The following is a 49,492-nucleotide window of genomic DNA, read 5'->3' as shown; positions in this document are numbered from 1 at the left end:
GCCATCCTGCGGCGCTTCCTGTACGCCGCCGCAGCGACCGGCAGGCGAACTGAGGCTTCGCTCAGGCTGGCAGATGAAGATCAGCGCTAATCAACTACTTTTATCGGCCATGGCCCCCATCGCGATGGCAGCAAACGCCCGCGCAGGCACTTCATGCCGAGTGACATCCCAGCCCATGCCGGCACAAGTTTCGTCCGCGACGGCAAACAGCGTAAGCAGTATGGAAATGACAGCAGGAGATGCGCATAGCTGCTCGATTTCCACGCCGCCATGCTGCGTCACAAGCTGCTCCCATAACACCATCAGCGTTGCTGGCGGCGCTCCGGGATCGGCATTCCACGCATGGGCCGCTTGCTCGATTTTTTCCAAATAATCCGCATGGGCTTCCAGGTGCTGGCGGTCAGGACTGACCTCGGTATAGCAACCGGAGCGCTCAATCATGGCAGCGGCAATCGCAAAAAGATCTGCTGGCCAGTTCGGGCAATCCCAGGATGCTTGCACCGCTTTGCCCGGTTTCCCTGCGGCCAACGGCATGATGATGGCATCCGTGCCGGCAGGCGTTAAATAATGTATGCATTCATTGATATTCAAGGCGGCCCCAATGTCAGCGCGTAAGGCACTAATCGACATAGATTAGATTGCTTCAGCTTGCCGATCATTGCCTGATATCAAGCGAAATGACAGGCTATAAACTCAGCGGCACATACTGCCCCATCTTCAGGCAGGTCAAGGCCACCGAGGTGCGGAAGCGCCGTACGTTGTCGTCGCCGCCGAACAGGCGCTCCGTCAGCGCTTCGTATTCAGCCATGGTGCTGGCCGTGATCACCAGCAAATAGTCGGCCTCGCCGGTGATGCCGTAGCACTGTTGTATGGCCGGTTCGGCCAGTATGCGGGCGCGCAGGCCGGCCGTGCGCAGCGGGTGCTCGTCGTGCAGATGCACTTCCACCGTCAGGATCAAGGGTCGGCCAAGGCGGCTGGCGTCGAGTACCGCCACCTCGGCACGGATCACCCCGCTTTCCCTCAGGCGCCGGATGCGCCGCTGCACGGCGGGCGCCGACAGGTGCACGGCTGTAGCGATCTCGCGTTGCGAAACCGTGTTGTCGCGCTGCAGGATTTCCAGGATGGCCAGGTCGAAGGTGTCGAGTGCGGCGAGCGAAAGTTGCGTCATGGGTAGCTAAATGCAGTGCAAATATCAGGATAGACACAATAAACTTTCGGCATCACGCTTTCAATACATTTCACCATGACACTGTCACGCTATTCCGCTTTTATTCCCCTGCTGGCCATCCTAGGTGCCGTTACCTCGCTCGGCCTGGGCACTTCGTGGGCCAAGCACACGCTGTTTCCACTGGTCGACGCGCAGGGAACCACCGCCGTGCGGGTGGGCTTTTCGGCTTTGCTATTGCTATTATTCTGGCGTCCGTGGCGCTGGCATCTGAGCCGCGCGGATGCCCGTGCGGTGGTTTTGTATGGCGCGGCGCTGGGGGCCATGAACCTGTGTTTTTACCTGGCCCTGCGCACGATACCGTTCGGGATTGCCGTGGCGATCGAGTTTTCAGGACCGCTGGCGGTGGCGCTGCTGTCCTCGCGCCGCCCGCTCGATTTCGTCTGGGTGGCGCTGGCCATCGCGGGACTGGGCTTGCTGCTGCCGCTAGCACACAATGTCAGCGGCCTGGACCCACGCGGCGTGGGCTTTGCGATGGCCGCTGCCGTGTTCTGGGCCACCTACATTGTGTTCGGCAAGCGCGCCAGCGCCATGCATGCCGGGCATTCGGTATCGCTGGGCCTGCTGGTGGCGGCCATCGTGGTGGTGCCTGTGGGCGTGGTGCACGCCGGTAGCGCCCTGCTCTCGCCCACGGTGCTGCTGGTCGGACTGGGCGTGGCGCTGGTGTCGAGCGCCATTCCGATCTCGCTGGAAATGGTGGCGCTCAAGCGATTGCCGCCGCAGGCCTTCGGCATCATGGCCAGCATGGAACCGGCCGTGGCGGCCATATTGGCGCTATGCCTGCTGGACGAATACCTGAGCGCCATCCAATGGCTGGCCATCGTCATGATCATGGCCGCGTCGATGGGCAGCTCGCTGACGGCGCAGCGCAGAAGGCGCGCAGCCGCGACGGCCTAGTTGAGGGTCTACTTAATGGGCGCCCGCCCCCGCCACATGCGAGGCCAGGTTCTTGCGGGCCAGCCAGGCCAGTGGCAGCAGGGCCAGCAGCGCGGCAACCATGCCGGCCCAGGGTGAAGCGGCCATCAGGTGGCGCGACACCATCAGCGCGCCCAGCATGGATCCAAACGAAATGCCCAGATTAAACGCCGAGATATTCAGGCCGGAAGCGAAATCGACTGCTTTCGGCGTGTAGCGCTCGGCCGTGGACAACATGCCAGCCTGCAAGGCGGGTGACAGGCCAAAGGCGAAGAAACCCCAGATAAACAGCATCACCGGCATCAGCCATTGCGAACTGATGCTCAAGGCGACACCCACTTGCGTAACGGCCAGCGCCAGCAGCATGATGCGCAACGCCTTTTGCCAGCCGTAATGGCTGCTCAGATAACCGCCCGCCAGATTACCGCTAAAGGTGGCGGCACCAAACACGATCAGCAAGGCACTGGCGGTGGTGGTGGAAAAGCCCGTAATGTCCGTCAGGATAGGCGTAATGAAGGTAAAGGCGGCAAAGCTGCTGCCAAAGCCGAAGGCCGTGACGGCCATCATGGTCAGGATGGGGCCGCTAGCCAGCGCGGCCAGCTGCGTCGCCGCCTTGCCGCCTGCGCCCTGTGGCAAGCCGGTCGGCAACCAGCGCGCCATGGCGGCCAGGCCCAGCGCGGCCAGCAACACGACGGCAAAGAAAGGCAATCGCCAGCCAAACAGATTACCCAGGAAGCTGCCCAGCGGTACGCCTATCACCATGGCCAGCGTCAATCCCGCAAACATCACGGAAATCGCCCTGCCCGCCTGCGCCTTCGGCACCAGGCCGGCCGCCACCGTGGCGCCGATGGCAAAGAAGGCACCGTGCGCCACCGCCGTAATCACCCTGCCAAACAGCAAGATTTCAAAGCTATGCGATAAAGCCGCCAGCAGATTGCCGGCCAGGAAAACCGACATCAACCCCAGCAAGGCGCCCTTGCGCGGCAGGCGCGACATGGCGATCACCAGCAGCGGCGTGCCGATGGCCAGCGCCAGCGCATACAGGCTGACCAGCGAGCCGGCCGACTCGATAGAGATACCCAGGTCTTTGGCGATGGCCGGCAAGATGCCAACGACGATAAATTCGGTGACGCCGATGGCAAAGGCGCCGACGGCCAGCGCCAGCACACCGGGCGGCATTCTGGTGGAAACAGTAGAAACAGGGGTTGCGGCAGTCATCGCTCTTCTCCGGCAAATCATTCAAGCCGGACAGTGTATCGACTGGCAGTCTTTTGATATAGACTCTGATAATGGAAACACCTGTGAAATGGATTCAATAATGGCGCGCCAGGATATCAACCGTTCGTTCGAGATGGCCGTCTTCGCCGCCGTGGTCGAGGCCGGGGCTTTTTCCGCCGCGGCGCGGCGACTGGAACTGACGCCATCGGCTGTCAGCAAACTGGTCAATCGCCTGGAAGCGCGGCTGGGCACGCGCTTGCTCCAGCGCAGTACGCGGCAATTGCACACCACGCCCGAGGGCGACACTTTTTATGTGCAATGCAAGCGCATCCTGGACGATATCAACAGTGCCGAGCGCGAGGCGGCGCAAGGGGCGGCGCCGCGCGGGCGGCTGCGCATCAATTGTTTCGTGCCGTTTGGCGTGCACTATCTGCTGCCCATCCTGCCCGAATTCAGCGAGCGCTACCCCGACATCATGCTCGACGTGGTGGTCAGCGACGCCGTGGTCGACTTGCTGGAAGACCGTACCGACATCGCCATCCGCACGGGCCGGCTGAAGGAATCGAACCTGGTGGCGCGCAAGCTGGGCGAAGATTGCATGATCGTCGCCGCCGCGCCCGCTTATCTGGCGCGCCACGGCACGCCACGCACGCCGCAGGAATTGTCCACGCACAAATTATTGGGATTCAATTTCCGGCACCAGAAAGAAGCCTGGCCCTTCCGCGATGGCCTGGGCGGCCATATCGAGATCACGCCGCAGGGCGAGATTCTGGTCAGCGATGGGGAAAGCATGCGCCAGCTGGCGCTGGCCGGCATGGGCCTGGGGCGTTTCATGAGCCAGCATGTGCGCGAGGATATCGCCCAGGGCCGGCTGGTGCCGCTACTGGAAGACTACAGCACGGGCGACGGCGAAATCGTGCATGCCGTCTTCATGGGGCCGGGCTTGCAAGTACCGGCCCGTGTCCGCGTGATGCTCGATTACCTGCTGGAAAAGGTCAAGCTATCCCGTCCTTGCTAGCAAGCGGCTTCTTCCCCCAGCAATAAGCGCTTGTCCGCCACCAGCATGGCTTCGAATTCCGCTGCCGGCACGGCGGGGCTGAACAGATAGCCCTGCAGCTGGTCGCAGCCCAGTTCGCGCAGGAAATGCATCTGCTCGGCCGTTTCCACGCCTTCGGCGACGATTTCCTGGCGCAACTGCTGCGCCATGGTCACGATGGCGCGGGCGATGGCGCAATCGTTTTGCTCGAACGGCAAACCCACCACAAAGGAACGGTCGATCTTGAGCGTGCTGATGGGAAATTTTTTCAAATACGCCAGGCTGGAATAACCGGTGCCGAAATCATCCAGCGCCAGCGCCAGGCCCATGGACACCAATTCATTCATGATGCCGATCACCGTATCGGCGCCCCGCATCAGCAAGCTTTCGGTGATTTCCAGCATGATCTGCTGGGGCCGCACGCGGTGGCGCGCCAGCACGGCCGCTATGCGCGCCGGCAATTGCGCATCGAATTGGCGCGCCGACAGATTGACGGCGATGGCCGGCATCTGCAAGCCCCGGTCTTCCCAGCTGCGGATCTGGCGGCAAGCCTCGTCCAGCACCCAGGTACCCAGTTCCAGGATCAGGCTGGTTTCTTCCGCGACAGGAATGAATACGCCAGGCGAAACCATGCCGCGCATCGGATGCTTCCAGCGCAGCAAGGCTTCCGCGCCGACGATGCGCCCCGTGGACAAGCTTACTTTCGGCTGGTAATGCAGTTCCAGTTCCTTGTCGCCCAGCGCCAGCCGCATTTCGCTTTCCAGCCGTAAATGCTCCTTGGCGCGGCGGTTCATGTCTTCGCGGTAAAACAAAAACGTCGATTCGATATTCTGCCCCGCCTTGGCCACGGCCACGTCGGCAAAACGGAACAGGGCCGGCGCTTCCAGGCCATCTTCCGGGTACACGGTGATGCCGATACTGGCGCCCACGTGCAGGGCGTGCGCCTCGATATTGATCGGCGCTTCCAGCAGGTTCAGCAGCTTTTGCGCCACGTTGGCCGCATGCTCGCGCTTTTCGATATGCAAGAGCGCGACGACGAATTTATTGTTGTCCACGCGGGCCAGGATGTCCGCATCGCGCAATGCCGCGCGGAATAGCTGGCCGATGGCGATCACCAGCTGGTCGCCCACTTCATGGCCCAGGGTGTCGCTGATGGAGCCGATGCGGTTGATGTCGATCACCATCAGCGCGCCATGCGTGCCTTGCCGTTTGGCTTCAGCCAGGCCCTGGTCCACCAATTGATTGAGCAGGCAGCGGTTGGGCAAGCCCGTCAGGCTGTCGTAATTGGCCATGCGCTGCATGCGCGCCTCGGCATCCTTGTGCACGCTGATATCGGAAAACAGGGAAAACACATGGCTGATTTCACCGAACTCGTCGCGCACCACGCTGATGGTCACGTCTTGCGGAAACAATTCGCCACTCTTGCGCTTGCCGATGATTTCGCCGCGCCAGGAACCGTGGCCGCGCATGGCGGCGCGCACCTTGGCGCGGAAGTCGGGATCGTGCACGCCCGAGCGCAGCAAATCCGGCGTGCGGCCGATGGCTTCGGCCGGCGAATAACCGGTGATGCGGGAAAACGAACTGTTGATCGAGACGATGCGCTCTTCGGCATCGGTGATCAGCACGCCCTGTTCGCTGTCTTCAATGATGCGCGCATGCAATTTCACCTTGTCGACATCGGACAGCGGCTCGCTCAAGACCGACAGGCGCACGGCCATGCCGGCCACCTTGCCCGCCTGGTCGTGCATCACATGTCTATGCATGCGCAGCCAGCTGAGCATGCCCGATTTCTTGCGCCGGCGCACATCGGTGGCCACGTCGCTCTGCGCGACATGCAATTCCAGGACGCCCTCTTCGGCATTGTCTTCCGGATACAGGAACAAAATGTGCTGGCCCAGCGCCTCGAATTCGGAATAGCCAAACATTTGCTCGGCGCCATGGTTCCAGCCGATCAGAAAGCCGTCGAGATCGACCTCGAACAAGGCGTCGGCCGGCGCCACGCGCACCACGGGCCGGCTGGCCCCGCGCAACAGTTCCAGCTCACTATGCAAACGCGCCAGGGTGGCCGCTTGCTGGGGGCCGGCTTGCTCACGGGCTTCCTGGCTCAGGCGCAAACACAGGGCGACTTTTGTTTCAAGCATGGCGGCCCCGTTCGTCAACCGGGGCGGAGAGGAAATTCAGGGGCGCTGCAGTCTGTGTAATCATCAGAATCCCACTATGGGGCTTGGGGTCGGACAAGAAATACTGTGAATATGTTACCCTGAAAATGTTGGCTTATGTCAACATTTTGTGACGCTGGCAAAATAGTTTGCTGACCAGCCTGCATCGTCCCTGCTTCAGGCCAGCGCGCGGCCAGGCAGATGCTGGGCCAGGCGGGCAAATACGTCCGGCTCGCGCATGCGCGCCATCCACCAGCGCAGCGCGGCGCCATCCTCGCCCACCCTCCAGGCCAGGTAAAACGTTTCCGACGGTTTCGGTTCTTCCACTTCTTTTTCCACCAGTTGACCACGCGCGATGGCGGCGCGGGCGCAGGGGCCGGGCAAGAAACCAAAACCCAGGCCCAGCAGCTGGTAATCAAACTTGATCTGCATGGTCGGCACGCTCAAGGCATCTTGCCCCAGCAACAAGCCCACCGTGCGCGGCGCCAGCTGGCGCGCCGAATCAGCCACCACTACGGCGCGGTGCCGTTGCAAGTCGCTGCGGGTGAGCGGCCCCGGCAGCTGCGCCAGCGGATGGCTGGGCGCCACCACGAACACAAAATCCATCATGCCGATGGGCTGCGAAATATAACCGCCGCCGGCCGGCCCGTCGCCAGGCGCGCCCACCAGCAAGTCCACCCTGCGCTCCAGCAGCGCTTCCCAGGTGCCCGACAGGGTTTCCTGCACCAGCCGCAAACGCGTCTGCTGCGCCACGGCATAAAAAGCCTGTATATCATCGGCCAGCGCCACGGCAGAAAACATGGTGTCGAGGCCGATGGCAATTTCCGTTTCCCAGCCCGAGGCCACTCGCCGCACGCGGTGTTCCAGGTCTTGCGCCGCCTTCAATAGGTAGCGCCCTTCTTTCAGCAATTCCTGGCCGGCCGCCGTCAGCATGACTTTGGGGCCGTGGCGCTGGAATACCTGCACGCCCAAGTCATCTTCCAGCTTGGCGACCGTGTAGGAAATGGTCGACGGCACCCTATGCAATTCCTTGCCGGCAGCCGAGAACGAGCCCCGGCGATCGATGGCGTCAACAATTTGCAGCGCTTCCAGGCTCAGTCTTAACATTCGATTTTTTCGATAATTAAACGGTAGATTTTCCGTTTTTCTTTCACGATATGGGGGTCTATACTGACTTCATCGTACAAGGAAGGTGCATCAGCTGGTAGGCCTTCGAAATTATCGCACATTAACTCATAGAAAATGGAGTCCACGATGTTACAGATACGTCATAGCGCAGAACGCGGCGCCGCCAACCATGGCTGGCTCAATTCCCACCACAGCTTTTCCTTCGGCCACTACCACGATCCGCAACACATGGGTTTCGGCCCCCTGCTGGTGATCAATGAAGACCGGGTCACCCCCGCCCAGGGTTTTGGCACCCACGGCCACCGCGACATGGAAATCATTTCCTATGTGCTGGAAGGTGCGCTGGAGCACAAGGACAGCATGGGCACCGGTTCCGTCCTGCACTATGGCGATGTGCAGCGCATGAGCGCCGGCAGCGGCGTGCGCCACAGCGAATTCAACCCTTCGCCCACCGAAGGCCTGCATTTCCTGCAGATCTGGATACAGCCGAACGTGACGGGCATCGCGCCCAGCTATGAAGAAAAGCATTTTGCGCCGGAAAGCAAACTGGGCAAGCTGCGCCTGATCGCCTCCAGCGATGGCCGCCAGGATTCCGTGAAAATCCACCAGGACGCGGCCATCTACGCCAGCATCCTGCGCGAAGGCGAGCAGCTGGAACATGCGCTGGACGACGGCCGCACGGCCTATGTCCACCTGATCCGTGGCAGCCTGGTGGTCAACGGCGTGCCCTTGAAAACAGGCGATGCCCTGAAACTGACGCAGGAAGCGGTAGTGACCCTGGCGCAAGCAGAGGATGCAGAAGTACTGGTATTCGACCTGCCTTACTGAGACTGACGGTATTGCAAAAAGGCGGCCCCGGCCATAACTAAGGTGCACTGGCAACAGCAATATCAGGCGGGGGAAATCGTTTTCCCTGCTTTTTGGTATGATGACAGGGCGCGCCAGCACCGCAGTGGTCAGGCGCGTCTTTCTTTTTGAACTTTACTTATATGAGCACAACCATGCAAAGCGGCGCGGACATCCTGACCACAGGCGAATTGGACTACACGACTTCCTGTGCGCTGCCGACGCCGTGGGCCCAGTTCACGCTGCACGCCTTTATCGAACACGCGACCGGCAAGGAACACCTGGCCATGGTGCTGGGCGACGTCGGCAACGGCGAACCGGTGCTGGCGCGCGTGCATTCCGAGTGCCTGACGGGCGACGTGCTGTTTTCGCAACGCTGCGATTGCGGCGCCCAGCTCGAAGGCGCGTTGAAACGCATCGCCGAAGAAGGCCGCGGCATTTTGCTGTATCTGCGCCAGGAAGGACGCGGCATCGGCCTGATCAACAAGATCCGCGCCTACCGTTTGCAAGAAGCAGGCGCCGACACGGTGCAGGCCAATGAACAGCTGGGCTTCAAGGCCGATGCGCGCAACTATGCGCTGTGCAAGCCGATGTTCGGCCAGTTCGGCATCCAGAGCCTGCGCCTGATGACCAATAATCCGCGCAAGATCGCCGCCATGGAAGCGCTGGGCATCGTGGTCGCCGAGCGCGTGCCGCTGCTGGTCAACCGCAATGCTTTCAATCAACATTATCTCAATACCAAGGCCAGCAAGCTTGGCCACATGATGACGCCGGTTACGGCGCCCGCGCTGGAAGACGGCGCCCTGTAATGCCCTGGCCGGCTGCTGGATCACCCCAGACGCCGGCCCGCCCTGGCTTCGCTCCTGCTCACGCTCGAAGGATGCATGAAACACTCACAATTTGCCTTGCTGCTGGCCAGCCTGACCTGCGCCAGCGTCTTTGCCGCCCCGGCGACCACAGCCGCCAAAGCGGCCGCCACCACGCCAGCCCCGGCCACGGCTGCCACCACGACTACCGCTACGACTGACCACGCCGCCCTGCCGCCGCCCTCATCGGCTGCGCAAAAGCTGTACACGGCAGCCCGCGCCGACATCCTGCAAATACGCGTGCTGCTGAAAAACGGCCGCACGCAATCATCGGTCGGTTCGGGCTTTTTGATAGGCACCGGCAACCTGGTGGTCAGCAATTACCACGTGGTGTCGCAATTCGCGCTCGACCCGGATACCTATGTGGGCGAATGGGTGGACACCAGCGGCCAGCGCGGCAATGTGGAATTGCTGGCCGTCGATGTGCTGCACGACCTGGCCGTGCTGCGCGTCAACCGCCATGGCACGGGCTTTTTCAAGATGCCGGCGCAATTGGCGCAACTGACGCAAGGCCAGTATCTGTATTCGATGGGCAATCCGCTCGACCTGGGTTTTGCCATTTCCGAAGGCGCTTACAACGGCGTCGTCACGCGCAGCTTTTATGACCAGCTGATGTTTACCGGCCCGATCAATGCCGGCATGAGCGGCGGCCCCAGCGTCACCGCCAGCGGCGACGTGGCCGGCATCAACGTCTCCAAGCGCCTCGACGGCGAACTCGTGAGCTTTCTGGTGCCCGCCCGCTACGCCCAGCAATTGCTGGACAAGGTCGCCCACCAGGACAAGCCACCGAAAGACTTCAAGCCTTTGGTCACGGCGCAATTGCTGGCGCACCAGGAAGTCATGATAGACCGCTTGCTGGCCACGCCCTTGAGCCTGAAAGCCATGGGGCCGTACCGCGTGCCTGTGCGCGAATCGGACCAGATGCGCTGCTGGGGCCGCTCGAACGTGAAAGCCGATAAACCTTATACGGTCGACAACACCAGCTGCGCCATGGAATCGGCCATCTATATTTCCGGCGCCCTGCAAACGGGGCAGGTATCGATGCGCCATGAATTCCTGCGCAGCAGCGAACTGGGCGCCCTGCGCTTTTCGCAACTGGCCAGCACCTCGTTCAAGAATGAAAGTTTTGGCAGCTACAAGAGCACCCAGCTGACGGGCCCGCAGTGCACCGAACGTTTCGTGAAAAACGCCAGCCTGCCGCTGCGCGCCGTCATGTGCGTGCGCGCCTACCGCAAATTTCCCGGCCTGTATGATTTCGCCCTGCTGGCCGCCAGCACCGATGAACCATTGATGAATCTGCAAAGCCGCATCGACGTGCGTGGCGTGTCTTACGACAACGGCATGCGCGCCACGCGCACCTTCCTCGAAGCATTGTCGCGTGACAAGGGAGCCAAATAATGCGCGCCCCCTACTTCATTGAAATTGTGGCCGCCAATGGCGAAGTGCAGCAGCGCCAGCGCATCGCCACCTTGCCGATCCGCTTAGGACGCGGCTATGACAACGACTTTATCCTCGACGACGCCCACACGGCGGCCGAGCACGCCATCATCGAGGACGATGGCCAAGGCGGCTTGCTGCTGCGCGACCTGGGCAGCCATAACGGCATGATCCACCAGGGCAAGCGCCAGTTGCAAATAGCCCTGACGGGCAACAGCATCGTGCGCCTGGGCCATACCCTGCTGCGCGTGCGCGCCGCCGACCATCCGGTCGCGCCCGAGCAAAGCGACACCACCATGCATGGCTGGGAAGGCACCAAGCCCGCGCTGACGGGCCTGGTCATGATCGGCCTATCGGCCATCTTCAGCAACTGGCTGAGCGACGTCGAAAGTTTCGACCCGATTTCCTATCTGCAAATCCTGACCTATGCGCTGGCTGCCGGCCTGGTGTGGGCCTCGATCTGGGCCGTGGCCAACCGCCTGTTCGGCCAGGTGGCCCGCTTCGGCCGCCATTTGTTCATCATCGGCTGCGGCCTGGTGGCGATGGAAGTGTGGGAGCTGGCCAGCAATATGGTTGCCTACTCGCTGTCGCTGGAATCACTGACGCGCTACGGCCGGCATATGTTCATCGTCATCGTCTGCTGCATGATCTATTTCCACCTGTGCACGATCAAGCCGCAGCATCCGCGCCGCTTCGCCGTCACCAGCGTGGTGCTGGCCATCCTGGGCTCGGCGCTGGTCCTGCTGAGCAATCTGCAACTGAATGGCCGCCTGGCTGACGAGCTGTATATGTCGGACCTGCCGCCGCCGGTACTGCGTCTGGCGCCCGACCATACGACGGAATCGTTCTTCAAGGAGGGCGCCGCGCTCAAGAAGGGCGTCGATGCCGAACGGGGCAAAGGCGGCAAGGGTGCCGATGACGATGAGGATGGTGACGACGACGGCGGCGATGGTGGCGATAGCGGCAGCGACGGCTGATACGCGTGCCGCCAAGGTGCCGGAAAACTAACAGTTGGCAACCAGTGCCAAAGTCTGAAGCTCCTCGAAATACCTGGGGACCTTCGGCTTGATAATATCCTCGTTGATTTGCAACACGATTGATTTCATCAGGTCAGTTTTGTTCAAGCTGGTAGTTTTCATCAGAGCGGCGATTTCATCGGCCATCGCTTGCGTCACCTTGATGGACAGTCGCTTGCGCGCAGGCTCCGCCAGCACCTCGAACTCGGTTTTTTTCTTCAAGGCTGCCACCAGCCGCGCAGACCAGGCTGCGCTTTTGCTGGACTTGCTGACGTAATACATCAACAAGCGCTTCCTGAAATCCGGACTCACGGATGAATCAACACGGTAGCAAGCCAAATCCAGGGCATCCATGTAAATCGCCGGCAACTGTGCTTCGACCGGCACCATGGCCTTGTCACGACTGGCCTTGATTGCGGGCGTCGATTGCGCAGGCGTAGACACGACACGGTCACAGAGATCGCAAACCCCTGCCAGGATATCTTTCGCGATACCCACGCCATCGCTGAAAGGCACGTCCCTGCGCTGATAAGTGGTAGTGACCAGCGCCTTGCAGTCATAGCAAATCGCTTGGCTCTTGTCGCCTGTCTGCAAAAGTTTCATGATTTCCTCACTGATGTACGCTGATAAAAACCGTGTCCGGATCAACAAAATAAAACTTGATATACCACTTACTGCATCGGATGACGTGCACCTCGACACTTTGCACGACGTGATGCATGCTGCTTGAATAGTCCGCTCCCGAACTCGATTCAATCAAGCTAATCACTTCCTCCGGAGTAACGTGACCGCTATGCAAAAGATTCTTGACGTCGATAGCATGACGGACTTCGTGAGAGTAGGCGCGCAGGCTCAGGGCCTGTAACACTTTCTGTCTTGCGTATTTATAGCCTATTCGAGTTTCCATTATACGACGATCCTCGTATTATGTTTGGATTTTTACGAAAATATTCGTAAACCACCGCCGCCGTCTCGAAATGAATGCAAAAAGACAATAAGCTGAGCTGGCGGAGCACATGTGCTTGTACTCCAGCGATGCTAATCCCCGGCCGTAAATCCGATGCGATTATCCGCAAACTACAGCTGATTTCTGCGCCTACTTTCCGCATTGGCCAGGCAGCAAAAAGCCCGCGCATGCATTGCTGCATGCGCGGGCTTTGTCAATCTGGTGCGGTGGCGCTCAGACCTTGAACTGGACCGAACGGGTGCGGCGTGCCGTAAAACCCAGCAAGCCCAGGCCGATCAGCAGCATGGCGTAGGTCGATGGTTCCGGCACGATGGACACCAGGCCATCGGATGAGCCGAAACTGGTGAAGTTACCTTTTCCGTACTGGAACTGCACTTGCTGGCTGCCATCGCAACAGCCTTCCACGCCATAAATGCTCAAGACATGGTTGCCTGGCGCCAGGTGGATAGAAGCGCTGAGATACTGGCTGGCATCGGCATAGCTGCGACCCCACACCATATCGCTGGACTTGAAGTCCAGCGCCACGCCGTCGAGGAACAGGGCGCCACCCTTGGCAAAGTCCAGGCCGGCACGGAAATTCCAGATGCCCGCCTGGGCCGCGCTGACGCCAAAATTGATGCTCGACTTGAACGCCACATTGGCGCCGCTGCCGGACACCTTGCTATTCTTGACGTTATCGTAGCTGCTAATCATGGTCGTGCCGTCGCCCTTGCCAGGTGCAGCGATGGCGGCATCGACTACCTCCTGATAGGCGGCGGCGCTAGCTTGCGCGCCGGCTTCCGAAAAGCCGGTGGAAAGCAAAATGGTGCTGGCGTTGGCATGCGCAAATGCAGCAACGGCGATCAGGGAGAGCGCGGCTTGGGAAAAAAATTTCATGATGGTATCCAATCAGGGCATGGAAGCGCCTCAGCTGAGCCACGCTATGTTGAGGCGTGTCAGCGCTGCGCTGGCAATGTCAAAGAGGATGAGCGGCCGGTGGCATGATCTCCCACAGAAAAGCGGGCTGCGGCGCGGGGCGCGGCATGTCCTGGCAAGGGTTCGGGTTACCGGGACAAGATCAAACGGTTGACGGGTCGAAAGAAATAACGACTCCATTCTAACCTGATTAGTTCTTGAGAAAATTATTTTTTATCATTAAATATTTTCTTGAGGCAAGTATTACAGCTAGGTAGGCAGGCTGTTTCCCCATGGCAGATTGTCGTTTTCGCACCACAGGAAATGCTGCCGCTGTCGCAAGCTGTCTGTTTCTTTTCACACCAAGGCGCACCACGCAATGAAACAGCATGGCAGAATGGATACACGCTACGATACGTCCGCAAGGGAGAAACAGGAAATGGTTGATCTGGAAGAACTACGCTATCTGGCCCTGTCGTTCCCCGATACCACCGAGGAAGAGCACCACGACCGGCCGGCCTTTCGCGTGGGTGGCAAGATCTTCGCCACCCTGCCCGACGACGACCACATCAACGTGCTGCTCGATGCGGAAGCGGCGCACATCGCCACCGTCATCACGCCGTCCGGCTGCGAAAAATTGTGGTGGGGCGAACGCCTGGCAGGCATCACCGTGCGCCTGGCCGATGCCGAACTGGACATGCTCGCCGTGGCCCTGACGGCCGCCTGGCGGCGCAAGGCGCCCAGCGACCTGGCACGCAGCATCGACTAATCAGCTTACAAGGGCCAATTCCGCAGCAACAAGGCCACCATCTGGTGCAGTTGCACCCGCGACACCCCGGCGGCCGCCTGGATGGCCATGCCTTGCGACAGGGTCACCACGAAGCGCGCCTGCTGTTCCGGGCACGAGTCGGGCGGCAAATCCCCTTCCTCCCTGGCGCGCTGCAAACGCTCACGCAACTTGATCTCGCCGCGCAGCCGGCGCGCAAACAATTCATCGCGGATCGGCAAGGCATCGTCGCTGCAAGCGAGCGCTGCATTGACGCCCATGCAGCCATGCGGGCCTTCGGGTGCCGTCTGCGCATCGACATACTGGGTCAGCATCGCTTCGACCACCTGGCGCGCCGTCGGCTGTTCCAGTGCCGCATCGAAAAACTGCATGCGCGTATCGCTGTAGCGCTCCAGCGCCTTGTGAAATAGCTGCTCCTTGTTGCCGAACACGGCATACAAGCTGGGCCGGTTCATGCCCATGGCGCGCGTCAATTCAGGCAGCGAGCTGCCTTCATAGCCTTTTTCCCAAAACACTTTCATGGCGCAATCGAGCGCCTCGTCTTCATCGAAAGTGCGTGGCCGACCTGTCTTGGCCTTGACGGTCTCTGTTTTTTTATCTTGCTTCATATTTTGTTTTTTACTGATCGGTAAAAAATTAATTGACAACGATGTGCACCTTCCCCGATTATATACCGACCGGTTAAAAATACTATCGCCACCTATCTGCCTTTGGAGTGTCACATGCAACTACCCTCTTCCCCATCCACGTCCGCGCCCGCCAGCGATGGCGATACCGCGCTGGGACCATGGCTGTCCGTGCTATCGGTCGGCATCGGCGCCTTCGCCCTCGTCACCTCCGAACTCCTGCCGGTCGGCCTGCTGCCTTCCATGGCGGCCGAACTGGCCATCAGCAAGGGCCAGGCAGGGCTGATGATCACCACACCCGGCATTATCGCCGCCTTTGCCGCCATCTTCGTCACCGTTGGCTCGGGCCGCCTGGACCGGCGCATCGTGCTGCTGTCCCTGACCGCCTTGCTGGTGGCATCGAACTTGCTGGTGGCGCTGGCGCCTTCGTTTGGCTGGATACTGCTGGGCCGCGCCATGCTGGGCGTGGGCGTGGGCGGCTTCTGGGCCATCGGCACGGCCATCGGACCGCGCCTGGTGTCGATGCAACATGCGCCGCGCGCCATGTCCATCATCTTTGCCGGCGTCTCGCTGGGCACGGTGGCGGGCGTACCAGCCGGCGCGCTGGTCGGCGAACTGGTGGGCTGGCGCGTGGCCTTCGGCGCGGCCAGCGCGATCGCCGTGCTGGTCTTCATCGGCCAGTTGTTCCTGCTGCCCAAGCTGCCGCCCACGCAAGCCATCCGCCTGCGCCAGTTGCCAATGATCTTCGGCATCCGCAGGGCAAGACTGGGCCTGCTCGCCACCGCCATGCTGTTTACGGGCCAGTTCGCCGCCTACACCTATATCGCCCCCTTCCTGACACAGATTTCGCACCTGTCGGCCGGCACCATCAGCGCCATGCTGCTGGTATATGGCGCAACCGGTTTCATCGGCAACATCATCGGTGGCTGGGCGGCCGGCCGCAGCGAACGGCTGACCTTAACGCTGACGGGCGCGCTGCTGTGCCTGGCCACTTTGGCGCTGGCCGGCTTTGGCAGCAACCAGATCGCCGCCATACTGATCGTGGCCATCTGGGGCTTTGGCTTTGGCGCCATGCCGATCGCCGTGCAAACCTGGATGTACAAGGCGGCGCCGCACCTGATGGAAGGCAGCAGCGCCCTGTTCGTGGCCATCGTGCAAGCCTCGCTGGCTTCGGGCGCACTGATCGGTGGTATTTCGGTGGACCGCCTGGGCGTGGTCAGCGCGATGGTGCTCGGCGGCCTGTTCGCTCTCGGCTGCACACTGACCATCTGGATCTTTGGCAAGGAACGGGCGACAGTGCAGACAGCTGACTCCACGGCTTGTGAAGCTTAAATACGGCCGCGCCTGAATTCGCCGAGGAATTTTTTGACTTCGGCTGTCGTCATGGGCACATCGGCGTCGCCGTGATAGGCGTATAAAAAAGGCGGGCCGCCCAGGCGGTCCGTCAGCTTGGCAAACAGTAAAAAGCGGCTGCCCAGCGGATACCTATCCAGGTCGGCCAGGCGGCGCGAACACTGCACGTTCAGTTCCGGCGAAAACGCCTGTCCCGGCACGGGGCGTATTTCCACCTTACCCCTTACTTCGCGCGATTCCACCGCCACCTGCCGGTATGCATACGTATCACGGGCCATGCCGCCACCTCTTTCACGCAAAGGCGCCATCTTAAGCGAAGACGGCGCCCATGGGCGGCTACTGGGCAACAATGCGCAGCAAGCGGCCGTTCTCTTCATCGGTCAAGGCATACAGATAACCGTCCGGTCCCTGCCTGACGTCGCGCACACGTGCACCGATGGCCAGCCTGTCTTGCCCAATGACATTACCCTTGGCGTCCAGCGCGACCCGGCGGATATCCTTCGAGGCCAGGCCGCCGCTGAACACGCTGCCGCGCCAGGCGGGGATCTTGTCACCCGTGTAAAACGCCAGGCCCGACGGTCCCGGCGACGGCACCCAGGCCACGGTCGGATTGATCATGCCGGCCACTTCGTGCTTGCCCACCGGCTCATGCGTCTGGTAATCGGCGCCATACCCCTGCAAAGGCCAGCCATAGTTGCCGCCAGCGACGATCAGATTCAATTCATCGCCGCCACGCGGGCCGTGTTCCGTGGCCCACACACGGCCCGAGACAGGGTCGCGCGCCAGGCCCTGCACATTACGATGACCTATCGACCACAGTTCCGGCACGGCGCCTTTTGCGGCCAGCGGATTGCCGGGCGCCGGCTTGCCCTCATCCGTCAGGCGCAGGATGGAACCGAGGTGGGTGGCCAGGTTTTGCGCCTGCTCGCGCGCCAGGCGGTCGCCTATGCGCAGCGGCGGATTGCCGCCATCGGCCACGCTCATCAGCAAAGTGCCGTCCGGCAGCCACAGCAGGCGCGAGCCGAAATGCTGGCCGCCGCTCTTGTCGGTACCCACCTTGAACAGGGTCTTGATACCCGTCACCTGCTTGCCATCGAACACGCCTTGCACCAGGGTCGTGCGGTTGGCCTCGTTGGTGCCGGTCGACACCGTCATGTAGACCCTTGGGTTGGCTTTATCGGCATCTTGCGGATGAATCACGATATCGAGCAAGCCACCCTGCCCGCCCGCAAACACGGCCGGCATGCCGACCAGCGGCACGGCCTCGAATTGCTGGCCATTCAGGATATGCAGGCTGCCCTGCTTGCTGGTCACCAGCGCGCGGCCATCGCCCAGCCAGGCGATACCCCAGGGCTGGCGCACGCCCTCGGCCACGGTGACGGCTTTCCAAGCCTGCTTCGCGGCCGGTGGCTCGCCGCTGGCAGCCAGTTCGGCGTGGGCAGGCAAAGCCAGGGATAGCAGCGCGGCCGCGATGGCGGTCGCGCGCAAGGAGCGAGATAAATGGGTGGTGCGGGACATGGTTTCTCCTGTAAAAAAGCCAGCTTTATCGTCTCGGCATGTTTGCCGTAAAGCCAAGTATGGCATGAGTATCTCCTGAGCATGGTTCAGCAGGCCGAAGCAAGCCCGTCAAACATTAAAAAACTTTAATCCAATGCAAAGGCTGGGGTAAGCGGGGTGCAGGCATAGTGCAATGCAACAAAATCCCGTTACCAACACGACCCTGGAATCGCGTCTATGCCTGCCTTGCTCCGCCTTCGCCCCGCCCTTGTTCCCTGCCTGTGCCTGACCGCGCTGGCAGCCTGCAGCCCTGCCCCGAAAAATGCGACCAGCACCACGCCAGAAGTGACCGTGTTGACGGTGCACCATGGCGCCGTGCCGCTCAGCGTAGAATTACCGGGCCGTACTGCCCCTTTCCTGATCGCCGAAGTGCGCGCCCGCGTCGATGGCGTGGTCTTGCAGCGCAGCTATACGGAAGGCGCCGATGTGCGCGCCGGCCAGGCGCTGTACCAGATCGACCCTGCCCCCTACCGCGCCACCCTGGCCAGCGCCGAAGCAGCGCTGCAAAAGGCCGAGGCCAACCTGGCTACCAACGATGCCCAGCTGACGCGCTACAAGGTGCTGATCAAGGGCAACGCCATTAGCCAGCAGGCGTATGACAACGCGCTGGCGGCGCAGCTGCAATCGGCTGCCGACGTGGCCGCCGCGAAAGCTGCCACCACCACCGCCCGCATCAACCTGGGCTACACCAGCGTGGTGTCGCCAATTGCCGGGCGCAGCAGCGTGTCGCAAGTGACGCAGGGCGGCTATGTGCAGGGCGGCGTCGCTACCTTGCTGACCACGGTGCAGCAGATCGACCCGATGTACGTGGACGTGCAGCAATCGTCGGCCGAAGGCCTGGCGCTGCGCGATGCACTCGTTTCGGGACGTTTGAAGGCTAACGGTGCAGAGCAGGCGGAAGTGAACCTGACCCTGGAAAATGGCAGTACCTACGCCCACAAGGGCACCCTGGAGTTTTCCGGCGTGACCGTCAACCCGGCCACCGGTTCGGTGACCCTGCGCGCGCGCTTCCCGAATCCGGAACACCTGCTGTTGCCAGGCATGTTCGTGCGCGCCGAAGTGGGCCAGGGCTTGCAGCAAAATGTCATGCAAATTCCTGCCTCGTCCGTCACGCGCGACCCGCAAGGCCAGGCCACCGTGATGCTGGCCAATGCCGAGGGCAAGGCGGAGGTGCGCACCGTGGTGGCCAACACCTTGCTGCACGGCCAGTGGCTGGTCGAGAGCGGTTTGAAAGATGGCGAACGCGTGATCATCGGCGGCACGCAAAAACTGGTGCCTGGCGTTGCCGTCAAGGTAATGCCTGAAGCGGCCACAACAGCTCCAGCGGCAGCGCTGGCGCAGAAATAAGGCTGGCACCATGTCACGTTTCTTTATACGCCGCCCCATTTTCGCCATCGTCCTGTCGCTGATCCTGATGCTGGTCGGCGGCATCGCCGTCTTCAAGCTGCCGGTCGAGCAATTCCCTCCCGTCTCGCCGCCGGTAGTGCAGATCGCCGCCACCTTCCCTGGCGCCTCCGCAGAAACCATGCAAAACACGGTGATCCAGGTCATCGAGCAGCAAATGAGCGGCATCGACAACCTGCTGTATATGTCGTCGATCAGCGATGACACCGGCCAGTCGACCACCACCATGACCTTCGCGCCGGGCACCGATCCGGACATCGCCCAGGTCCAGGTGCAAAACAAGCTGCAGGTGGCGACTTCGCGCCTGCCGGCCGAAGTGCAGCAAACCGGCTTGCGCGTGAGCAAGTCCACCAACGATTTCCTGATCGTGGCCGGCTTTGTTTCCGACGACAACAGCATGACCAAGTTCGACATCGCCAACTATGTGGCCTCGAACGTGCAAGACCCGATCAGCCGCCTGCCTGGCGTGGGCAGCCTGACACTGTTCGGTACCCAGTTCGCCATGCGCATCTGGCTCGACCCGGTCAAGCTGACCAGCTACGGCTTGACGCCTATTGATGTGAACCAGGCCATCGCTGCGCAAAACGTGCAGATTTCCGGCGGCCAGCTGGGTGGCACGCCATCCGTGCAAGGCCAGCAACTGAGCGCCACCATCAGCGAAGCAACCCTGCTGCGCACGCCGGACCAATTCGGCCGCATCCTGCTGAAAGTGCAAGCTGACGGCTCGCGCGTGCGCCTGTCCGACGTAGCCCGCATCGCGCTGGGACCTGAAAACTACAATGCCGACGTGCGCTACAAAGGCAAGAGCGCGTCCGCCCTGGGTATTCAGCTCGCGCCGGGCGCCAATGCCCTGGCCACGGCCGATGTGGTGCGTTCGCGCCTGGCAGAACTGTCACGCTTTTTCCCGCATGGCTTGCGCGTCGTGTATCCGAACGATGTGACGCCCTTCATCAAGGTATCCATCGAAGAAGTGGTGAAAACCCTCATCGAAGGTATCGTGCTGGTGTTCCTGGTGATGTATCTGTTCCTGCAAAACGTGCGCGCCACCCTGATCCCCTCGATCACCGTGCCGGTGGTATTGCTCGGTACGTTCGGCATCATGTCGGCAATGGGCTTTACCATCAATACCCTGTCGATGTTCGGCCTGGTGCTGGCGATCGGCTTGCTGGTCGATGACGCCATCGTGGTGGTGGAAAACGTCGAGCGGGTGATGCACGAAGACGGCTTGCCGCCATTCGAGGCCACGCAAAAAGCCATGGGCCAGATCAGCAGCGCGCTGATCGGCGTGGCACTGGTGCTGTGCGCCGTGTTCGTGCCAGTGGCTTTCTCCAGCGGCACCGTAGGCGCCATCTACCGCGAATTCTCGCTCACCATCGTCGCCTCGATGCTGCTGTCGGTGTTTGTGGCGCTGACCCTGACGCCGGCCCTGTGCGCCATGCTGCTCAAGCGCCCTGATCCGGAGCACTATGAAAAAGGCGGCTTCTTTGGCTGGTTCAACCGTTCCTTCGACGCCCGCCGCGATGGCTACCTGGGCGGCGTGGCCAGCATCGTGCGCAACAAGCGCGTGTGGCTGGTGCTGTACCTGGCCATCATCGGCGTGGTGATCGCCCTGTTCCTGCATCTGCCTAGCGGCTTCCTGCCGAACGAAGACCAGGGTTATATGTTCGTGCAGGTGCAGACGCCGGCCGGCAGCACCCAGGAACATACGGGCGCCGTGCTCGATGAAGTGAGCAGCTACCTGCTGAAAAACGAGGGCGCGATGGTCGATGCCACGGTGACCATCAACGGTGCGAACTCGAACGGCCGCGGCCAGAACCTGGGCCGTTTGTTCCTGCATTTGCGTCCCTGGGATGAGCGCAAGGGCGAAAAACTGTCGGTCGCTGCCCTCAGCGCACGCGTCGCCGCCCACTACGCCAACTATCAGGGCGCCCTGATCACACCGATCGAACCACCGCCTATCCGCAGCCTGGGCTCTGCATCCGGTTTCGACTTCCAGTTGCAGGACCGCGGCAACCTGGGCCACGATGCGCTGGCCAAGGCGCGCGACCAGTTGCTCGAACTGGCCCGCAAGGACCCGGACCTGCTGCAAGTGCGCTACACGGGCCTGGCCGACAATCCGACCTACAAGATCGACATCGACCATGAGAAAGCGGCCGCACTGGGCGTTTCGCTGACCGATATCGATCAGACTTTCTCGACCGCCTGGGGTTCGAAGTACATCAATAACTTCTTCGACGTCGATAGCCGCATCAAGCGCGTGTATGTACAGGCTGATGCGCAATACCGCATGAATCCTGATGATCTGAAACTGCTGTATGTACGCAACAAGCAGGGCGATATGGTGCCATTCTCGGCATTTGCCACCGCCGTCTGGTCGTGGGGCGCACCGGCCATGCAGCGTTACAACGGCGTGGAATCGGCAGAAATCCTGGGCAAACCGGCAGTTGGCAAGAGTACCGGCCAGGCCATGATCGCGATGGAACGGCTGGCGCAGCAATTGCCACCGGGCATAGGCTACGAGTGGAGCGGCATTTCGCTGCAGGAATCGCAAGCCGGTGCGCAAGCGCCGCTGCTGTACGGCCTGTCCATCCTGGTGGTGTTTTTGAGCCTGGCAGCGCTGTATGAGAGCTGGTCGGTGCCGCTGTCCGTGATCCTGGTGGTGCCGATTGGCGTGCTCGGTGCACTGGGCGCCGCCAGCCTGTTCGGCATGCAGAACGATGTGTACTTCCAGGTTGGCCTGTTGACCACCATCGGCCTGTCGGCCAAGAACGCGATCCTGATCGTGGAATTTGCGCGTGAATTGCAAGAGCATGGCGCTACCTCGCTGACGGCCGCCATGCAGGCAGCCAAACTGCGTCTGCGCCCGATTATCATGACCTCGATGGCCTTCGTGCTCGGTGTGCTGCCACTGGCGCTGGCCACCGGCGCTGGCGCGGCCAGCCAGAAAGCACTGGGCATCGGCGTGATCGGCGGCATGCTGAGCGCGACCTTCCTGGCGACCTTCATGATTCCCATGTTTTATGTATTGGTGGCAGGCAAGTCCAAAAAGACTGCCGAGACACACAGCGCACCAGCCGCACCCGCCGTCGAAGGAGCACCGCAATGACTTATCTGAAAACCATCGCGGCCGCCGTCAGCGCCGCCCTGCTGGCTGGCTGCAGCCTGCAGGAACCGTATGTGCGTCCTGATACGACGGCGCAGGCGGCCTACCCGGCCGGTAACGCCTACCCAGGCGCCGGCGCAACAAGCAACACGACGGCAGCAGCCGACACCGGCTGGGCCGAGTTTTTAGGCGATCCTGCGCTACGCCGCCTGGTCGGCATCGCGCTGGAAAACAACCGTGACCTGCGCGTGGCCATGCTGCGCGTGGAACAGGCGCGGGCGCAGCTGCAATTGCAGCGCGCCGCCCTGGTGCCGCAAGTGGGCTTGGCGGCCGGCAGCAGCGACAGCAAGAACAATTCGTCCAGCAGCGACGACGCCAACCGCAACCATGCTCCGCTACATACGCAAAGCGTGGGCTTGTCGGCCTCGTGGGAAGCCGATTTCTTTGGCCGTCTGCAAAGCCTGAGCGACGAAGCGCGCGAGCAATACCTGGCGACATCCTATGCACGCCAGGCAGTGCAAATCACGCTGGTGGCGCAAGTGAGCGAGCAATACCTGACCTGGCTGGCCGCCGGCGAACAGCTGGCCGTCAGCGATTCGACGGTGGCGGCGGCGCAGGAATCGTGGCGCATCAACAAGCTGCGCTATGACACGGGCAGCGGTTCGGAAATCGACGCCACCCTGGCGCTGGGCATCTTGCAGCAGGCGCAAGCGAACCAGACCGCGCAGACGCGCTTGAAGGCGCAAGCGGAAAACGCGCTGGTGCTGCTGCTGGGCCAAGCCCTGCCGGCCGACTTGCCAGCCGCCGTGCCGCTGCGCCAGCTGACCCTGATGGCCGACGTGCCGGCCGGCCTGCCTTCCGACCTGCTGCTGCGCCGCCCTGACGTGCAGCAGGCCGAAGCACAGCTGCGGGCCGAAAACGCGCATATCGGCGCGGCGCGGGCCGCCTTCTTCCCGCGCATCACCCTGACGGCGGCGGCCGGCACGGCCAGTTCCGGGCTGGGCAGCCTGTTCCAGGCTGGCTCGGGCGCCTGGACGTTTGCGCCGCAATTGCTGCTGCCCCTGTTCGACGGCGGCGCCAACCAGGCCAATCTGGACGCGGCGCGCATCGGCAAGGATATAGGCGTCGCGCAATACCAGAAAAGTGTACAGTCAGCTTTCCGCGAAGTGGCCGACGGCCTGGCCGCGCGTGGCACCTATGACAAGGAACTGGAATCGCGCCAGCAATACAGCGATACCCAGCAACGCCGTCTGGTCCTGGCCGAGTTGCGTTACAACAATGGTATCGATGACTATCTGAGCGTACTGAGCGCAAAGACTGACCTGTACAATGCGCAAACCGCGCTCGTAACGGCGCGCCTGAACCGCTGGAACAGCATGCTGGAGCTGTACCGGGCACTGGGCGGTGGCTGGCGCGAGCATAGCGCGACCTGATCAAGACGAGGCTGGCAGTGAAATTACTCTTAGTGGAAGACAACGAACGCGTTTCGCGTTTCGTCATCAAGGGCTTGAGTGAGGCGGGACACACCGTCGACCATGCCGATAATGGCCGCGACGGCATGTACCACGCCGTCAGCGCCACCTATGACGCCATCATCATGGACCGGCTGTTGCCGGGAGGCATAGATGGGCTGGTGATCGTGGAAACGCTGCGCAAGAGCGGCAACCGCGTGCCCATCCTGATCCTCAGCGCCCTCGATGGCGTGGATGACCGTATCCGCGGCTTGAAGAGCGGCGGCGACGATTATCTGATCAAGCCCTTTGCCTTTGGAGAACTGCTGGCCCGCCTCGATGCGCTGCTGCGCCGCTCGCAGGAAAAAAGCGTGGAAACGAGCTTGTCGCTGGGCGGCCTGACGATCGACTTGCTGACCCACAAGGTCATGCGGGACGGCCGCCAGCTGACCCTGCAGCCACGCGAATTCAAGCTGCTGGAGTATCTGCTGCGCCATGCCAACCAGGTAGTGACCCGCACCATGCTGCTGGAAAACGTGTGGGATTACCATTTCGACCCGCAAACCAATGTGATCGACGTGCATATCAGCAAGCTGCGTCAAAAGATCGATGCCGGCTTTCCCACCCAGCTGCTGCGCACCGTGCGCAGCGCCGGCTATATGCTGAGCGACCATGCCTAAACTATTGCCCCGCCTGAGCCTGCCCGGCTTTTCCGCGCGCACCCTGGCCATCGGCTACGTGGCCGTCAGCCTGATCGTGCTGGCCATGTTCGCCGGCCCACTGTGGTTCAGCTGGAGCACCAACGTGGAACAGGTGCGCACGGAGCTGCTGCAATCGGACACCCATCGCTTGCACCAGCTCTACCTGCGCAATGGCCCCGAAGCGCTGGCCGCCGCCATCAATGCGCAAACAGGTACTTCCTACCAGGGCGTGGGCAAGCTGATGCTGCTGATCGGGCCGGACGGCAAGAAACTGGCCGGCAACCTTGATGAATGGCCCGTCAACGTTCACGGCAATAGCCAGCCCTGCGCCAAGCGCATCATGATCTATGGCCAGTATCAGAATGTGGAATTGACGAATGGTGTCTTGCCAGGCGGCTATCGGCTCCTGATTGCCAGCAGCTTGAACCGTTTTGAAAACCTGGAAGCCATCTTTATCTATGGCTTGCTGGGCTGCGCCGCCACCGTGCTGATGGTGGCCGTGCTGGGCGCCCTGCTGATACGGCGCGTGATGCTGAGCAAGGTAGACGGCATCAGCCAGACGACTACCGCCATCATCGCCGGCAAACTGTCACAGCGCCTGCCCGCCCCCAGCCAGGGCGACGACCTGGAAATGCTGACCCATACGGTCAACGGCATGCTGGACCAGATTGAACACCTGGTGCACAGCGTGCAGGATGTCTCGAATTCAATTGCGCACGACTTGCGCACGCCGCTGACGGAACTGCGCACGCGGCTGGAAGAATTGTCCGTCACGCGCCCGCCGGAAGCGGAAACCTATGCCGAGATTGACGCCGCCATCAACGATGTGGACCGCGTGATGGCCATCTTCAACGCGCTGCTGCGCCTGGCCGAAATCGATAGCGGAACGCGACGTGGCGGCTTCGTCCCCGTCGACCTGGCGCGCCTGACAGCCGAAGTGGCGGAGTTTTATCTGCCGGTGGCTGAATTGAATGAAATCAGCCTCACGTTCGAACCACGCGGCATGCTGCACACGGAAGGCGACCCGCTGCTGCTGGCGCAAGCCTTGGGCAACCTGGTGGAAAACGCGCTGAAATATGCGCCGGCCCAGGGCCGTATCGCCATCACGGCCCAGCGCTGCAATGAGCAATTGATACAACTGACAGTGGCCGACAATGGCCCCGGCGTGCCCGAACACGAACGGGCGCGCGTGGTGGAGCGCTTCTACCGCAGCGACAGCAGCCGCGGCACGCCAGGCGTGGGACTGGGCCTGGCGCTGGTGTCCTCGGTGGCGCGCCTGCATTGCGGCACGCTGGAACTGCAAGACAATCAACCAGGCCTGCGCGCCGTGCTCTACCTGGGCGTGCGGCCTACCGCGCCCATGCTCAACTAAACAACTAACTAAACCGGCAGCAACAGCGCCACCGCCTCGGCCGCGATCCCCTCTTCGCGGCCCAGGTAGCCCAGCTTTTCATTGGTCTTGGCCTTGATGTTGACCTGGCCGACCGTCACGCCCAGATCCTCGGCCACGTTGGCGCACATGGCGGCGATATGCGGCGCCATTTTCGGGCGCTGGGCGATGATGGTGGCGTCGACATTACCGATCACATAACCGGCAGCGCGCACGCGCAACGCGGCTTCACGCAGCAGTGTGCGCGAATCGGCGCCCTTGAACTGCACATCGGTATCGGGGAAATGGCGGCCGATGTCGCCCAGGGCGGCGGCGCCGAAGATGGCGTCCGTGATCGCGTGCAGCAGCACGTCGGCGTCGGAATGGCCCAGCAAACCCAGGTGATGGGGAATCTTCACGCCGCCGATGATCAGGTCGCGGTGTTCAACCAGTGCGTGGCAGTCGTAACCCTGGCCGATGCGGAAGGGAAGGATGGGAGTCGTCATGATGGTCTTCAAAAAGAATGGAGTAAATACAGCTCGGCCGCTTGTATATCGCGCGGCAAGGTCACTTTCAGGTTGCGCGGGTGGCCTTCAATCAGCCTGGGCGACAAGCCCAGCGCTTCGACGGCGCTGGCGTCATCGGTGATCGCCAGCGGATCAGGCGCTTCCGACAAGGCCCGCCGCAGCAGGGCATAACTGAACATTTGCGGCGTCTGCGCCAGCCACAGGCCATCGCGCGGCACGGTGGCGACCGACAGGCTACCCTGCCCTGCCCGCTTCACCGTATCGACCACCGGCAAGGCCAGCAAGCCGCCGGCCGGGTGATCAGCGGTTTCCATGATCAGTCTGGCGATCAGGGCCGGCGTCAAACCGGGCCGGGCCGCGTCGTGCACCAGCACCTGGTCGTGTTCATTGAGCTTGCCCCGCAGCAGCTGCAAGGCATTCAAAATCGTTTCCATGCGTGTGGCGCCGCCGCAGCGCAAGACCGTCACGCCATCGGCAGGCACGACGGCGTCGATCTGATCGTCGTCGGCGCTGACCACCACATAGCTGTGGGCGATCCACGGGCTGGCCAGGAAGGCGTCGAGCGCGTGGCGCAGCATGGGTTTGCCGGCAAGCGGCAGATACTGCTTGGGACTGGCCGCCTGCATGCGCGCACCCACGCCAGCGGCGGGAATCAGCGCAAAGTAGCGCGGCCTGGTTATTGTTGCCATTTTCTTCCTTACTTACTTGGTGGAACCTTGCCCGCCAATATATTCTGTATCTCGCCATTGCAGGCCTTGCCCAGGCGCGCATATTCCTGCGGAGAATCGATAGCGGCCTGCAACACTTCCACCTTGCTCATTTCCGCCTTGATGTAAGGCAACCAGCCCGTATCGATTTCGCGCGCCAGCGCTGCCTTGGCCGTGCCGCTGGGCGCATACAAAGGCCGCGCCTCGAAGCGTTTCGCCAGCGCGGCGCGGACGATTTTTTCCACCCGCGGCAGATGGTCCATATAAGTTTTCATATGCCGCAGTTCATGCGCCAGTATCTCATCATATGCGCAAGTGCCGGGAGCAAACTCACTGCCAATGTAAATCACCACCGGTGCATACGTGAGTTTGACAGCGATCTGCGGCGCCACGCATTCATAGCCGCTGGCCGCATCTTGCAGCATGGGGCCAGCCAGCGCGATAACTACCTGCGACTCGGTCTTGGTCAGGCCCAGCACCCAGGTGTTCGGCCGCGCCACGCCTTTCATGACAGTCAGCGCCTTGTAGGGCAGATGCGTATCGATGCTATAGCCATTCTGCTGCGCCGTCAGTACCGACACCGTCTTGCTGATGGTGTCTTCGCAGCGTATCTGGAATGGCGTGCGGGCGGCCGCCTGTGCTTGCAGCACAGGCAGCATCAATGCCAGCAGGATCAGCAGGCGCATGGGCGAACTCAGCGCGGTTGCCAGGCGCCGCTGGTGATCTTGTCCAGCCAAAAGATGCCGATCACCGTCTTCACGTCAGTGATCGTGCCGTCGCGCACCCAGTCCAGCAATTGCGGCACGGTGGCCGTAAACGTTTCCAGGAATTCGCCTTCGTCAAGCTGGCGTTCACCGGCCACCAGGCCGCGCGCCAGATACAGTTCCAGATGTTCGTCGGAATAGGCAATGGCGTTGTGGATGGTAGTGACAAATTGCCAGTCGCTGGCCGTGTAGCCCGTCTCTTCCAGCAATTCGCGCTGGGCGCACGCCAGATGGGCTTCACCGGCATCGATCTTGCCGGCCGGGAATTCGATGAACACGCGGTCCAGCGGATAACGGAACTGGCGCTCCATCAGCACCGTGCCATCGTCGAGCAGCGGCAAGATCACCACGGCGCCCGGATGCAAAATGAATTCGCGTGCCGTGATGCTGCCGTCAGGCAAAGTCACCCGGTCGCGCTGCACTTGCAAAAAGCCGCCCTTGTAGACGACTTCGCCATCGACCCTGGTTTCTATCAGCTTAGTATCCATATTCGTATCCATGCTCGTATCCATGCATTCCTCAGGTTCAATAAAAAACGGCGCCAGAGGCGCCGTTTAAAGGGATGTTGCTAGCGGCGTTTGCGCAGGTATTTCATCACAAAGCCTGGAAAGGCCAGCACCAGGAAGAGACAGCCGGTAATGGCATAAAACTCCCAGGTTTGCGGGAAGCCATTGCCGATGCGCGATTCCAGCGTGAAGGCGACGGCGCCGACGATGAAGTACAGCGCCACCATTTCCAGCAGGCGCAGGCCCAGCGGCTTGCGCCAGCCCTGCTCCGCTTGCGCCGCTTTTTTCAGCGGCACAAACGCCAGCAGTTTCTCGTTAAAGAAAGGCAGGTTGGCGGCCAGGATGCCCAGGACGATCACCAGCCAGCTGGAAGCGTTGACATCCATCGATCAGGACGCCAGGGTCTTGCTGATGGCCGTAGCGCAAGCAGCCAGCAGACCTTCAGGCAAGGCGCCCAGCACCAGTACCAGCACGCCGTTCAGGATCAGCACGACGCGCATGTCGCCATGCACCACCAGCGGATTGTTGTCGGTAGGCTCATCGAACCACATCATCTTGACGACGCGCAGGTAGTAGAAAGCACCGATCAGCGAGAACAGCACGGCAACCACGGTCAGCCAGATCTGGCCGGTCGCCAGCACCGAGGCCAGAACCGAGTACTTGGCCATGAAGCCCATCAGCGGCGGCACGCCAGCCAGCGAGAACATGAAGGCCGTCATCACCAGTGCGAACACCGGGCTGCGTTTGCCCAGGCCCTTGAAGTCAGCCAGTTCTTCTGCTTCGAAGCCGTTGCGGGCCAGCAGCATGATCACGCCAAAAGTACCCAGGGTGGTAAACACATAGGTCACCACATAATACATGGCCGAACCGTAGGCGGCGGCAGCGCCGGTAGCGTTCAGGGTGTTGTCCGGACCGGCAACTGTGCCAGCCATCAGGCCCAGCAGCACGAAGCCCATTTGCGCGATGGTCGAGTACGCCAACATCCGCTTCAGATTGGTTTGTGCGATCGCAGTGAAGTTACCAATCGCCAGCGACAGGACCGCCAGGATCAGCAGCATCTGTTGCCAGTCGTGCGCCATCGGCAGCAAGCCTTCCACCAGCAAACGCAGGGTGATGGCGAACGCAGCCAGTTTCGGCGCCGCGCCCAGCAGCAGGGTCACGGCAGTCGGCGAACCTTGATACACGTCAGGCACCCACATGTGGAATGGCACGACGCCCAGTTTGAAGGCCAGGCCGGCAACCAGGAACACCAGGCCGAAGACCATGATGGTGCCGTTGGCAGTACCGTTTTCCAGTGCTGCACGTACCAGGCCCAGGTCCAGCGTACCGGTGGCGCCGTACAGCATCGAGATACCGTACAACATGAAACCGGATGCCAGGGCGCCCAGGATGAAGTACTTCATGGCCGCTTCCGTGGCCTTGGCGTTGTCACGGCGCAGCGCGATCAGTGCGTACAGCGACAGCGACATCAGTTCCAGACCCAGGTAGATGATCAGGAAGCTGTTGGCCGAGATCATGATCATCTGGCCCAGCAGTGCAAACAGGGCCAGCACGTAGAACTCGCCGCCCAGGTTACCCGACAGCATGGTGCGGTCGGTAGCATAGCTGCGCGAGTAGATCAAGGTCAGCGCCACGGCGCCGTAGGAGAACAGTTTCAGCAGGTGCGACATCGGGTCTGCCACGAACATATTATTGAACGTGTAGACGGTGGTGCCGGCGTTGAAATCGCCCACGGTCAGGAAGGCGCAGCCTGCCAGGGTCAGCAGCGACAGCGCATATGTGTAGTTACGCTTCGCCGCAGGCAAGAACATATCGATCAGCAAGATGGCCGAGGTGGCAATCAGCAGAAAGATTTCCGCGTACAGCGGTACCAGATTAGGTGCATTAGTCATGTTATCGGTCTTCGTATTTAAGGCGTCAGCTTGCCGGCGGCGACATGCTGGAGCAGGTCAGCGACCGAAGTCTGCATCGTGTCGGTGAACGGGGCTGGGTACAGACCCATCACGAGCACGGCGATGGCCAGCACAGCAAGCATGAAGAATTCACGTTTGTTGATGTCGGTCAGTTCAGCCACATGCTTGTTCTTGATCTTGCCGAACACCACGCGTTTGGCCATCCACAGCGAGTAAGCAGCGCCCCAGATCAGTGCCGTTGCAGCCAGCAAACCAATCCAGAAGTTGAATTGCACCGCGCCCAGGATCACCATGAACTCGCCCACGAAACCGGAGGTCGCTGGCAAGCCGCAGTTCGCCATCGAGAACAGCACGAAGAAGGCGGCAAATTTAGGCATGCGGTTCACGACACCACCGTAGTCGGCGATATTACGGGTATGCATGCGGTCATACAGCACGCCGATGCACAGGAACATCGCGCCGGAGATAAAGCCGTGCGACACCATCTGCACGATACCGCCCTGCACCGAGATGTCGTTGAACATGAAGAAGCCCAGGGTGACGAAACCCATGTGCGCGATCGACGAATAGGCGACCAGTTTTTTCATGTCGGTTTGCACCAGTGCCACCAGGCCGATGTAGATCACGGCGATCAGCGACAGGGTGATCATGAAACCGGACAGGTAGTGCGCAGCATCAGGCGTGATAGGCAAGGAGAAACGCAGGAAGCCGTAAGCACCCAGTTTCAGCATGATCGCGGCCAGGACGGCCGAGCCGCCGGTAGGCGCTTCGACGTGGACGTCTGGCAACCAGGTGTGAACCGGGAACATCGGCACCTTGACGGCAAACGCCATCAGGAAGGCCAGGAAGATGAAGATCTGTTCGTGCAAGGTCAGCTTGAATGCGTGCCAGGCCAGGATATCAAAGGTGCCCGACACGGTGCGCAGGTAGATGATGGCAACCAGGGTCAGCAGCGAACCGAAGAAGGTGTACAGGAAAAACTTGAACGAGGCGTACACACGGTTGGCGCCACCCCAGATACCGATGATGATGAACATCGGGATCAGGGTTGCTTCAAAGAAGAAGTAGAACAGCAAGCCGTCCAGCGCGCAGAACACGCCGATCATCAGGCCCGACAGGATCAAAAACGCACCCATGTACTGGGCGATGCGCTTCTCGATCACTTGCCAGGCGGAGATCACCACGATCACCGTGATGAAGGCCGTCAGCGGCACGAACCACAGCGACAGGCCGTCGATACCCAGCGAGTACCAGATATTGAAGGTTTGTATCCACGGTGCTTTTTCAACGAATTGCATGCCATGTGCGGCGTTGTCGAAATGCTGGATCAGCGGCAAGGTGCACAGCATGCTGAGCACCGAGCCAGCCAGTGCCAGCCAGCGGGTAAAACCCGCTTTGCTGTCACGGCCGAGAGCCAGGACCAGGACGCCGCAAATAATCGGCACCCAGATCGAGAGACTCAGGTAAGGAGGTAGGGTAGAAATCGTAGACTGCATCATGGTTCTCAGTATTCTTTTATCAGGTCAGCTTACTTGGCAGGCCAAACTGGCAGGAAATAGATCAGGAAGCCCAGCACGCCCAGGATCATCACGAATGCATAGTGATAGATGTAACCGGTTTGCAGACCGCGCGACAGCGAGGACAGCCAGCCAACCAGCTTGGCGCTACCGTTGACCAGCAGGCCATCGATCAGCTTCTTGTCACCGAAGTTCCACAGGCCGTTACCCAGCAAACGGGCACCGCCGGCGAACACAACTTCATTGAACTTGTCCATGTAGTACTTATTGTCCAGCAAGGTATGAATCGCCTTGAATTTCGCAAAGAACCAGGCCGGTACGCGCGGGTTGACCATATAGCAGTAGTAGGCAGCGACCACGCCGGACAGGGCCAGCCAGAACGGTGCAGTCGTCAGACCGTGCAGCGCCATTGCCAGCGCGCCATGGAATTCATGCGACAGCTCTTCCATTGCCGGATGATTTTCACCGACAAAGATCACGCCCTTGAAGAAATCGCCATGCAGCATCGGGCCGATGGTCAGGTAACCGACGAGCAGCGAAGGAATCGCCAGCATCACCAGCGGGAACCACACCACGAATGGGGATTCATGCGGCTTCTGGCCAGGCGCCAGACCGTGGTGCGCGTGGTCGTCTTCTTCCTCTTCTTCATGATGGTCGTCATGGGCGTGGTCATCGTGGGCAGCCTTGGCTGCGTGGTGGTCGTCATGCGCGTGTGCATCATGTGCATGTGCATGTGCCTGGCCGAAACGTTCCTTGCCATGGAAGACCAGGAAATACATACGGAAGGAGTAGAAGGCGGTCACGAACACACCAGCCAATACGGCGAACTGGGCAAAGCCAGCACCCCAGATATGCGTCGCTTCGACGGCTTCGATGATGCTGTCCTTCGAGTAGAAACCCGAGAACAATGGCGTGCCGATCAGGGCCAGCGAACCGATCAGGGAAGTGATCCAGGTAATCGGCATGTATTTACGCAGGCCACCCATGTTGCGGATGTCTTGATCGTGGTGCATGCCGATGATGACCGAACCGGCGCCCAGGAACAGCAGTGCCTTGAAGAATGCGTGTGTCATCAGGTGGAATACGGCCACCGAGTAGGCGGACGAACCCAGCGCCACGGTCATGTAGCCCAGCTGCGACAGGGTCGAGTAAGCCACCACGCGCTTGATGTCGTTCTGGATGATGCCCAGGAAACCCATGAACAGTGCCGTGATGGAACCGATCACCAGGATGAAGGACAGTGCCGTGTCGGACAATTCAAACAGCGGCGACATGCGCGAGACCATGAAGATACCAGCCGTCACCATCGTCGCGGCGTGGATCAGTGCCGAAATCGGGGTCGGACCTTCCATCGAGTCTGGCAGCCAGACGTGCAGCGGGAATTGCGCCGACTTGCCCATCGCGCCGATGAACAGGCAGATGCAGGCTACCGTCAGCAGCGCCCAGTCGGTACCTGGCAAGGTCAGCAATGCCAGTGCGTCTTTCTTGGCGAACACTTCTTGATAGTTCATGGTGCCGGCAAACGCCAGCAGCAGGCCGATGCCCAGGATGAAGCCGAAGTCGCCCACGCGGTTGACGAGGAACGCCTTCATGTTGGCCACGATGGCCGTCGGACGCTGGTACCAGAAACCGATCAGCAGGTAAGACACCAGACCCACGGCTTCCCAACCGAAGAACAGTTGCAGGAAGTTGTTGGCCATCACCAGCATCAGCATCGAGAACGTGAACAGCGAGATGTAGGAGAAGAAGCGGTTGTAGCCTTCGTCATCCTTCATGTAGCCGATCGTGTAGATGTGCACCATCAGGGAGACGAAAGTGACCACGCACATCATCATCGCCGACAGCGAATCGATCTGGAAGCCCACTTCCATCTTCAGGGTGCCGATCGTCATCCAGTTATAGATCGTGCCATTGAATGTCGCGCCATCCACCACTGCCAGCAACGTGTGCACGGACAGGATGAATGCAATCAGTACGCCCAGGATCGTCGCGGTATGCGACGTCTTGCGACCGACCAAATTACCCAGGAACTGGGTGCCAAGCAAACCTGCAATCGCGGCACCGGCTAGCGGCGCCAGCGGTACGGCAAGAAGGAGGTTAGGGTTGAGGAGTTGCCCCGCCATGATGAACCTTAATCGTTATTATTCGAGAGATCGAGTCTGAAAAACATCAGCCTTTGAGGCTGTCCAGGTCTTCGACGTTGATGGTATCCAGATTACGGAACATCACCACCAGAATAGCCAGACCGATAGCCGACTCAGCGGCGGCAACCGTCAGGATGAAGAAAACGAAGATCTGACCGGCCGCGTCACCCAGGTAATGGGAAAACGCGATGAAATTCATATTCACCGCCAGCAGCATCAATTCGATTGCCATCAGCAATACGATGATGTTCTTGCGGTTCAGGAAAATCCCGACGATCGAGATTGCGAACAGGATCGCGCCCAGGACCAAATAATGTGTCAGCGTTAATATCATGGTGCCTCCTTGACTTCTGGCTCAGCTGCTGGACGCTCGACAACCGGGTCCATCTTGATGATCTTCAGGCGGTCATTGCGCTTGACGCGCACTGCATCGCCAGGTGCGAAATGCTTGGTGTCCTTGCGTTTGCGCAGGGTCAGCGCCACTGCGGCAACGATGGCCACCAGCAGCACGACGGCAGCGATTTCAAATGCGAACACGTATTTCGTGTAGATCAGCATGCCCAGTTCCTTGGTGCCGCCCAGGTTCACGCCTTCAGCAACCACGTTCGGTGCGAAGTCGCGGAAACCGTGCCACAACACAGCGGCCATTTCCAGCACGATGATCGCGCCGACGGTGGCAGCCAATGGCAGATAGCCCCAGAAACCTACACGCATGCGGTCGATATTGATATCGAGCATCATGACCACGAAGAGGAACAGCACCATCACGGCGCCGACATACACCAATACCAGCACGATGGCCAGGAATTCAGCTTGCAGCAGCATCCAGATGCCTGCCGCGGAAAAAAAGGACAGCACCAAAAACAGTACTGCGTGGACCGGATTACGGGCCGTGATAACGCGCGTCGCCGCTATGATCAGAATCAGCGAGAAGGCGTAAAACAAAATTGTTTTAAAGTCCATAAAAAACCCAATAGACGTACAGATGAACGAGGGGCGCGCCGCAGCCCGTAGGCTGCGGCGCATCCATCAGCGATAAGGTGCGTCGGCGGCGCGCGCAGCGGCGATGTCATTTTCATAACGATCACCTACGGCCAGCAACATCTCTTTCGTGTAATACAAATCACCGCGTTTCTCGCCGTGGTATTCCAGGATTTGCGTCTCGACGATGGAATCAACCGGGCACGACTCTTCGCAGAAACCGCAGAAGATGCACTTGGTCAAATCAATATCGTAACGCGTGGTGCGGCGCGAGCCGTCTTCACGCTGTTCCGATTCGATCGTGATGGCCATCGCCGGGCAAACTGCTTCGCACAGTTTGCAGGCGATGCAACGTTCTTCGCCGTTCGGGTAGCGGCGCAGTGCGTGCAAGCCACGGAAACGCGGCGAGATCGGGGTCTTCTCTTCCGGGAATTGCACCGTGATCTTGCGCGAAAACATGTACTTGCCTGTCAGCGCCATGCCCTTGATCAGCTCGCCTAACAAGAGGCTGCTGAAGAAATCTTTAACCTTATCCATTCGTATGCACTCTCTTACTTCCAAATATTCCAGGATGTCTGCATCCAGGCAGCGACGAAGACCAGGTAGACCAGCGTCAAGGGGATAAACACTTTCCAGCCCAGGCGCATGATCTGGTCATAACGGTAGCGTGGGAAAGTACCGCGTACCCAGACAAACACCGAAACGATGAAGAATGTTTTTGCAAACAACCAGAAGAAACCGCCAAAACCGCCCCAGAATTCCAGGAACTTGAACGGTGCGGACCAGCCGCCCAGGAACATGATCGAGCCCAGGGCGCCGATCAAAATCATGTTGGCGTATTCGGCCAGCATGAACATGGCGTAAGCCATGCCCGAGTATTCGACCATGTGACCGGCGACGATTTCCGACTCGCCTTCGACAACGTCGAATGGGTGACGGTTGGCTTCAGCCAGGCCCGACACCAGGTAGATGACGAACATCGGCAGCAGCGGCAGCCAGTTCCACGACAGGAAGTTGACGCCCTTGTCCGCGAAGAAGCCGATTTGCTGGCCGCCCACGATATCGATGAAGTTCAGGCTGCCCGACACCATCAGCACGATCACCATCACGAAACCCATCGGGATTTCATACGAGATCATCTGTGCCGAAGCGCGCATGGCGCCCATGAACGAGTACTTCGAGTTCGACGCCCAGCCGGCGATGATGATGCCGTAGACTTCCATCGAAGTGATTGCCAGCAACAGCAGCAAGCCGGCGTTGACGTTTGCCAACACTGCTTCCGGGCCGAACGGGACCACCGACCAGGCCGCCAGGGCCGGCATGATGGTCATGATCGGGCCGATCACGAAGAGGCCCTTGGCCGACTTGGCCGGGATGATGATCTCTTTGAACAAGAGTTTCAGTGCATCGGCGATCGGTTGCAGCAAGCCCAGCGGGCCCACGCGGTTAGGACCGACGCGGATCTGGATCCAGCCGATCAGCTTGCGCTCCCACAAGGTAGCGTAGGCAACCAGACCCATCAGCGGCAGCAGCACGCACAGGATCTTGATCAACGTCCAGAAGAACGGCCAGGCAGTGCCCAGCAGATCATGACCGGTACTGTTGATGACGTTTACAAATTCAGGCAGAGCCATCAGATTTTCCCCTCTGCTGTTTCAACTGTGATGTCACCGAACATGCCGCCAAGCTGGGCGGTCGAGGCATGCGCCGCCGACACTTTGACCACATTGGCTGGCAGGCCGGCGTGAATAGCCGCCACCAGGATGGCGCTGCCGGAGCCTTGCGCCACTTTGACCTTGTCGCCTGCCTTGATACCCAGCTTGCCAGCCAGCTCGGCGGACAGGTGGGCTTGTGGCGCAGCGCCATCGACCGTGCGTTGCAATGGCTCGGAACGGCGTACCAGTGCATCGGCGAAATAGATCGGCACGTCAGCGATACGTTGCAGCGCAGGCGAAGCCGGTGCATACGTGGCCGCTTCGGCAGCGTTCCTGGCGGTATTGGACAGCTGTGCCGACAGGTCGGTCACGCCAGCGCCAAAGGCTTCGTCGCGGATCGCTTCGGACGTGTCGTAGTCGAAACCGGCCAGGCCCAGGATGTTGCCCAGTACGCGCAGCACTTTCCAGGCTGGACGGGTTTCCGCCAGCGGTTTCACGGTGCCGTTGAAACTTTGCGCGCGGCCTTCGCAGTTCACGAAGGTGCCCGAGGTTTCAGCGAATGGCGCGATCGGCAGCAAGACGTCGGCGTACTCCATGCCGTGCTTGAAGGCCGACATGGCCACCACCATTTCAGCTTTGTCCAGCGCGGCGCGGGCCGCTTGTGGATTGGCAGCATCGAGTTCCGGCTCGGCGTGCAGCAGCACGTAGGCTTTCTTCGGCGCTGCGAACACGGCTTGTGCGTTGGCGCGTGGCTTGACCACCAGGTGCGCGCCGACGGTGTTGGCCGCTTCGGTCAGGTAGCCCAGGGTGGCGCCAGTCTGTTCGGCGATCCATTGTGCGGCAGCGTGCAGTTGCGACGCTTGCGGGTGTTGCGTTGCCGCGTTACCCAGCAGCACGGCGCCATGGTCGCCAGCCATCAGGCTGGCGGCAATGTTGACGGCCACGTCCGAGGCGGTAATCGCTTCGAAACCATTTGGCGCAGCGATTTCTTTCGCTTTGGCAACCGCTACCACCACTTCCGACAAGGCAGCCAGCCAATCGCTTGGGGCCACGATCATCTTGTTGGCGATGGTGATCAGTTGATCATCGTCGGATGCGTGCAGGATCGACAGCTTGCCGCCGGCTTTTACTGCAGCGCGCAGACGCGTTGCCAGCAATGGGTGATCCTTGCGCAGGAAGGAGCCGATCACAAAGGCGCGCTTGATCTGGCCGAAGTCATTGATCGGCATGCCCAGCCATGGCTTGACGTTCGCGTCCAGCGCGAAGTCAAGCTGGCGCAGGCGGAAGTCGACGTTGTCGGAACCGAGGCCGTGCGCAACTTTTTGCAGCAAGACCAGTTCTTCCACCGTCGAATGCGCCGTAGCGACCGCGGCGATAGCGTCAGCGCCGTGTTCGTGCTTGATGTTTTTCAGGCCGTGGGCCACGTATTCCAGCGCGGTCTGCCAATCGACTTCTTTCCACTCATTGCCTTGTTTCAGCATAGGGGAAGTCAGGCGTTCGGCACTGTCCAGCGCTTCGTACGAGAAACGGTCCTTGTCGGAAATCCAGCACTCGTTGACGTCGTCGTTTTCCAGCGGCAGTACGCGCTTGACCTTGCCAGCTTTCACTTGCACGATCAGGTTGGCGCCCAGGCCGTCATGCGGGCTGACCGATTTGCGGCGCGACAGTTCCCAGGTACGGGCGCTGTAGCGGAATGGCTTCGATGTCAGTGCGCCTACCGGGCACAGATCGATCATATTGCCCGACATTTCGGAATCGACCGTCTGACCGACGAAGGACACGATTTCGGAGTGTTCGCCACGACCGATCATGCCCAGCTCCATCACGCCGGCCACTTCCTGGCCGAAACGTACGCAGCGGGTGCACTGGATGCAGCGCGCCATCTCTTGCATCGAGACCAGCGGGCCAGCTTCCTTCGGTTTGACGACGCGCTTGTCTTCCTGATAGCGCGAACCGCTGTTGCCGTAGCCGACTGCCAAGTCTTGCAACTGGCATTCGCCGCCCTGATCGCAGATAGGGCAATCAAGCGGGTGGTTAATCAACAAGAATTCCATGACCGACTTTTGCGCCTGCACAGCTTTATCGCTGGCAGAACGCACGATCATGCCGGCACTGACCGGGGTCGCGCAAGCGGGCAAAGGCTTGGGGGCCTTTTCCACTTCGACCAGGCACATGCGGCAGTTCGCTGCGATCGACAATTTCTTGTGGTAGCAGAAGTGCGGAATGTAGGTTCCCAATTTGTTGGCGGCGTCCATCACCATGCTACCAGCAGGGACTTCGACTTTTTTGCCGTCTATTTCGATTTCAACCATGGTGATCGTTACCTGACGCAGCTTAGATGTAAGCGGGCACTAAGCAATGCTTGTGCTCGATGTGATATTCAAATTCTTCACGGAAATTCTTAATGAAGGCCCGTACTGGCATAGCCGCTGCATCGCCCAGTGCGCAAATAGTGCGGCCCTGGATGTTGTCAGCGATCGAGTTGAGCATATCCAGGTCGTCTGGACGACCTTGCCCCTGCTCGATGCGATGTACCATGCGGTACATCCAGCCTGTGCCTTCACGGCAAGGCGTACACTGGCCGCACGATTCTTCAAAATAGAAGTAGGAAAGGCGTTCCAGCGCCTTCACCATGCAGCGAGTTTCGTCCATCACGATGACAGCGCCCGAACCGAGCATCGAACCGGCTTTCGCGATCGAATCGTAGTCCAGGTCGGTTTGCATCATGACTTCACCGCGTATCACCGGAGCGGACGAACCGCCAGGGATAACGGCTTTGATTTTTTTGCCACCACGCATGCCGCCTGCCAGTTCCAGCAGTTTGGCAAATGGCGTACCCAGCGGTACTTCGTAGTTGCCCGGCATTTCCACGTCGCCCGAGATCGAGAAGATCTTCGAACCGCCATTGTTCGGCTTGCCCATGGCCAGGTATTTCTCTGGGCCAATGTTCAGCACGAATGGCACGGCCGCGAAGGTTTCCGTGTTGTTGATCGTGGTCGGTTTGCCGTACAGGCCAAACGAGGCAGGGAAAGGCGGCTTGAAGCGTGGCTGGCCTTTTTTGCCTTCCAGCGATTCGAGCAGCGCGGTTTCTTCGCCGCAGATGTACGCGCCATAACCATGGTGTGCGTGCAACTGGAACGAGAACTCGCTACCCATGATCTTGTCGCCCAGGAAGCCGGCGGCGCGCGCCTCTTCCAGTGCATCTTCGAAACGCAGGTAGTCCTGGAAAATTTCGCCGTGGATATAGTTGTAACCCACGGTGATGCCCATCGCATAAGCGCCAATCGCCATGCCTTCGATCAGCGCATGGGGATTGTAACGAATGATGTCGCGGTCCTTGAAAGTGCCCGGTTCGCCTTCATCTGTATTGCAGACGAGGTATTTCTGGCCCGGGAACTGGCGTGGCATGAAGCTCCACTTCAGGCCGGTAGGGAAACCCGCGCCGCCACGGCCGCGCAAGGACGAAGCCTTGAGGTCGGCAATGATCTGTTCCGGCGTGATTTTCTCTTCCAGGATACGCCGCAGGGCCGTATAGCCACCACGGTTCACATAGTCTTGCAAATGCCAGTTCTTGCCATCCAGATCCTTCAGGATCAACGGATCGATATGGCGGTTGTGGAGTGACGTCATTTCTTGAGTTCCTCCAGCATGGCGTCGATTTTCTCGTTCGACATCCAGCTGCACATGGTTTTATTACTGACCAGCAGGACAGGCGCATCGCCGCAAGCGCCCATGCACTCGCCTTCCACCAGGGTGAACTGGCCGTCAGCAGTGGTTTCGCGGAAATCGATACCCAGCTTCTGCTTCAGGTATTCGGCGGCGCGCACGCCACCGGACAGGGCGCAAGGCAGGTTGGTGCACACGGTGATCTTGTGCTTGCCGACCGGCTTGGTGTTGTACATATTGTAGAACGTGGCCACTTCCTGCACAGCAATAGCCGGCATGCCGATGTAGTCGGCGATTTCCTTCATGGTGTCCGGCGACAGCCAGCCCAGTTCATCCTGGGCGTGCGCCAGCGCGGCCATCACGGCCGACTGACGCTGGTCGCCTGGGTACTTGGCCAGCTCGCGGTCGATTTTTTTATAGCACTGCTCTGATAACAACATACTTTTTTGCCTCTCGGACTTAGCGGTCAATACTGCCGAACACGATATCTTGCGTACCAATGATGGTCACGGCGTCGGCAATCATGTGTCCACGCGCCATTTCGTCCAGCGACTGCAAGTGGGCGTAATCTGGTGCGCGCAGTTTCATGCGGTACGGCTTGTTGGCGCCATCGGACACCAGGTAAATGCCAAACTCGCCTTTCGGGTGCTCGACGGCGCTGTAAGCCTCGCCCGGCGGCACGTGGAAACCTTCGGTAAACAGCTTGAAGTGGTGAATCAGCGATTCCATATTGGTCTTCATGTCGACGCGGCCCGGAGGCGCTACCTTGCGGTTGCTGGTCATGACAGGACCTGGATTGTTGCGCAGCCACTCCACGCACTGCTTGATGATGCGGTTCGACTGGCGCAGCTCTTCCACGCGGACCAGGTAGCGGTCGTAACAATCGCCGTTGGTGCCGATAGGAATGTCGAAGTCCATCAGGTCGTACACTTCGTACGGCTGTTGCTTGCGCAAGTCCCATTGCACGCCCGAACCACGCAGCATGGCGCCGGTAAAGCCCATGGCCAGCGCATCTTCCGGCGAGACCACGCCGATGCCGACGGTCCGCTGTTTCCAGATACGGTTGTCAGTCAGCAAGGTTTCGTATTCGTCGACATAGGTCGGGAAACGGCGCGTGAAGTCCTCGATGAAGTCCAGCAGGGAACCCTGGCGGTTTTCATTGAGCTTGGCGATGGCCTTGGCGTTGCGGATGATGGACGCCTTGTGCTGCGGCATCGAATCTGGCAAGTCGCGGTACACGCCGCCCGGACGGTAGTAGGCTGCGTGCATACGTGCGCCCGAGACCGCTTCGTAGCAGTCGAACAGGTCTTCGCGATCGCGGAAGCAATACAGGAACGGGCCCATGGCGCCGACGTCCAGCGCATGCGCGCCCAGCCACATCAGGTGGTTCAGGACGCGGGTGATTTCATCGAACATCACGCGGATGTATTGGGCGCGCAAAGGCACTTCTACATTCAGCAGCTTTTCGATCGCCATCACGTAAGCATGTTCATTGCACATCATCGACACATAGTCGAGACGGTCCATGTACGGCACGGATTGCAAGTAGGTCTTCTGTTCGGCCAGTTTCTCGGTAGCGCGGTGCAGCAGGCCGATATGGGGGTCGGCACGCTGTATCACTTCGCCATCGAGCTCGAGCACCAGGCGCAGCACACCGTGCGCGGCCGGATGCTGTGGCCCAAAGTTCAGGGTGTAGTTCTTAATCTCAGCCATTATTTCATCCCGTAATGTTCTTCGCGGATCACGCGCGGCACGTTTTCCCGCGGCTCGATCGTCACGGGCTGGTAAATCACGCGCTTTTGTTCCGGATCGTAGCGCATCTCGACATAGCCGGAGACCGGGAAGTCCTTGCGGAACGGATGGCCGATGAAACCGTAGTCGGTCAGCAGGCGGCGCAAGTCGTTATGGCCTTCGAACAGGATGCCCAGCAGGTCGAACGCTTCGCGCTCATACCAGTTGACCGAACGCCAGATGTTCACCACGGATGGCAGCAGCGGCATGTCGTCGTCCGGCGCAAAGACGCGGACGCGCACGCGCCAGTTGTGCTTGACCGACAGCAGGTGCGAAACGGCCGCGAAACGCAGGCCATCCCAGGCGCCATCGCCATAGGTCGAGTAGTCCACGCCGCACAGGTCGAGCATTTGCTCGAAATGCAGGGTCGGGTCGTCGCGCAGCGTTTGCATCACGTCCAGGTAGTCTTCGGCCTTGACGACCAAGGTGACTTCACCCAGCGCAACGGTAGTGCTAACGCGTTCGCCCAGGGCAGTACCCAGGGCGTTTTGCAATACTTCTAAATGTGTAGTCATAATCTGAAGCGACCCGGTTAGCGTGCGATCGTGCTGGTACGCTTGATCTTGTTCTGCAACTGCATGATGCCGTACAGCAGTGCTTCAGCTGTTGGAGGGCAGCCAGGCACATACACGTCAACGGGCACGATGCGGTCGCAACCGCGCACCACAGAGTAGGAGTAATGGTAGTACCCGCCGCCATTGGCGCAGGAACCCATCGAGATAACCCAGCGCGGCTCTGCCATCTGGTCGTAGACCTTGCGCAATGCCGGCGCCATCTTGTTGCACAGGGTACCTGCAACAATCATGACGTCGGACTGACGCGGCGACGGACGAAACACGACGCCAAAACGGTCCATATCGTAACGGGCAGCGCCCACGTGCATCATTTCAACCGCACAGCAGGCCAGACCGAACGTCATCGGGAACATCGACCCGGTACGCGCCCAGTTGATCAGCTTGTCGGCCGAGGTGGTGATGAAACCTTCGCTTAATACGCCTTCAATAGCCATGGCTTATTCCCAGTCAAGGGCACCTTTCTTCCAAATGTACCAAAATCCGACCACGAATTCGGCGATGAACACCATCATCGTGACGAAACCGGCCCAGCCCAGATCGCGCATTGCTACGCCCCATGGGAAAAAGAATGCCGTTTCCAGATCGAACAAAATAAACAGGATTGCGACCAGATAGTAGCGCACATCGAATTTCATGCGCGCGTCTTCGAATGCTTCAAAACCACATTCGTACGGGGAGAGTTTTGCTGCGTCAGGCTTGTTAGGGCCTAACAGGCGCCCCAGGAGCTGGGGAGCGATGCCGACACCGAGGCCGACAAGAATAAACAGCAGGACGGGGAAGTAATTTTCGAGGTTCACGATTGATACGCTTATGTTGAACGATCGGTTAAATGAGGACGCTGCGATCACTTGCAGCGTATTTAACGCACGACCCCAATCAAAGCTAAGACCAGGATCGAACGACACATCCTCGTAAAAAAAGCCAGCAACTTTGTATGAGCCATGGCTCATGCGCCGTTGCTGGCTTCTGATTTCTGGTGCCGACGACGAGACTCGAACTCGTACAGCTTTCGCCACTACCCCCTCAAGATAGCGTGTCTACCAATTTCACCACGTCGGCGGTAAGGCCCGTATTCTACTCTGCTTTGCTGCTAAAGTTAATGCACAAATGCATCAAAACACAGATAAAAACGATTAATTTTTACATCTTCCAGCACGATAATGCTTTTTTCTACCGCACTGCTAAAACATTGAGCAATAATCTGCCCGTAATGAGAATCACTCGCAATTCTCGGATACTACTCAATATTTCCAAGCCATTATCCAGCTTAATTACACTCGAATACTTGAGTTAATTACTTTGGAATCTGGCCAGCCGGGGTGCTTGCCGCTGGCGCCGCTGCTGCTGGCGCGGTCGCTGCTGGCGCCGCAGCTGTTGGTGCAGGCACCGTGGTCGGGATCGCGCCGGCGCCAGTCACTGGCGCTGGCTTGACGACTTTATCCATCACGCCGCCGCCTACCGTGGTAGCGCGCTGATTGGCCATCAGCGACAGCGCCAGGGTGGCGCCGAAGAAGATCGCGGCAGCGACGCCGGTCGACTTCGACATGAAGTTCGACGAGCCCGTTGCACCGAACAAGCTGCCGGACGCGCCGGAACCGAAGGCGGCGCCCATATCAGCGCCCTTGCCATGCTGCAGCAATACCAGCGCGATAATCGACAAAGCGGACAAAACCTGTACCACGACTACCAGATTGAACATCATGTTCATTGCAATTCCATTCTTAGTTTAAAGTAATTCAATCGGCGGCGTGAATAATAGCCAGGAAATCCGCCGCCTTCAATGCTGCCCCACCGATCAGCCCGCCGTCAATATCCGGCATGGCCATCAATTCTTTTGCATTCTCCGGTTTCATGCTGCCGCCGTACAAGATCTGTACGCCAGCGGCCGCTACCGCATTCTTGACTGCCAGTTGCGCGCGCAACAGCTGGTGCACATCTTGCGCCATCTGCGGCGTGGCTGTCTTGCCGGTGCCAATCGCCCAGACCGGCTCATACGCCACCACCAGCTTCGCCACATCGTCGCCAGTGACGGCTGCCAGCACGGTATTCAATTGCTGCGACACCACGGTATCGGTCTGCCCTGCTTCGCGCTGTTCCAGCGTTTCACCGACACAGACGATGGGCGTGATGCCAGCGGCCAGCGCCGCCACCGTCTTGGCCGCCACCTGAGCGCACGCTTCGCCATGGTAGGCGCGGCGTTCGGAATGGCCGACCACCACATAGCTGCAGCCAAAATCCTGCAGCATGGCGGCCGAGATCTCTCCCGTGTAGGCACCGCCAGCATGGGCGGAAACATCTTGCGCGCCCCAGGCCAGGCTTGAGCCTGCCAATTGCGCCTGGCACTGCGCCAGATACGGCGCGGGCACACAAACGGCGCTGGCAGCGCCATGGCCGGACAAGCCAGCTACTATTTCTGACAATAACACCGCGTTCGAGGTGCGACTGCCGTTCATCTTCCAATTTCCGACGACGAGTTTGCGACGCATAGTAGCCTAAATTCTAATAACCCGTCATTCTAACGCTACCACTGTTGCCGGTCAAACCGAGGCCCGGTGTTTCAGGCAACTTGCAACATGATCTTGCCCACATGCGTGCTCGATTCCATCAGCGCATGGGCCTGATTGGCCTGGTCCAGCGGGAAAGTTTTGTAAATGACGGGTTTGATCTTGCCTGCCTCGATCAAGGGCCAGACGGTGGCCTGCAAATGCGCGGCAATGGCGGCCTTGAACGCCACCGAACGGGGACGCAAAGTCGACCCCGTGACGGTCAGGCGGCGGCGCAGCAACTGCCCGACATCCAGCGTCGCCTTGATGCCACCCTGCACGGCAATGACGCCGATGCGGCCATCATCGGCCAGGCAATCGATCTCGCGCGGCAGATAGTCGCCACCGACCATGTCGAGGATCACATCGACACCGCGCCCGCCCGTCAATTGCTTGACGACGGCGGCGAAATCTTCCGTGCGGTAATTGATGCCGCGTTCGGCGCCCAGGGCCTCGCAGGCGCGCGCCTTGTCGTCGCTGCCGGCCGTGGCGAACACGCGATGACCCAGCGCCGCAGCCAATTGGATCGCTGCCACGCCGATACCGGACGTGCCGCCCTGCACCAGCAAGGTTTCACCGTCGGCCAGCGCGCAGCGGTCGAACACATTGCTCCAGACGGTAAAGAAATTTTCAGGCAAGGAAGCGCCTTCCAGCGCCGTCAAGCCCTTGGGCAAAGGCAGGCACTGGCCGACCGGGGCCGCGCAATACTCGGCATAGCCGCCACCCTGCACCAGCGCGCAAACCAGGTCGCCGAGCTTGAAGGGCGTGCCGGCCAGGTCGCCATCGACGATTTCGCCGGCCACTTCCAGGCCAGGCAAATCGGAGGCGCCGGCGGGCGGCGCATACTTGCCCAGGCGTTGCAGCACGTCGGGACGGTTGATGCCGGCGGCATGCACTTTGATCAGCAGCTCCCCCGCCTTCAGTTGCGGCGCAGCACGCTCGGCAATCTGCAAAACATCGGCGGGACCGGGCTCGGTGATGACAACTGCACGCATGGCGACTCTCTTGGCAAGGGAAAGAGCGATTGTACGCCAAGCCGCCCCACCTTGCAGCGCCCTCCCCCCGACTAGGCAGCGCCGGTTTTCGAGGTACGCGGCAAGGGCGTGCCCGGCTTCCATTTTGCCGACAGGGTCTGGCCCTCTTCGACCTGCTCCGGCGTCATCATGCGCAACACGGCGGCGCGCTGATCGGCCGCATTCGACGAGCCATTGGCGGCCGCCAGATTCCACAACATATAGGCGATGACGATATCCTGCTGCACGCCCCCCATATGGTAGCGGTACATCAGGCCCAGCACCTGCTGCGCCTCGGCATGGTTTTGCTCGGCGGCCTTGCGAAACCAGACCACGGCCTGCTTGTGATCCTGCAGGACGGCGTTGCCCGTGTAATACATGGCGCCGACCACGTACTGCGCGTCGGCCTTGCCCTGGTCGGCTGCCTTGCGGTGCCAAAACATGGCTTGCTTGTAATCTTGCGGCAAGCCACGACCCATGTAATACATCAAGCCCAGCAAATGTTCGGCGTCGGCATTGCCCGCCTTGGCCAACGGTAAAATTTCCTTGTAGGCCAGGCTGTAATTCTTGTTGTTATAAGCACTGGCGCCTTCAGCGAAGCCGGCCTGCGCGCTCTGCTGTATCGCGCACAGCAGCAATAATGCAATGATCAGTTTTTTCATCGGAGTGGGGAATAGTCTGACTGCTTTTTTATTATCCTGACGAGTACAGGACACCCTTACTTCCAGCTAACTTTACCAAGGCCATCGACGCTGACATCGCGGTTGGCTGGCTTGCCGTAGACCACCACTGAACCGAGTCCGCTCAGGTTCAGCTTGGCATTTACCGTAGCATTCACGGTGGCGTTGCCCAGGCCACTCAAATCGAGATTGACGGCTTCGGCCTGAAATTGCTGCGCATTCAGGCTGCCCAGGCCACCGAGGCTGGCTTTCAACAGCTTGCCACGCCCGCCCAGCACCACCGAACCGGCGCCTTCCAGGTCGAGATCGGCGCGCTCATTGTTGCCAACCCACAGTTGCATGCTGCCCACGCCCCCCAGGCTGGCCTTCAGCTTGCGATAGTCGCCCACCATCTTGATGCTGCCCGCCCCTTCCAGCGACAAAACGATCTCGTCGCCCGTAAAACCGGTGATATCGGTAGTGCCCATGCCTTCCGAACTGAGTTCGCGCAAGTTCGGCAAGACCAGCTCGGCGCGTACGGAAGAAGGGTTGATCTTGAAGCCGCGGATTTCCGTTTCTATGTGCAGGGTATCGCCGCTCTGGGCCGTGCTGACATCGGCAATATAGCGTTTGTCGGCCGTGATGCTCAAGGAAGGAACGTTGCCCTGGCGGATGCGCACCTCCATCACGCCGTCGAGCTTGACCCGCATCACGCGGGCGTCGATGGGGCGCATTTCCAGCAAGCGGGTTTCGGCACCCGCACTGCGCAGCAGGCCAAAGGCCGCCAGGAACAGCAGTGCCAGCTGGAGTATCTTTTTCATATGACTTCCTTGGTATCTTGTTTTATCAGGCTATGACAGCATCATGCTTTGGCTACTGTAGCAGCGCCATATATTGCTAGCAATAGTTATGCAAAGCGGGCTTTTTCGGCGGCGCTCAAGCGCTTGGCCTTGACTACCACTATTTGCATCACCGCCTTGGCAGGAACAGGGCTAAGGTAGCTGGAATTAGCCACCTGCAAGGCTGGCGCGGCGGGCGCCATGGCGTAGCAGCTTGCGCTCAGCAGGACTGCGGCGGCAACGACGATGGCTTCCATGTTTTTAGCGACGTTCATCTTGATCTCCTCGGGTAGCTGTCAGTGGCTGCGCAATGTGTTGCGCGATGTGATCACTATAGACATGGCGCTCCCGGCAGGCACGCCGATTGCGACGAACTGCAATTTCAGCACCCCAGCCTACCAAAATCGGGGATGGGCGTGCAGGCAATCTCCAGGATCGGCCATGTTGTACCATAGCCGGCACAACAGAACAGGAGTGATATGGCAAGTGCTTCCAATAAACGCGTCGTGGTCATCGGCGCAGGCATCGTGGGCGCGTCGCTGGCCTACCACCTGGCCGGCCAGGGCGCGCAAGTTACCGTGCTCGAAGCCGGAGAGATCGCCTCCGGCGTCACCGGCACCTCCTTCGCATGGCTCAACACCACCCATGGCGCAGGCGATCCCATCGCCCACTTGCGCGGCACCGCCATCGCGGAATACCACCGGCTTCAGGCCGAACTGCCCGACTTGCAGATACGCTGGAGCGGCGCCCTGTCATATGGCGTCGAGGCAAACGGGATGCCGCCAGCCACACTGGTATCGCGCGGGCAGATACGCAAGCTGGAGCCGAACCTCAAGCACCCTCCCGAACAGGCCTGGCATGCCGCCGCAGAAGGCGCGCTCGATGCGGTGGCCGCCACGCATGCCCTGCTCGCTGGCGCCCAGGCACATGGGGCGCAAGTATTCACCTACACCCCGGTACTGGGCTTCCTGCTTCAGGGAAGCACAGTGACGGGCGTCAAGACCGCAACGGGCGCCATCGCAGCCGATATGGTGGTGCTGGCGGCAGGCACTGGCACGGCCAGGCTGGCCGCCATGCTCGATACACCACTGCCCGTCACGGCCTCCCCTGCCATCTTTATCCGCTACAAGACAGCAAATGATCTGGTAAAGGGCATACTCTCCAGCCCGCAGATGGAAGTGCGGCAAGGCGCGGATGGCAGCTTGCTGGCAGCGGAAGACTACCTTGACGACACGCCGGACAACCACCCGGCCGCCATCGCCGTACGCACCGCCCAAGCCATCGGGCACGAGTTGCACGGCGTAACGGCTATCGAGACTGAGCTGGCGTGCGTGGGGTGGCGGCCCATGCCAGCCGATGGCGTTCCCATCGTCGGCCACCTCCCCCACGTCAGCGGCGCCTACGTTTGCGTCATGCATCCAGGCGTGATCCTGGCGGCGGTGGTCGGCCGCCTGGCCAGCGAAGAGATCATCACCGGCAAGGCCGCCTCGACACTCGCGCCATGCCGGCCGGATCGATTCTCCCCCCATCAAATCCGCTTGAATCGGCATAGGGGACAGCCGTGAAGGCCGCTCCCCTGCCACACCACCCGGCATGCGGGTCCGCACCGGGCGGTTCGAGTAGTTGAGGTCAAG

General features: G+C 60.4%; 49 protein-coding genes and 1 tRNA gene. 14 read left to right on the top strand and 36 right to left on the bottom strand.

The genetic code is table 11. From position 1 onward, the window contains the following. Nucleotides 1-90 precede the first annotated feature (90 nt). Both HDE72_RS26780 and HDE72_RS26775 read right to left on the bottom strand, forming a co-directional pair. Nucleotides 91-591, bottom strand: coding sequence for a hypothetical protein (locus HDE72_RS26780; protein ID WP_183748453.1), 501 nt, complete (start codon nucleotides 589-591; stop codon nucleotides 91-93). A 94-nt stretch (nucleotides 592-685) separates the two neighbouring features. Continuing rightward, nucleotides 686-1,168, bottom strand: coding sequence for an Lrp/AsnC family transcriptional regulator (locus HDE72_RS26775; RefSeq protein WP_183748452.1), 483 nt, complete (start codon nucleotides 1,166-1,168; stop codon nucleotides 686-688). A gap of 75 nt (nucleotides 1,169-1,243) precedes the next feature. Here HDE72_RS26775 and HDE72_RS26770 point away from each other — a divergent pair, with 75 nt between their 5' ends. After that, on the top strand, nucleotides 1,244-2,122 hold the full coding sequence (locus HDE72_RS26770; RefSeq protein WP_183748450.1) for an EamA family transporter: 879 nt from the start codon (nucleotides 1,244-1,246) through the stop codon (nucleotides 2,120-2,122). A 12-nt stretch (nucleotides 2,123-2,134) separates the two neighbouring features. Here the strand turns inward: HDE72_RS26770 and HDE72_RS26765 are convergent, their stop codons facing one another. After that, on the bottom strand, nucleotides 2,135-3,358 hold the full coding sequence (locus tag HDE72_RS26765) for an MFS transporter (protein ID WP_183748448.1): 1,224 nt from the start codon (nucleotides 3,356-3,358) through the stop codon (nucleotides 2,135-2,137). A gap of 88 nt (nucleotides 3,359-3,446) precedes the next feature. Here HDE72_RS26765 and HDE72_RS26760 point away from each other — a divergent pair, with 88 nt between their 5' ends. Beyond that, on the top strand, nucleotides 3,447-4,376 hold the full coding sequence (locus tag HDE72_RS26760; RefSeq protein ID WP_260176982.1) for a LysR family transcriptional regulator: 930 nt from the start codon (nucleotides 3,447-3,449) through the stop codon (nucleotides 4,374-4,376). Here the strand turns inward: HDE72_RS26760 and HDE72_RS26755 are convergent. Then, nucleotides 4,373-6,535 (bottom strand): putative bifunctional diguanylate cyclase/phosphodiesterase, encoded by a 2,163-nt coding sequence (locus tag HDE72_RS26755; RefSeq protein ID WP_183748446.1) that lies wholly within the window; start codon nucleotides 6,533-6,535, stop codon nucleotides 4,373-4,375. The two genes, HDE72_RS26760 and HDE72_RS26755, sit on opposite strands and share 4 nt — an antisense overlap. Nucleotides 6,536-6,730: 195 nt before the next feature. Next, complete coding sequence (locus HDE72_RS26750) at nucleotides 6,731-7,660, bottom strand: LysR substrate-binding domain-containing protein (RefSeq protein WP_183748444.1); 930 nt, start codon at nucleotides 7,658-7,660, stop codon at nucleotides 6,731-6,733. 147 nt (nucleotides 7,661-7,807) lie between these two features. Here HDE72_RS26750 and HDE72_RS26745 point away from each other — a divergent pair, with 147 nt between their 5' ends. From HDE72_RS26745 to HDE72_RS26730, 4 genes are all read left to right on the top strand, one after another. Beyond that, on the top strand, nucleotides 7,808-8,509 hold the full coding sequence (locus tag HDE72_RS26745; protein ID WP_183748442.1) for a pirin family protein: 702 nt from the start codon (nucleotides 7,808-7,810) through the stop codon (nucleotides 8,507-8,509). 173 nt (nucleotides 8,510-8,682) lie between these two features. Then, nucleotides 8,683-9,336, top strand: coding sequence for a GTP cyclohydrolase II (gene ribA, locus HDE72_RS26740; protein ID WP_183748440.1), 654 nt, complete (start codon nucleotides 8,683-8,685; stop codon nucleotides 9,334-9,336). Nucleotides 9,337-9,411: 75 nt separating this feature from the next. Beyond that, the gene (locus HDE72_RS26735) at nucleotides 9,412-10,791 is read left to right on the top strand and encodes a S1 family peptidase (RefSeq protein ID WP_183748438.1); all 1,380 of its coding nucleotides are present in this window, start codon (nucleotides 9,412-9,414) and stop codon (nucleotides 10,789-10,791) included. Next, nucleotides 10,791-11,807, top strand: a complete 1,017-nt coding sequence (locus tag HDE72_RS26730; protein WP_183748436.1) for an FHA domain-containing protein — start codon at nucleotides 10,791-10,793, stop codon at nucleotides 11,805-11,807. The genes HDE72_RS26735 and HDE72_RS26730 overlap by 1 nt, the downstream gene beginning before the upstream one ends. Before the next feature lie 27 nt (nucleotides 11,808-11,834). Here the strand turns inward: HDE72_RS26730 and HDE72_RS26725 are convergent, their stop codons facing one another. Both HDE72_RS26725 and HDE72_RS26720 read right to left on the bottom strand, forming a co-directional pair. Beyond that, nucleotides 11,835-12,449, bottom strand: coding sequence for a hypothetical protein (locus tag HDE72_RS26725; RefSeq protein WP_183748434.1), 615 nt, complete (start codon nucleotides 12,447-12,449; stop codon nucleotides 11,835-11,837). Nucleotides 12,450-13,026: 577 nt separating this feature from the next. After that, on the bottom strand, nucleotides 13,027-13,689 hold the full coding sequence (locus tag HDE72_RS26720; RefSeq protein WP_183748432.1) for a CCXG family PEP-CTERM protein: 663 nt from the start codon (nucleotides 13,687-13,689) through the stop codon (nucleotides 13,027-13,029). Nucleotides 13,690-14,104: 415 nt separating this feature from the next. Between HDE72_RS26720 and HDE72_RS26715 the strand changes: the two genes are divergently transcribed. Beyond that, nucleotides 14,105-14,476 (top strand): MmcQ/YjbR family DNA-binding protein, encoded by a 372-nt coding sequence (locus HDE72_RS26715; protein WP_260176981.1) that lies wholly within the window; start codon nucleotides 14,105-14,107, stop codon nucleotides 14,474-14,476. Between the two features lie 5 nt (nucleotides 14,477-14,481). Here the strand turns inward: HDE72_RS26715 and HDE72_RS26710 are convergent, their stop codons facing one another. Next, nucleotides 14,482-15,102: a TetR/AcrR family transcriptional regulator gene (locus tag HDE72_RS26710; protein ID WP_183748429.1), complete on the bottom strand. Its 621-nt coding sequence runs from the start codon at nucleotides 15,100-15,102 to the stop codon at nucleotides 14,482-14,484. Between the two features lie 114 nt (nucleotides 15,103-15,216). Between HDE72_RS26710 and HDE72_RS26705 the strand changes: the two genes are divergently transcribed. Continuing rightward, nucleotides 15,217-16,452 (top strand): MFS transporter, encoded by a 1,236-nt coding sequence (locus HDE72_RS26705; RefSeq protein ID WP_183748427.1) that lies wholly within the window; start codon nucleotides 15,217-15,219, stop codon nucleotides 16,450-16,452. Here the strand turns inward: HDE72_RS26705 and HDE72_RS26700 are convergent. Beyond that, nucleotides 16,449-16,751 carry a hypothetical protein gene (locus HDE72_RS26700; RefSeq protein WP_183748425.1) on the bottom strand — a complete coding sequence of 101 codons (303 nt, stop codon included), beginning with the start codon at nucleotides 16,749-16,751 and terminating at the stop codon, nucleotides 16,449-16,451. The genes HDE72_RS26705 and HDE72_RS26700 overlap by 4 nt on opposite strands. 58 nt (nucleotides 16,752-16,809) lie before the next feature. Then, nucleotides 16,810-17,991 carry a PQQ-dependent sugar dehydrogenase gene (locus tag HDE72_RS26695; RefSeq protein WP_183748423.1) on the bottom strand — a complete coding sequence of 394 codons (1,182 nt, stop codon included), beginning with the start codon at nucleotides 17,989-17,991 and terminating at the stop codon, nucleotides 16,810-16,812. A gap of 216 nt (nucleotides 17,992-18,207) precedes the next feature. On the opposite strand from HDE72_RS26695, the gene HDE72_RS26690 reads away from it, so the two are divergent. Genes HDE72_RS26690 through HDE72_RS26670 form a run of 5 tightly spaced genes read left to right on the top strand, consistent with a single transcriptional unit; the run spans nucleotide 18,208 to nucleotide 26,061 of the window. Next, the gene (locus HDE72_RS26690) at nucleotides 18,208-19,377 is read left to right on the top strand and encodes an efflux RND transporter periplasmic adaptor subunit (RefSeq protein ID WP_183748421.1); all 1,170 of its coding nucleotides are present in this window, start codon (nucleotides 18,208-18,210) and stop codon (nucleotides 19,375-19,377) included. Between the two features lie 10 nt (nucleotides 19,378-19,387). Beyond that, on the top strand, nucleotides 19,388-22,540 hold the full coding sequence (locus HDE72_RS26685; protein WP_183748418.1) for an efflux RND transporter permease subunit: 3,153 nt from the start codon (nucleotides 19,388-19,390) through the stop codon (nucleotides 22,538-22,540). Then, nucleotides 22,537-23,970, top strand: a complete 1,434-nt coding sequence (locus HDE72_RS26680) for an efflux transporter outer membrane subunit (RefSeq protein ID WP_183748416.1) — start codon at nucleotides 22,537-22,539, stop codon at nucleotides 23,968-23,970. The genes HDE72_RS26685 and HDE72_RS26680 overlap by 4 nt, the downstream gene beginning before the upstream one ends. Nucleotides 23,971-23,987: 17 nt before the next feature. Beyond that, on the top strand, nucleotides 23,988-24,668 hold the full coding sequence (locus HDE72_RS26675; RefSeq protein WP_183748414.1) for a winged helix-turn-helix domain-containing protein: 681 nt from the start codon (nucleotides 23,988-23,990) through the stop codon (nucleotides 24,666-24,668). Further along, nucleotides 24,661-26,061 (top strand): sensor histidine kinase, encoded by a 1,401-nt coding sequence (locus HDE72_RS26670; protein WP_183748412.1) that lies wholly within the window; start codon nucleotides 24,661-24,663, stop codon nucleotides 26,059-26,061. Before HDE72_RS26675 ends, HDE72_RS26670 begins: the two co-directional genes overlap by 8 nt. 8 nt (nucleotides 26,062-26,069) lie before the next feature. Here HDE72_RS26670 and ispF read toward each other — a convergent pair whose 3' ends face one another. The 26 genes from ispF to HDE72_RS26540 all read right to left on the bottom strand — a co-directional run bounded on the left by ispF (nucleotide 26,070) and on the right by HDE72_RS26540 (nucleotide 48,133). Continuing rightward, complete coding sequence (gene ispF / locus HDE72_RS26665; RefSeq protein WP_183748410.1) at nucleotides 26,070-26,564, bottom strand: 2-C-methyl-D-erythritol 2,4-cyclodiphosphate synthase; 495 nt, start codon at nucleotides 26,562-26,564, stop codon at nucleotides 26,070-26,072. Nucleotides 26,565-26,572: 8 nt separating this feature from the next. Then, nucleotides 26,573-27,274, bottom strand: a complete 702-nt coding sequence (ispD, locus tag HDE72_RS26660) for a 2-C-methyl-D-erythritol 4-phosphate cytidylyltransferase (RefSeq protein WP_183748408.1) — start codon at nucleotides 27,272-27,274, stop codon at nucleotides 26,573-26,575. An 8-nt stretch (nucleotides 27,275-27,282) separates the two neighbouring features. Further along, nucleotides 27,283-27,978 (bottom strand): hypothetical protein, encoded by a 696-nt coding sequence (locus HDE72_RS26655; RefSeq protein ID WP_183748406.1) that lies wholly within the window; start codon nucleotides 27,976-27,978, stop codon nucleotides 27,283-27,285. Between the two features lie 8 nt (nucleotides 27,979-27,986). Further along, nucleotides 27,987-28,544: an NUDIX domain-containing protein gene (locus HDE72_RS26650; RefSeq protein ID WP_183748404.1), complete on the bottom strand. Its 558-nt coding sequence runs from the start codon at nucleotides 28,542-28,544 to the stop codon at nucleotides 27,987-27,989. Nucleotides 28,545-28,624: 80 nt separating this feature from the next. Next, a complete protein-coding gene (locus tag HDE72_RS26645; protein WP_183748402.1) occupies nucleotides 28,625-28,948 on the bottom strand; it encodes a DUF2818 family protein in 324 nt (107 codons plus the stop codon). A gap of 3 nt (nucleotides 28,949-28,951) precedes the next feature. Further along, entirely contained in the window at nucleotides 28,952-30,454 is a 1,503-nt protein-coding gene (gene nuoN / locus HDE72_RS26640; RefSeq protein WP_183748400.1) for an NADH-quinone oxidoreductase subunit NuoN, read from the bottom strand. 17 nt (nucleotides 30,455-30,471) lie between these two features. Beyond that, nucleotides 30,472-31,974: an NADH-quinone oxidoreductase subunit M gene (locus tag HDE72_RS26635; RefSeq protein ID WP_183748398.1), complete on the bottom strand. Its 1,503-nt coding sequence runs from the start codon at nucleotides 31,972-31,974 to the stop codon at nucleotides 30,472-30,474. 29 nt (nucleotides 31,975-32,003) lie between these two features. Continuing rightward, the gene (nuoL, locus tag HDE72_RS26630) at nucleotides 32,004-34,115 is read right to left on the bottom strand and encodes an NADH-quinone oxidoreductase subunit L (protein WP_183748396.1); all 2,112 of its coding nucleotides are present in this window, start codon (nucleotides 34,113-34,115) and stop codon (nucleotides 32,004-32,006) included. Between the two features lie 46 nt (nucleotides 34,116-34,161). Further along, nucleotides 34,162-34,467 (bottom strand): NADH-quinone oxidoreductase subunit NuoK, encoded by a 306-nt coding sequence (gene nuoK, locus HDE72_RS26625; protein WP_183676647.1) that lies wholly within the window; start codon nucleotides 34,465-34,467, stop codon nucleotides 34,162-34,164. Then, on the bottom strand, nucleotides 34,467-35,099 hold the full coding sequence (locus HDE72_RS26620) for an NADH-quinone oxidoreductase subunit J (RefSeq protein ID WP_183748394.1): 633 nt from the start codon (nucleotides 35,097-35,099) through the stop codon (nucleotides 34,467-34,469). The genes nuoK and HDE72_RS26620 overlap by 1 nt, the downstream gene beginning before the upstream one ends. Nucleotides 35,100-35,165: 66 nt before the next feature. Beyond that, nucleotides 35,166-35,654, bottom strand: a complete 489-nt coding sequence (nuoI, locus tag HDE72_RS26615) for an NADH-quinone oxidoreductase subunit NuoI (protein WP_183748392.1) — start codon at nucleotides 35,652-35,654, stop codon at nucleotides 35,166-35,168. 14 nt (nucleotides 35,655-35,668) lie between these two features. Beyond that, a complete protein-coding gene (gene nuoH, locus HDE72_RS26610) occupies nucleotides 35,669-36,751 on the bottom strand; it encodes an NADH-quinone oxidoreductase subunit NuoH (protein ID WP_183748390.1) in 1,083 nt (360 codons plus the stop codon). Next, the gene (gene nuoG / locus HDE72_RS26605; protein WP_183748388.1) at nucleotides 36,751-39,084 is read right to left on the bottom strand and encodes an NADH-quinone oxidoreductase subunit NuoG; all 2,334 of its coding nucleotides are present in this window, start codon (nucleotides 39,082-39,084) and stop codon (nucleotides 36,751-36,753) included. The genes nuoH and nuoG overlap by 1 nt, the downstream gene beginning before the upstream one ends. A 22-nt stretch (nucleotides 39,085-39,106) precedes the next feature. Next, the gene (gene nuoF / locus HDE72_RS26600; protein ID WP_183748386.1) at nucleotides 39,107-40,402 is read right to left on the bottom strand and encodes an NADH-quinone oxidoreductase subunit NuoF; all 1,296 of its coding nucleotides are present in this window, start codon (nucleotides 40,400-40,402) and stop codon (nucleotides 39,107-39,109) included. Beyond that, nucleotides 40,399-40,878, bottom strand: coding sequence for an NADH-quinone oxidoreductase subunit NuoE (gene nuoE, locus HDE72_RS26595; protein ID WP_183748384.1), 480 nt, complete (start codon nucleotides 40,876-40,878; stop codon nucleotides 40,399-40,401). The genes nuoF and nuoE overlap by 4 nt, the downstream gene beginning before the upstream one ends. A gap of 19 nt (nucleotides 40,879-40,897) precedes the next feature. Continuing rightward, the gene (locus HDE72_RS26590; RefSeq protein ID WP_183748381.1) at nucleotides 40,898-42,151 is read right to left on the bottom strand and encodes an NADH-quinone oxidoreductase subunit D; all 1,254 of its coding nucleotides are present in this window, start codon (nucleotides 42,149-42,151) and stop codon (nucleotides 40,898-40,900) included. Beyond that, nucleotides 42,151-42,744 (bottom strand): NADH-quinone oxidoreductase subunit C, encoded by a 594-nt coding sequence (locus HDE72_RS26585; protein WP_183748379.1) that lies wholly within the window; start codon nucleotides 42,742-42,744, stop codon nucleotides 42,151-42,153. The genes HDE72_RS26590 and HDE72_RS26585 overlap by 1 nt, the downstream gene beginning before the upstream one ends. Before the next feature lie 17 nt (nucleotides 42,745-42,761). Continuing rightward, the gene (locus HDE72_RS26580) at nucleotides 42,762-43,238 is read right to left on the bottom strand and encodes a NuoB/complex I 20 kDa subunit family protein (RefSeq protein ID WP_010399733.1); all 477 of its coding nucleotides are present in this window, start codon (nucleotides 43,236-43,238) and stop codon (nucleotides 42,762-42,764) included. 3 nt (nucleotides 43,239-43,241) lie between these two features. Beyond that, a complete protein-coding gene (locus tag HDE72_RS26575) occupies nucleotides 43,242-43,601 on the bottom strand; it encodes an NADH-quinone oxidoreductase subunit A (protein WP_071326314.1) in 360 nt (119 codons plus the stop codon). A 177-nt stretch (nucleotides 43,602-43,778) separates the two neighbouring features. Continuing rightward, nucleotides 43,779-43,863: transfer RNA gene (locus HDE72_RS26570), tRNA-Leu, on the bottom strand. A gap of 235 nt (nucleotides 43,864-44,098) precedes the next feature. Further along, a complete protein-coding gene (gene secG / locus HDE72_RS26565; protein WP_183748377.1) occupies nucleotides 44,099-44,512 on the bottom strand; it encodes a preprotein translocase subunit SecG in 414 nt (137 codons plus the stop codon). A gap of 28 nt (nucleotides 44,513-44,540) precedes the next feature. Then, the gene (tpiA, locus tag HDE72_RS26560) at nucleotides 44,541-45,290 is read right to left on the bottom strand and encodes a triose-phosphate isomerase (protein WP_183748375.1); all 750 of its coding nucleotides are present in this window, start codon (nucleotides 45,288-45,290) and stop codon (nucleotides 44,541-44,543) included. Nucleotides 45,291-45,361: 71 nt separating this feature from the next. Beyond that, complete coding sequence (locus tag HDE72_RS26555) at nucleotides 45,362-46,342, bottom strand: NAD(P)H-quinone oxidoreductase (RefSeq protein WP_183748372.1); 981 nt, start codon at nucleotides 46,340-46,342, stop codon at nucleotides 45,362-45,364. A 71-nt stretch (nucleotides 46,343-46,413) separates the two neighbouring features. Continuing rightward, a complete protein-coding gene (locus HDE72_RS26550) occupies nucleotides 46,414-47,022 on the bottom strand; it encodes a tetratricopeptide repeat protein (protein ID WP_183748370.1) in 609 nt (202 codons plus the stop codon). 56 nt (nucleotides 47,023-47,078) lie between these two features. After that, nucleotides 47,079-47,840, bottom strand: a complete 762-nt coding sequence (locus HDE72_RS26545) for a GIN domain-containing protein (RefSeq protein ID WP_183748368.1) — start codon at nucleotides 47,838-47,840, stop codon at nucleotides 47,079-47,081. A gap of 86 nt (nucleotides 47,841-47,926) precedes the next feature. Beyond that, entirely contained in the window at nucleotides 47,927-48,133 is a 207-nt protein-coding gene (locus HDE72_RS26540) for a hypothetical protein (protein WP_183748366.1), read from the bottom strand. A 204-nt stretch (nucleotides 48,134-48,337) separates the two neighbouring features. Between HDE72_RS26540 and HDE72_RS26535 the strand changes: the two genes are divergently transcribed. Beyond that, on the top strand, nucleotides 48,338-49,423 hold the full coding sequence (locus HDE72_RS26535; RefSeq protein WP_183748364.1) for an NAD(P)/FAD-dependent oxidoreductase: 1,086 nt from the start codon (nucleotides 48,338-48,340) through the stop codon (nucleotides 49,421-49,423). Nucleotides 49,424-49,492 lie beyond the last annotated feature (69 nt).

This window comes from Janthinobacterium saanense (assembly GCF_014200675.1).
In the GTDB taxonomy this organism is placed as follows: Bacteria; Pseudomonadota; Gammaproteobacteria; order Burkholderiales; family Burkholderiaceae_D; genus Janthinobacterium.
The sequence above is the reverse complement of the archived record's forward strand: the minus strand, read 5'-3'. Positions and strand labels throughout refer to the sequence as shown.

What these genes read in the sequence shown, in the direction of transcription:
- HDE72_RS26775 (WP_183748452.1), bottom strand. Translation starts at nt 1,168, where the DNA reads ATGACGCAACTTTCGCTCGCCGCACTCGACACCTTCGACCTGGCCATC.
- HDE72_RS26770 (WP_183748450.1), top strand. Translation starts at nt 1,244, where the DNA reads ATGACACTGTCACGCTATTCCGCTTTTATTCCCCTGCTGGCCATCCTA.
- HDE72_RS26765 (WP_183748448.1), bottom strand. Translation starts at nt 3,358, where the DNA reads ATGACTGCCGCAACCCCTGTTTCTACTGTTTCCACCAGAATGCCGCCC.
- HDE72_RS26760 (WP_260176982.1), top strand. Translation starts at nt 3,447, where the DNA reads ATGGATTCAATAATGGCGCGCCAGGATATCAACCGTTCGTTCGAGATG.
- HDE72_RS26755 (WP_183748446.1), bottom strand. Translation starts at nt 6,535, where the DNA reads ATGCTTGAAACAAAAGTCGCCCTGTGTTTGCGCCTGAGCCAGGAAGCC.
- HDE72_RS26750 (WP_183748444.1), bottom strand. Translation starts at nt 7,660, where the DNA reads ATGTTAAGACTGAGCCTGGAAGCGCTGCAAATTGTTGACGCCATCGAT.
- HDE72_RS26745 (WP_183748442.1), top strand. Translation starts at nt 7,808, where the DNA reads ATGTTACAGATACGTCATAGCGCAGAACGCGGCGCCGCCAACCATGGC.
- ribA (WP_183748440.1), top strand. Translation starts at nt 8,683, where the DNA reads ATGCAAAGCGGCGCGGACATCCTGACCACAGGCGAATTGGACTACACG.
- HDE72_RS26735 (WP_183748438.1), top strand. Translation starts at nt 9,412, where the DNA reads ATGAAACACTCACAATTTGCCTTGCTGCTGGCCAGCCTGACCTGCGCC.
- HDE72_RS26730 (WP_183748436.1), top strand. Translation starts at nt 10,791, where the DNA reads ATGCGCGCCCCCTACTTCATTGAAATTGTGGCCGCCAATGGCGAAGTG.
- HDE72_RS26725 (WP_183748434.1), bottom strand. Translation starts at nt 12,449, where the DNA reads ATGAAACTTTTGCAGACAGGCGACAAGAGCCAAGCGATTTGCTATGAC.
- HDE72_RS26720 (WP_183748432.1), bottom strand. Translation starts at nt 13,689, where the DNA reads ATGAAATTTTTTTCCCAAGCCGCGCTCTCCCTGATCGCCGTTGCTGCA.
- HDE72_RS26715 (WP_260176981.1), top strand. Translation starts at nt 14,105, where the DNA reads ATGGATACACGCTACGATACGTCCGCAAGGGAGAAACAGGAAATGGTT.
- HDE72_RS26710 (WP_183748429.1), bottom strand. Translation starts at nt 15,102, where the DNA reads ATGAAGCAAGATAAAAAAACAGAGACCGTCAAGGCCAAGACAGGTCGG.
- HDE72_RS26705 (WP_183748427.1), top strand. Translation starts at nt 15,217, where the DNA reads ATGCAACTACCCTCTTCCCCATCCACGTCCGCGCCCGCCAGCGATGGC.
- HDE72_RS26700 (WP_183748425.1), bottom strand. Translation starts at nt 16,751, where the DNA reads ATGGCCCGTGATACGTATGCATACCGGCAGGTGGCGGTGGAATCGCGC.
- HDE72_RS26695 (WP_183748423.1), bottom strand. Translation starts at nt 17,991, where the DNA reads ATGTCCCGCACCACCCATTTATCTCGCTCCTTGCGCGCGACCGCCATC.
- HDE72_RS26690 (WP_183748421.1), top strand. Translation starts at nt 18,208, where the DNA reads ATGCCTGCCTTGCTCCGCCTTCGCCCCGCCCTTGTTCCCTGCCTGTGC.
- HDE72_RS26685 (WP_183748418.1), top strand. Translation starts at nt 19,388, where the DNA reads ATGTCACGTTTCTTTATACGCCGCCCCATTTTCGCCATCGTCCTGTCG.
- HDE72_RS26680 (WP_183748416.1), top strand. Translation starts at nt 22,537, where the DNA reads ATGACTTATCTGAAAACCATCGCGGCCGCCGTCAGCGCCGCCCTGCTG.
- HDE72_RS26670 (WP_183748412.1), top strand. Translation starts at nt 24,661, where the DNA reads ATGCCTAAACTATTGCCCCGCCTGAGCCTGCCCGGCTTTTCCGCGCGC.
- ispF (WP_183748410.1), bottom strand. Translation starts at nt 26,564, where the DNA reads ATGACGACTCCCATCCTTCCCTTCCGCATCGGCCAGGGTTACGACTGC.
- ispD (WP_183748408.1), bottom strand. Translation starts at nt 27,274, where the DNA reads ATGGCAACAATAACCAGGCCGCGCTACTTTGCGCTGATTCCCGCCGCT.
- HDE72_RS26655 (WP_183748406.1), bottom strand. Translation starts at nt 27,978, where the DNA reads ATGCGCCTGCTGATCCTGCTGGCATTGATGCTGCCTGTGCTGCAAGCA.
- HDE72_RS26650 (WP_183748404.1), bottom strand. Translation starts at nt 28,544, where the DNA reads ATGGATACTAAGCTGATAGAAACCAGGGTCGATGGCGAAGTCGTCTAC.
- HDE72_RS26645 (WP_183748402.1), bottom strand. Translation starts at nt 28,948, where the DNA reads ATGGATGTCAACGCTTCCAGCTGGCTGGTGATCGTCCTGGGCATCCTG.
- nuoN (WP_183748400.1), bottom strand. Translation starts at nt 30,454, where the DNA reads ATGACTAATGCACCTAATCTGGTACCGCTGTACGCGGAAATCTTTCTG.
- HDE72_RS26635 (WP_183748398.1), bottom strand. Translation starts at nt 31,974, where the DNA reads ATGATGCAGTCTACGATTTCTACCCTACCTCCTTACCTGAGTCTCTCG.
- nuoL (WP_183748396.1), bottom strand. Translation starts at nt 34,115, where the DNA reads ATGGCGGGGCAACTCCTCAACCCTAACCTCCTTCTTGCCGTACCGCTG.
- HDE72_RS26620 (WP_183748394.1), bottom strand. Translation starts at nt 35,099, where the DNA reads ATGGACTTTAAAACAATTTTGTTTTACGCCTTCTCGCTGATTCTGATC.
- nuoI (WP_183748392.1), bottom strand. Translation starts at nt 35,654, where the DNA reads ATGGATAAGGTTAAAGATTTCTTCAGCAGCCTCTTGTTAGGCGAGCTG.
- nuoH (WP_183748390.1), bottom strand. Translation starts at nt 36,751, where the DNA reads ATGGCTCTGCCTGAATTTGTAAACGTCATCAACAGTACCGGTCATGAT.
- nuoG (WP_183748388.1), bottom strand. Translation starts at nt 39,084, where the DNA reads ATGGTTGAAATCGAAATAGACGGCAAAAAAGTCGAAGTCCCTGCTGGT.
- nuoF (WP_183748386.1), bottom strand. Translation starts at nt 40,402, where the DNA reads ATGACGTCACTCCACAACCGCCATATCGATCCGTTGATCCTGAAGGAT.
- nuoE (WP_183748384.1), bottom strand. Translation starts at nt 40,878, where the DNA reads ATGTTGTTATCAGAGCAGTGCTATAAAAAAATCGACCGCGAGCTGGCC.
- HDE72_RS26590 (WP_183748381.1), bottom strand. Translation starts at nt 42,151, where the DNA reads ATGGCTGAGATTAAGAACTACACCCTGAACTTTGGGCCACAGCATCCG.
- HDE72_RS26585 (WP_183748379.1), bottom strand. Translation starts at nt 42,744, where the DNA reads ATGACTACACATTTAGAAGTATTGCAAAACGCCCTGGGTACTGCCCTG.
- HDE72_RS26580 (WP_010399733.1), bottom strand. Translation starts at nt 43,238, where the DNA reads ATGGCTATTGAAGGCGTATTAAGCGAAGGTTTCATCACCACCTCGGCC.
- secG (WP_183748377.1), bottom strand. Translation starts at nt 44,512, where the DNA reads ATGAACATGATGTTCAATCTGGTAGTCGTGGTACAGGTTTTGTCCGCT.
- tpiA (WP_183748375.1), bottom strand. Translation starts at nt 45,290, where the DNA reads ATGCGTCGCAAACTCGTCGTCGGAAATTGGAAGATGAACGGCAGTCGC.
- HDE72_RS26555 (WP_183748372.1), bottom strand. Translation starts at nt 46,342, where the DNA reads ATGCGTGCAGTTGTCATCACCGAGCCCGGTCCCGCCGATGTTTTGCAG.
- HDE72_RS26550 (WP_183748370.1), bottom strand. Translation starts at nt 47,022, where the DNA reads ATGAAAAAACTGATCATTGCATTATTGCTGCTGTGCGCGATACAGCAG.
- HDE72_RS26545 (WP_183748368.1), bottom strand. Translation starts at nt 47,840, where the DNA reads ATGAAAAAGATACTCCAGCTGGCACTGCTGTTCCTGGCGGCCTTTGGC.
- HDE72_RS26540 (WP_183748366.1), bottom strand. Translation starts at nt 48,133, where the DNA reads ATGAACGTCGCTAAAAACATGGAAGCCATCGTCGTTGCCGCCGCAGTC.
- HDE72_RS26535 (WP_183748364.1), top strand. Translation starts at nt 48,338, where the DNA reads ATGGCAAGTGCTTCCAATAAACGCGTCGTGGTCATCGGCGCAGGCATC.